Raw genomic sequence first — 41,627 nt, 5'->3', positions numbered from 1 at the left:
GCCGACACCGTTCCGGGGGCTCGTCGCGGGCCCGCTTCCGGCGGTCAGGAGCGGGACCACGGGCGGCGTCTGGAGGTGTGGCCGGACCGGTCGCCGCCGATACCGGACACGTGGAGGGCCAGGGCGATCAGCCCGAGGAGCATGATGTTCGTCGAGGAGAAGACGTCGTTGGTGGCGATGTCGGCGGCATTGATCAGGAACGCGATGAAGAACAGGACCGCGGAGGCGATGCCGAGCATGAGTGCTCCTTCTGTGGAGGGTGCGTGAGGTGCCCGGGCGGGTCGCCCGGGTCGCCGCAGGGGTGTGCGTTCAACGAGGCCGGCCCGGTGCCCCCGGGCGTCAGCCCCGCGGGGGACGGCCGGCGTCGCCCTCGACGGCCACGCGGTCGGGGCCGGGCCCGTCCGCGAGCTCGATGATGCTCACGTCGACCGAGCCGTCGCCGGTGGTGTCGAACTGGTACAGGTCGGCGGTGCCGTCGCCCGTGGTGTCCGTCATCCACACGTCGGGCCTGCCGTCCCCGTTGGCGTCCGCGGCAAGGACGAGATGCTGTTCCTCGCCCAGGGCATCCACCGGATCCGTGGCGGGAGTTGAGGTGTCCATGGCCGGGCGGATGCCCCCGTCGGCGAGGCTGAAACCGGACGCGCCCCGTTCCCGCACACGCCCCCGGCCGGCCCGCCCCGCGGACCGACCCCGGCTTCCCGACCCCTACCCCGCACCTCTCCTCGGGTCGGTCAGCGGACGCGTCCCCGCGGCTTCAGGTGGGTCGGGGGGAGTTGCGGGGCCGGGATCGGGGGGCCGTCGTAGCCCTTGACCTCGCCGAAGCGGGTGCCGTTCGTCCAGTCCTCGCGGGCCTGGGCGATCTCCTCGTGGGAGCGGCCGATCCAGTTCCAGAACCATTGGATCGCTCCACGTTTCGTCAGGTCAGAGCGTTACGCGTCCCTCAAAGTCAGCAAAACTCAGCATCAGGGCACCACGACCACGGGCCTGACCAGGATTTGCTCGGCATCTCGCCCGACGTGGTTACGACCCCCCACAATTGCCCGAGGTAGTCGATTCGGTCTCTCAGCCTCCGTCTCCGGACCAGTCACGGATCAAGCTCCCGCCTGAACAGCGGCAGACTGCAACCCTCTGACAGGAGTGGTGGCTGTCCGCGCAGCACATAGGCCTCCGCCCTTCAGCCGGTGGGCAGGCTTTCGGTCGTCGGGCGGCGGCGGACGCCGTCCGCAGTGAGCTGTACGCGTTCGCGGCGGACGGTGTCGTGGTGGGTGGGATGGAAGCCGGGACGGAACCGATCGATCCAGGGGCCGTACCGTGAGGAGACGATCGTTCTCTCCGCATTGGACAGCAGCCTGGCGCTCTTCATCGTGGCCGAGCTGCTCCACACGTCCGCCTGACCATCAGGAACCAGACCCTCGACGCGGAGCCGTTTCTCGTCGCCGGCCTGATCGCCGGCATCCGCAAGGTGCTCATCGTGACGGCCGAGGCGGAGAAGTCCTTCCGGTGTTACGTCGAGGGTGTCGAACTGCTCGTTTTGGCAGGTCTGATCCTCGTGATGGCGACAGCGGGGTACGTGTGGCGTCGCTCGACGCGGCCGGGAGACTACGTCCCGCTCCAGGAGGCGCGGCGCGCTTCTCCGTCGCCGGAGCCGTCACCCACCCCGGTGGGCGGATCCTGATCCGTCACCTTCCGTCGCTGCGGCCGCCCGCACCCGTTGCTCTTCGCGAGCGGAGCCGACGTCCCGTTCCAGGGGTGTACGGCTCACGGCCGTCGCGAGGGCCTCCAAGGCCCGCTTCTGCATTGCCGCCCCGCGCCGCACCACCGGGCTCCCGTCCCCGGCGGCGGCGCCCTCCCACGCGTGGAGCGCCTCCTCCACGCGCGCCCAATCCCGATTCCTGTGCTCGCGCACGTCGACCGCCGCCTGCGCAGTGTCCGCCTCCAGAGCCTCGGCGAGCCGCTCCGCCTCGGGGACGGGACGGCTGTCGGCCCGCGGGACGTGGCTCTCCATGAGCATCGCCGCCCGGTCGAAGCCCTTGATCGCCTCCTGCGCCTCCTCCGCCTCGCGTGACGTCAGGCCCCTGGGGCCGACCGGTTCCTGTCTCGCCCGGTCGTACGTCTCCTGCCAGGCGGCACGTGCCTCCCTGCTCGCCATCAGTGCTCTGCGCAGGTCGGCGTGGTGTTCCCGGGTCGGTTCGGCGTAGCTGCGGAGCACCGCGGCCGCGTAACGGCCCTCGGCGGCGAGCCAGTCCGCAAGCCGGCCCGGCAGCCGGGGTGTCTCCCATCCGGGGAACACCACGTACGCCAGCATCGCGAGGGCCCCGCCGAGCAGGGTGAGCACCACCCTTTCCGGGACCGTCTGCTCCCATGCCTGGCCGCCCATGCCGAGCAGGAAGACGACGTATGCGGCCGTGAAGCACTGGGAGTAGGCGTAGCCGGTGCGGTTCAGCGTGAACGACAGGCCCGCCGAGACCACCGCCAGCAGGCCGAACACCTGGCGGCGTCCGGGCCCAGGGCCCGCACCATCCCGGTGGCGAGCGCGACCCCCGCCAGGGTCCCGGCGCGACGGGCCACCGCCCGCGCGTACGTCTGGTGGAAGCCCGGCCCCATCACCATCACCGAAGTGATGGGCACCCAATAGCCGTGGCCCACCGGAAGCCGGGCGGCGATCAGGTAGCCGAGCGTGGCCACCGCCGCCAGGCGGACGGCGTGCCGGAACACGGGCGAGTCCCGGCGGAGCTCACGTCGGACCGCCCGGACCACGACCGGGACCAGCCGGAACATGGTCGGGCGCACCAGGACCTGGGCGTCCTCGGGGACGGGCGGCGCGGGCGTCCTCCCGGGCGTGCCGCACCGGGCGATCTCCAAGGCCTCGCCGAGCAGTTCCACGAGCCGCTCGGCGGCCTGCCGCGCGGGGCCCTCCAGCACCTCGTGCTCCTCGTCGACGCACAGGACGTCCGTGCTTCCGGGCGACACCTCGGCGGGAGTGCCGCGGCGGATCGAACGGGCGGCCTCATCCAGGACCTCGGCGGCGGCGTCGAGCAACTCCCCTGCCCGGTCCCGCCCGAGCCCCTCCGGCGGGGCGCCGACGCCCGGGTCGGCGAGTGCGGCGACGACGGGCCGAATGCGCTCGGCGAGTCCCCTGGGGCCGTGCAGGACGGAGGGACGGGTGCGGGCCTGCGACGGCGTCACGGCGGCCGCGTCCCGGGCCGTCATCAACGGTTCCGGGTCGAACGGGGCGGTCGGGTCGTGCCGCAGCCGGCGGGCGTAGTCCGCCACGGCGGCCAAGGCATCGGCGAGCGCGTCCCGATGCGCCCCCCAACGGCGGATCGGGAAAAGCAGGATCAGCAGGGCCTGCGCCACGCCCCCGAGCGCGATGATCCCGGCGTGCTCCAGGGCCCGCCCGATGCTCGTGGGCAGGGTGACGGTCACCAGCATGCTGCCGACCGTCGTCGCCGCGACGATCCCGGCGGTCGATCCGACGGCCCACGCCGTCCCTGCGGCAAAGGCCCATACGGCCAGCAGTGGGAGGAACGTCGCGAGTCGCCCCGCGGCCGGATACCCGAGGAAGGTGCCGAGTGCCAGACCTAGGCCCGCGCCGAGCGCGATGACTTTGCGGGGACGCCAGGTGCGCTGGAACGTGGCTGCGCCCGCGGAGTAGGCGCCGAGGGCGGCGGACGCGGCGTACGCCGGGGAGGCCCGCCACAGCGCCGGCCCGATGACGAGCGCCACCCCCACAGCCGTGCGCAGCGCGAGCAGGGGCTCCAGTCGCGCCTCCTCGATCGTGAGCCCGGATCGCACGACTTCCCGGAGGGCCCGCAGCCACGTCACGGGCAGGAGCCCAGCCCGGCCCCGCAACCGGGTCGTGCCGGCCACGCCGCCGAGAACGTTGAGCATGAGGCGGGGGTCCTCGTGGCCCTCGGGGGCCGCCGATCGACCGGCGATGTCGTCGGGCCCTGACGATCACCAACCAGCGACGCATCTCCGACTCAGGTCATCAGCTGGTCGCCGTGGTCGCCTTGGAGCATGTGGCGACGTTGCTCTTCGCGCGTGGAGTAGGTGGCTGCGCGGATCGCCTCGTCGCTCTCCAAGCCCGATCCCAGCGCGCCGGCCACCGTGGCGACCGAAGCGACGAACCAGGACAACGTCAAATACTCCGTGGCGTGCAGGGGGGTTCCTGTCGTGGAAGCGAACACCCGGTCGTCGAGGATGAACAGCGCCCACACCAAGTTGATGACCATCAATCCCACGTAGCAGACGAGCGCCCCGATACCGACAGTGAGGACCGTCGAGGTGTTGTAGAGCCGCGCCCTCTGCCTCGCCTCCGGCGATCCCTCCGTCGATCGGTGCCACAGCTCCCCGTCCACGATCAGCCAGCCGATCATGAGCCCGACGGACCCGACCATGGCGATCACGAGGCGTTGCGCGCTCAGGGCACCGGAGAGGCTCCAGGTGGTGGAGTCCAGGGTGGCGATGGCTCCCGTGGCGAGTGCGGCCGCCAGGGCTTTCGACAGGCCCGACACCAAGCGCCAGGGCCGGTTCGCGCGGACCATACCGGCGAGCACCCGCAGGTAGCCGCGCGGCCCGCTGACGATGTACCGGAGATCGGCAGCCTCCTCGTCACCGACCTGGCCCCGGTGGACAGGCGCGAGACGACCGGCGAAAGGGCCAGGAAGCGGCTGACTGCGCGGAAGCCCCTCAGCACCGGTGGACTGCGGACCGGCCAAGCCGAGCACGGCTTCTTCCACTGCCCGCCGGGCTCTCGTCTGCAGCCGCAAGCCCCCCAGGGAAGGAAGGGACAGCAGCGCCAAGCCGTGTTCGTGACTCAGATCCACAAGAATCCTGCGCCCGTGTGAGTGCAGCGGAAGGTCGGTGAGGGCCACCACGATGTCCCAGTTCTCCGCACTTGCGCGCTCCCTGATCCGGCGCATCAAGGTGTGCGGGGCCTCGGTCCCCGAGGTGAAGGGCTCACTGACCACCTTGACGTCGAACCGACGCCCCTGGCCCGCCTTTTCAGCGAGCCGGTCAGGAAGCATCCGGGCGATGCGCCGCGCGACGTCCGTGGGCGCGTCCGGATCGGCCAGGAGAGCTACGACCGTGACGCCCTGCGCCGACTCCCGCACGACCGGACCATCCTCCTCGGCTGTCCTCCGCGATTGCAAGGGTTCACAGGATGCCCCTGGGTGGAGGCGAAGCCGTGGTGACACGCTGTCCTTACGGGTGGGGCCACGTATCGGGTCCGTCAGGGGCCGGGTCAGCGCGAGGACACGGGCCCGCCCGCTTCCGGCCGGCGTCCCTCGGGGCCGACTGTGACCAGGTTTCCCTTCCGTTCCCGGTGCTCGTGCACGAGGCGGATCGCCATGGCGCCTTCACCGGTCGCCGAGGCCACCCGTTTCACCGAGCCGCTCCTGACGTCGCCGGCGGCGAAGACCCCGGGCAGGGTGGTCTCCAGCAGCATCGGATCGCGGCCCAGCGAGGCCCACCGGTTCGTATCGGCCACCGCCCCGGCGTCGGCGCCGGTGAGGACGAAGCCCCTTTCGTCCAGGGCCAGCACGCCCCCCAGCCATTCCGTGCGGGGGCGGGCGCCGATGAACACGAACAGCGCCGCGGCCTGCAGCTCACGGCGCTCATGGCTTGCGTTGTCCTCCACCGTCAGCGACTCCAGCTTCTCCTTGCCGGCGACGCCCCGTACTTCGGTGCGGAGCAGCACCTCGATCTTGGGGTGCTGCTCCACCTGGTCCACCAGGTAGCGCGACATGTCCGCGTTGAGGTCGCTGCCCCGGACGAGGAGGTGCACCTCGGACGCGTGCTGGGCGAGGAACAACGCCGCTTGTCCGGCGGAGTTCCCGCCGCCGACCACGGCGACCGGGTCGGCGCGGCAGAGGCCGGCCTCGTGGACCGTCGCCGCGTAGTAGACGCTGATCCCTTCCAGGCGGTCGATGCCGGGCACTTCGAGCCTGCGGTACCGCACGCCCGAGGCGAGCACCACGGCGCCGGCCCGGGCCCGGGAGCCGTCTGTGAACGTGACGATGTACTCATCGTCCTGCGGGGTGAGCGCGCTGACCTCCGCCGGCACCATCAGACGGGCGCCGAACTTGTGCGCCTGGAGCACCGCACGCTCGATGAGTTCGCCCCCGGAGATGCCGGACGGGAAGCCGAGGTAGTTCTCGATGCGGGACGAGGTCGCTGCCTGGCCTCCCGTGGCCACGGCGTCGACGGTGACCGTGGTGAGGCCGTCGGAGGCACCGTACACGGCGGCGGCGAGTCCTGCGGGGCCCGCACCGACCACGATGACCTCGCACCGTTCGTTCTCGGCCGAGGGGGCGGGGGCGGGCAGCCCGATGAGCCGGGCGAGTTCAGCGTTGCTCGGATTGCGCAGGAGCCGCTCGCCCTGCCACAGGACCACCGGCGTCTCCTCGGGACGGATGGCGAACCGGCGCAGCAGCGCCTCGGCCTCCTTGTCCCTCTCCAGATCCACCCAGCGGTGGGGCAGCCGGTTGCGGGCGGCGAACTCGCGCAGCCGCAGCGTGTCCCGTGAATAGCACGACCCCAGGATCCGGAAGCCGGCGCCGAGGCCGATGAGCAGGTACCTGCGGCCCAGGTAGGCGCGGAGGATCAGGTCGCCGAGGACGGGGTCGCTGCCGACCAGGGCGCGTTGCCGCTCCACCGGTACGGCAAGGATCTCGCCGGCCTCGCGCACCACGGCGGTGTTGAACGCTGCCTGGCCTTCCAGCAGTCCGAGTTCGCCCAGGAACCTGCCGGGTCCGTGGACCGCGACCGTGCGCTCGTCGGGGCCGCCCTGGTCGCTGAGGATTTCGACGGTCCCGCTGAGGATCACGAGGAACTCCCGGAACGGCTCGCCCTCGCGGTACAGCACCTCGCCCTCGGCGGTCCTGCGGCGCTCACCGTGCGCGCTCAGGTCCTCGAGCTGCTCCGACGGGAGGCGCGGGAACGCCCCGTACCGGTCCGGTGTCTCGCGGACCGCACCCTTCTCGTGCTCGGCCGTGCTCATCAGACCAGCGCCTCGTGGACGAAGCACCAGCGCCAGTCCTCTGCCGGCTCGAAGGACTGCACGACGGGGTGACCGACGCTCCCCGCATGCCGCCTGGCGTGCTTGAGGGGGGAGGAATCGCAGCAGCCGACGTGCCCACAGGTGAGACACAGGCGCAGGTGGAGCCACGGGGACTGCTCCCTGAGGCACTCCTCGCAGCCCTGCGGGGTACGCGGCGTCACTGGGCGAACCATCGCCAGGTGCGGGTCGGGAATCGTGGCCATGAGGGTTTTCCTTCCGTGAAGTGGGCGTGATCGGCCGCGGCCGGCGTTGGTCTTCCTCAGCACCGTCGCCTTCACCCTCCCGCAGTGGTCTGCCGGCCCGCCACCGCCTGCTCGACCCAGGAGCGCAGGACGGGCGCGGGTGCCGCGCCGGCCTGCCGGGCGAGCGTCTCGCCCCGGTCCAGGACGAGCAGGGTCGGCACCGCCTGCACCTCGAACCGCCGACTGAGCCGTGGGTTCTGGTCGACGTCGACCTTGACGAGCTTGATCTGTCCGGCGAGGTCCCGGGCGACCTGTTCGAGGGCTGGGCTGACCATGCGGCAGGGACCGCACCAGGTGGCCCAGAGGTCGACGACGACCGGCACCGTGGCGTTGTCAGCGACCTCGATGAAGTCGTCTTCGCCCGCGTCGACGACCCAGGGCAGGGCATGCTTGCAGTGGCCACACTTGGGCCGTCCCTCGGCAGCCGCGGGAATCCGGTTGCCGCGCCCGCAGTTCGGGCAGGTCACCGTCGTCGTCCGGATGGTGTTCACGCCGCCCTCGCCTTCCGGTCACCCTCCTGGTGGTCGTAGGTGACCACCAGCTCTCCGTGCTCGGCGTCGACGCGCACCGTCGCACCGTCCTGGACGTCGCCCCGCAGCAGGGCCCGCCCGACCAGCGTCTCGACCTCGTGGGAGATGTAGCGCCGCAGCGGCCGGGCCCCGTACACCGGGTCGTAGCCCTGGTGGGCGATCACCTCCCGTGCGATGTCGGACAGTTCGACGGTGATGCGGCGCTCGGCGAGCCTCCGCCGCATCTCGTCGAACTGCAACTCCACGATCCGCTCGATCTGCCGCTCACCGAGTGGCTTGAACAGCACGATGTCGTCGACGCGGTTGAGGAACTCCGGGCGGAAGTGCCCGCGCAGCTCGCCCATCACCAGGGCGCGGGCATCGGGCTTGATCTCGCCCTCGGCGGTGGCGCCGTCGAGGAGGTGCTCGGAGCCGATGTTGGAGGTCATGATGATCACGGTGTTGCGGAAGTCGACGGTACGGCCCTGAGCGTCGGTGATGCGACCGTCGTCGAGGATCTGCAGCAGCGTGTTGAAGACATCCGTGTGCGCCTTCTCGACCTCGTCGAACAGGACGACCGAGTACGGCTTGCGGCGCACGGCCTCGGTGAGCTGGCCGCCCTCCTCGTAGCCGACGTATCCGGGCGGTGCGCCCATGAGCCGGCTGACCGTGTGCCGCTCCTGGTACTCGCTCATGTCGAGGCGGATCATGCTCTCCTCGGAGTCGAACAGGGCTCGGGCGAGGGTCTTGGCCAGCTCGGTCTTCCCGACGCCGGTGGGGCCGAGGAAGATGAACGAGCCGATGGGGCGGCGAGGGTCTCGGATGCCGGAGCGGGCACGGATGATGGCGTCGGTGACGAGCTTGACGGCCTCGTCCTGACCGATGACGCGCTCGCGCAGGATCTCGTCGAGGCGCAGCAGCTTCTCCCGTTCGCCCTCCTGGAGGCGGGCAACGGGAACGCCGGTCCAGGCGGCGACGATCTCGGCGATCTCCTCCTCGGTGACGACCTCGCGCAGCAGCCGGTTCTGACCTTGTTTGGTGGCCAGTTGCTCCTCCTCCGCGGCGAGTCGGCGCTCCAGGTCCTGGAGGCGGCCGTAGCGCAGTTCGGCGGCACGGTTGAGGTCGTAGGCGCGTTCGGCCTCCTCTGCCTCGTGGCGGACCTGTTCCAATTCCTGGCGCAGTTCCTGCACGCGGCGGATCGCCTGCCGTTCGGCCTCCCACTGGGCGTGTTTGGAGTCGGCCTCGCCGCGCAGGTCGGCCAGCTCCCTGCGCAGCTCCTCCAGACGGGTCTTGCTGGCGGGGTCGGTCTCCTTGGACAGGGCGGCGTCCTCGATCTCCAGCCGCGTGACACGGCGGGTGATCTCGTCGAGTTCGGCGGGCATCGAGTCGATCTCGGTACGCAGCCTGGCGCACGCCTCGTCGACGAGGTCGATGGCCTTGTCGGGCAGGAACCGATCGGTGATGTAACGGTGGCTGAGGGTGGCCGCGGAGACCAGCGCGGTGTCCTGGATCTTCACGCCGTGGAAGACCTCCAGGCGTTCGCGCAGGCCGCGCAGGATGGAGATGGTGTCCTCCACGCTGGGCTCCTCGACCAGGACCTGCTGGAAGCGGCGTTCGAGGGCGGCGTCCTTCTCGATGTGCTTGCGGTACTCGTCGAGGGTGGTGGCGCCGACCATGTGGAGTTCGCCCCGGGCCAGCATCGGCTTGAGCATGTTGCCCGCGTCCATGGCTCCTTCGGCGGCGCCTGCGCCGACGACGGTGTGGAGTTCGTCGACGAAGAGCAGGATGCGCCCTTCGGCGGCCTTGACCTCGGACAGTACGGCCTTCAGACGTTCCTCGAACTCGCCGCGGTACTTGGCGCCGGCGACCAGGGAGCCCATGTCCAGGGCGAACACCGTCCTGTCGCGCAGCCCCTCGGGAACGTCGCCGCGGACGATGCGCTGCGCCAGGCCCTCGACGATGGCGGTCTTGCCGACGCCGGGGTCGCCGATGAGTACGGGGTTGTTCTTGGTCTTGCGGCTGAGGATCTGGGTGACGCGGCGGATCTCCGCGTCACGGCCGATGACCGGGTCCAGCCGCCCGGCCCGAGCCTCGACGACGAGGTCGCGGCCGTACTTCTCCAGAGCCTCGTAGGCCACTTCGGGGTGGGCGGAAGTGACGCGCTGGTTCCCGCGGACCTGGGTGAGCGCGCTCAGGAACGAGTCCCGGGTGATGCCGGCCTGTTTGAGTAGTCGCCCGGCAGCGGTCGAAGAGCTCTCCTCGGCCAGGGCGAGCAGGAGGTGTTCCACGGACACGTAGTCGTCCTTGAGGCGTTTGGCCTCCCGCTCGGCGGCGTCGAGCAGCTGGGCGAGGCGCTGGGTGACGAAGACCTGGCCGGGTGCCGCGCCGGGGCCGGTGACCTTCGGGCGACGGGAGAGTTCCTCGCGCACGGCCTCGCGCAGTCCCTCCGGCTCCTTGCCGGCCTGCTCCAGCAAACGCGGGATCAGACCGTGCTCCTGATCGAGGAGCGCGAGCAGCAGGTGCTCCCCGTCGACCTCGGTGTGCCCCATGCGGCCGGCCGCGGTCTGGGCCTCCTGGAGGGCTTCCTGGGACTTCTGGGTGAGACGGTTCATGTCCATGGGGGTGTTTCACTCCTCGTGCCGCGGCCGCGCAGGGCGGCTTCGAGCAGGCTGATGCGATCGAGCAGGTCGAGTACCAGGCCGATCGAGGCGTAGTTGAGGCAGAGTCCGGAGCGCAGCCGCTGGATACGGGCGAGCACCGCCGGGGCCGTGGGATCGAACACCAGGTGCCCCGCGGCGTCGCGTTCGGCGTCGACCAGTCCGAGGGCGACGAACCGGCGGATCAGATCGGGGTGGAGGCCCGAGCGACGGGCCACGGCGTCGAGGGAGAGCCTGGGGGCGGGCACGAGCGCGTACCGGACGGCCGTCGAGGCGGTGAGGTCGGCGCCCGTTCGCACCGGACGGTTGCCCACGCCAGCCCGGCGGGGGCCTGACGCTCCCGCGGGTGGTTGGTTCATCACGTCCTCCTGGGGTCGTACGAGGAGGCGGCGGCGAGCTCCGCGAACAGTTCGCGCTCACGGTCGCCGAGGGTGGGTGGCACCATGATGCGGAGTTCGGCGTACAGGTCGCCGTTCGCGCCGCGCGGGTTCGGCATGCCCTCGCCGCGCAGCCGCAGCCGCCGGCCGCTGGACGAGCCCGCGGGCACCGTGACCTTGGCCGTGCCGCCGCCGGGGGTGGGCACCGGCACGGTCGCACCCAGGGCCGCCTCCCAGGGGGCCACCGGGACCTGGACGTGCACGTCGCGGCCGTCCAGCCGGAACAGGGGGTGGGGCTGGATGCGCACGCGCAGGTACAGGTCGCCCGCGTCGGCGTCACCACTGCCCCGGCCGCCCTCGCCCGCCAGTCGGATGCGCTGCCCGCCCGTGACGCCCGGCGGCACGTCGACCTCGTACCGCCGCGGCTGCCCGGTGGGACCGGCCAGCGTGACGGTGCGGCGGCCGCCTCGGTACGCCTCCTCGACGGTGAGCGGCAGTTCGGCCTCCTGGTCCGCTCCGGGGACGCTCCCTCGGGCGGCGCCGGCTCCGAACATGGAGCCGAACAGGTCCTCGATGTCGATGCCCTCCGCTCCGAAGTCGTCGTCGAAGCCGGCGTACCGGACACGAGAACCGCCGCCGCCTGCGGTCGTGCGACCGCGGAAGCCGCCGCCCGCTCCCGCCGCGACCCGCTCGTCGAAGTCCTCCGGGATCTTGCGGAAGTCCTCGCCGAAGCGGTCGTAGCGGGCTCGGGTCTTGGGATCGGACAGGACGCTGTATGCCTCGTTGAGGTCCTTGAAACGCTCCTCCGCCCCAGGGTCCTTGTTGACGTCGGGGTGGTGCCTGCGGGCGAGTTTGCGATACGCCTGCTGGATCTCGTCCTGGCTCGCGGACCGCGACACGCCGAGCACTTCGTAGTAGTCCCGCGCCATGACCGGTCACTCCCGCTTGGCGACGGTTACGGCGGCGGGCCTGAGCTGCCGCTCGCCGTCCCCGTAGCCGGGGCGCAGTACCTCGACGACCGTGCCCGGTGGGGCGTCCGGGTCCTGGACGATGCCGACCACCTCGTGCCGGGCCGGATCGAAGGGGACGCCGGTCTCCGCGTGCCGCGGGTAGCCGAGCAGTTCGAGGACGTTCACCGCTTGGTCGCGTACGGCCAGGATGCCCTCCACGATCGCGCCCGGGTCGGCGCCCGCATGGGTCAGGGCCAGTTCGAGGTTGTCGAGGACGGGCAGGAAGGCGGCCGCCGTGCGAGCCCGCTCCACCGCCCGTTCGCGCTCCAGTTCCCTGGCGTGACGCTTGCGAAGGTTGTCGAGGTCGGCGAGTGCGCGCCGCCATCGGTCCTCCAGTTCCCGGATCGCGGTCGTGTACTCGTCCTCGGCAGGCGCGGAGCCGGCGGCATCGGGTCCCGGTTCGCCGTCCCCCGCTCCGAGCCCCAGTGGGCCCGGTTCGGGCAGATCCCCGCGAGAAGGGCGTCCGATGCCTTCCGGGACCGGTTCGACCGGATCCGGCGCGGCCCGGTCGGGTTCCTGGGGGTAGGTGGGCATGGCGCGCCTCAGCCCTTGTCGAACTCGGCGTCGATGACATCATCGTCACCGTAACCGCCACTCGTGGGTCCGCCGGTGGCGGCGTCCTGACCGGGATCTCCGCCCGGGGCGGTGGCGACCTGATGGGCCGTCAGCCCGGCTATTGCCTGCTGGAGTTCGGAGGTCAGGGGTCGCACGCGCTCGACGCCCGCCTCTTCCTTGACCGCCGCGCGGGCGTCCGACACGAGCATCTCGCCGCGTGCCTTCTCGTGCGCGGGCGCCGCGTCGCCCAGTTCGGCGAGACGCTTCTCGACCTGGTACGCGACGGCGTCGAGTTCGTTGCGGGCGTCGACGGCTTCGCGGAGTGCCTTGTCCTTGCCCTGGTTGCTTTCGGCCTCCTGGACCATGTGTTCGACCTCGCTGCGGTCCAGGTTGGAGCTCTCGCTGATGGTGATGCCCTGTTCCTTGCCGGTGTCCCGGTCGCGAGCCTTGACCTCGAGGATGCCGTTGGCGTCGATGTCGAAGGTGACCTCGATCTGGGCTTCGCCCCGCGGCGCCGGCCGGATGTCGGTGAGCTGGAACCGGCCCAGCACCCGGTTGTCGGCGGCCAGCTCGCGCTCGCCCTGGAGGACCACCACGTCGACGGCCGGCTGGTTGTCCTCGGCGGTGGAGAAGGTCTCGCTGCGGCGCACCGGGATGGTGGTGTTCCGCTCGATGATCTTCGTCATCACTCCGCCGCGTGTCTCCACGCCCAGCGACAAGGGGGTCACGTCGAGCAGCAGGACGTCCTTGACCTCACCCTTGAGCACCCCTGCCTGGATCGCGGCACCGAGGGCCACGACCTCGTCGGGGTTGACGCTCATGTTGGGTTCCTTGCCGCCGGTCAGCCGGCGGACCAGGGTCTGGACAGCGGGGATGCGGGTGGACCCGCCGACGAGGATGACCTCGTCGATGTCGCTCTCGCCGACCTTGGCGTCGGCGATGGCCTGCTGGACCGGCCCCAGGCAGCGATCCACCAGGTCGCCGGTGATCTGCTCGAACGTGGACCGCATGATCGAGTCGGTGAGGTGCTTGGGCCCGGCGGCGTCGGCGGTGATGAACGGCAGGCTGACCTGCGTCTGCGTCACCGAGCTCAGCTCGGTCTTGGCCTTCTCCGCTGCCTCGAACAAGCGTTGCAGCGCCTGCGCGTCCTGGCGCAGGTCGATGCCGTTCTCCTTCTGGAAGCCGTCCGCGAGGTGGTCCACCAGGCGCCGGTCGAAGTCGTCGCCGCCCAGGTGGCTGTCGCCTGCGGTGGAGCGCACCTCCACCACGCCGTCGCCGACGTCGAGGATGCTCACGTCGAAGGTGCCGCCGCCCAGGTCGAAGACGAGGACGGTCTCGTGCTCCTTCTTGTCCACGCCGTACGCGAGGGCGGCCGCCGTCGGCTCGTTGATGATCCGCAGCACTTCCAGTCCCGCGATCCGTCCGGCGTCCTTGGTGGCGGTGCGCTGGGCGTCGTTGAAGTAGGCGGGCACCGTGATGACCGCCTCCGTGACCCGCTCCCCGAGCTGCTTGGAGGCGTCCTCCGTGAGTTTGCGCAGCACCTGTGCACTGATCTCCTCGGGCGCGTACAGCTTGTCGCGCACCTTGAAGCGGGCCGCCCCGCCGTCGCCCTCGACGACGTCGTACGCCACCGCCTTGGCCTCGTCGGAGATCTCGTCGAAATGCCGGCCGATGAACCGCTTGGCCGAGTAGATGGTGCCCTTGGGATTGAGGATCGCCTGGCGCCGGGCCAGCTGGCCCACCAGACGTTCCCCGGTGTCGGTGAAGCCCACCACGGACGGTGTCGTGCGGTTGCCCTCGCTGTTGGGCACGACGGACGGCTCTCCGCCCTCCCATACGGCGATCACCGAGTTGGTGGTGCCCAGATCGATGCCCACTGCCTTGGCCATGAGGTACTCCTCCCGGTACGGCGCCTGCGCCGACTGTCCGGATCACGTTCGTTCGGGTACGGGTGGGACCTCTGCCAGTGGTCTCCAGCCCGCCGATCAGCCCTGCCTCGTCGGAGGCCTTCTCGACGAGGAGCAGGGCGCAGACAACGGGGTCGAGGCGGTTCACCAGGCCGAAAAGCCGCCCGAACAGGACGCCGGGGCCCTCTCCACGGGAAGCCCGTGGACGGAGAGGTGATCAACGGCGCGTCCGGCTTCCCGGTACGTTGTGTACGAGGCAGCCGGCCTACGGCTGCTCGGTCACCGCCCGGCCCTTCCTGCCGGTGCGCGTGGACGGTTTAAAGAACACTCCTCAGGGTGGCGGGCCCAGAGGCTCCACGCCTGCGCCTGGCGAGTCAGAAAGACACGCGTCCAGTCACCCCACGAGCGCGAGAGGACGAATCCGAACATCTCGTACGAGCCGGCCCGGCCAAGCAGCACCGCACGGCTGTAAGCTCGGAGAGAACGGAGTGATCCCATGGCCAGCAGCCGGGCGCACGACCTGTACCTCCGCCGCTGCGACCCGGAGAGCAGCCTTCCGCGGGTCAGCGGCGGGCGGCTACTCATGGTCGCGCGGAGAGGGTCCGCCCCACCCCGAGGCAGCGGATGGCGCCCCACGGCGGCACGGCGAGGGCCCCGCCCACCCACTCCGACCCCGGCCGACCGCGCCTCCCACGATCTGATGGTGCTCTCCGGGGCCCTGTTCGACTCCCTGGACGAAAGGGAGATCCTGGGCCTGGCCATGGATCACATAGCCGCCGCAGGGCCGTACAGCGCCGAGGCCGGGTACCTCGAGGTGGACGGCGCCCTGATCCCCAGCCCGGGGAACGGGCTGCTTCATGCCGTGGCCGTGGACCGGAGGGTGCGGGAGCTGGCCGGGGAGGACGGGGTTGTGAGCGTGCCCGGCCGATCCCGAGGCCGGGCCCTGGGACTGCGCGGGTTTGGGAGGCTCCACGGCTACCTCGTGGTGACGTGCCGCTCCCGGCCCACCGAGGCCGAGCGCTTCCTGCTCGCCACGCTGGTCCAGCTCACCGCCGCTGCACTGTCGATCGCCTTCACACACCGCCGCCGGCGCGAGGACGCGCTGGAGCTGCACCGGCTGAGGGAGGAGCGGACAGCCCTCCAGGGGCGGCTGATCTCCGTCGTGGCCGAGCTGGGGTACCAGCGAGCCGTTCACGCGCTCATGACCGACGTCGCCGCCTCGGGCTGCGCCGAGGAAACCCTCACCCGCGCACTGCACGGGCTCACCGGACTCCCCGCGCTGGTCGAGGACCGCTTCGGTCGGCTGAGGTCCTGGAGCGGCCCCGACCGCCCCGACCCCTATCCCGAACCGGACCCCGTGCGCCAGGACGAAATGTTGTACGCCGTCGGCCGTCAGGCCGGGCCGGTGCGAGTGAATGACCGCCTGGTCACCCTGGTCCGCCCGCACGGCGAGATCCTGGGCGTGCTGGCCCTGGTCGACGTCCGGGGCGAGGCCGACGAACACACCATGCGCGCGCTGGAGGACGGCGCCGCGTCACTCGCCCCGGAGCTGGCGCACCTGCGCGATCTGGCCGAAGTGGAGTCGAGGCTGCACCGCGAGCTGGCCGACGACCTCCTGGCGGGAACGGACGAGGCGAGCGCCTACGCCCGGTCCGAGGCAGTCGGACACGACCTGCACCGCCGCCACTACGTCGTCGTGGTGCAGTGGTCGAACCGGACCGCGGACGGTTCCTTCGCGCAGACCGTGGGCCGGGCGGCCTCTGCTGTGGGCATGCACTCGCTGCTGACCCGGCGCGCCGACCACGTGGTCCTGGTCGCCGACGACAGGCCGCACGCCCGCGCGCTGTACGAGGCGCTCGTCCGGGAGACCGGGACACGGTCCGGGACCATCGGCGTGAGCGCCCCTTGCGACTCCCTGGACGACATCCCCCACCGCTACCAGGAGGCGCAGCGCGCCCTGGAGGTGCGCCGCCACTCCCGCGAGCACTACGGCACGGCGTTCTTCGACGAACTGGGCCTCTACCGCATCCTGGGACCCGGCAACGACCACCAGGAACTGGAGACGTTCGTCCACGAGTGGCTCGGGCAGCTGATCGACTACGACTCCCGGCACCACACGGCCATGGTGGAGACGCTGTCTCAGTACTTCGACTGCGGCGGCAACTACGACGAGACCGCCGAATCCCTCGCGATCCACCGCAGCACGCTGCGCTACCGACTCAAGCGCATCCGCGACATCAGCGGCAACGACCTCGCGAACGTCGAGGACCGGCTCAACCTCCAGGTAGCGACCCGAGTGTGGAAGATCGTGCTGGGTGGATCCGACTGAAGCGCACTGCAATTGTCGTGCGCGAATGTCCACGCGCCACAGCAGCGCGTACGCCGGCCGCACAGCCCGGCAGTGCTGGTCCTCAACCGGTCGGACAAGACGGCGCGTGCGGTGCGGCCCCGAGGCGTTCTCAGTCGTGCGGGGACGATCCAAGCCGTGCCGTAAGACGCCATTTCAGTTGGCCTGCTCTTTCGGCAGTCTGGGGTGATGACTGCTGCGCTTGTCGAGCGGATGGCGCCGGAGGACTTGTGGGAATTGTTCCAGCGAGTGGTGCCGCCGGCACCGGTTCGCCCGCAGGGTGGAGGCCATCGCCGGCGCGGGGACCGCGAGGTGCTCGCCGCGATCATCTTCGTGGCCCTCAATGGGGGCAGCTGACGGGACCGAATCCGGCCGACCGCGGCAAGAAAGGATCCGAAATCCACCTCATCGTCGACCGACAGGGCCTGCCCCTGCCTATCGGCATCTCCGCCGCCAACCTCCACGACAGCCAGGCCCTCATCCCACCGGTCCGTGGCCTCCCGCCCATCCGCTCCCATCGCGGCCCGCGACGCCGACGGCCTGGGAAACTGCACGGAGACAAGGGCTACGACTACCGCCACCTGCGGCGATGGCTGGCATCCCGCGGCATCCGGCACCGCCTCGCCCGCAAGGGCGCTCCACGACCCAGCGCCTGGGAGACGACATCGCCGGGTCGTGGAGCGGACCGTGTCCCGGATGTCCGGCTGCCGACGCGCACCGCCGCTACGAGCGTGAGCCGGAACACTTCCTGACCTTCGCTGTCATCGCCGCAACCCGCGTATGTCACCGCAGACCGGCCAAGTGAAATGGCGCCTACAGAAAGAAAGCAATACATAAAGCCCCTTAAATCACAAAAGGTGACAAAATGGATAATCTGAGGCATCGGCGCGGCCGTACAGGAGACCCGTTCGACGCCATCCGGTCACGGCAGTGCCCGGCCGCTCCCGGGCGGCCGAGCACCTGAAAGGAGTCCCCTCATGGCTGACATCAACGTCGCGCTACACGTACAGGTCGAGGCCCAGCCCGGCAAGGAGGAAGAGGTCGCCGCCTTCCTCCGCGACGGCCTTGCCATCGTGCGGGAGGAGCCCGGCACCGTCGCCTGGTTCGCCGTACGCCTGAGCCCGTCCACCTTCGCCATCTTCGACGCCTTTCCCCACGACGACGCACGCCAGGCCCACCTCGCCGGCCGCCTGGGCAGCGCCCTGGCTGAACGAGCCGGCGAACTGTTCGCCCAACCGCCTTCCGTCGAGCAACTGGACGTCCTCGCCCACAAAATCCCCTGAGGACCAAACTGCCTTGTCCACGCCCGGCGCCGTTCGGCTTCTTCCCGGGTCCGGTACTCGCCGCGTTCCTGGACGTGGTCCAGGAACGCTTCCCGGCGCATCGACATCTCACGTCACCTCCATGGGAGGGGTGAAAGGGGCCAAGGGGTGCGGAGGACGGGGTGCCGTAGGGGGATCGGGTTCCCCGTCCTCCGTCGCAGGTACCGGCCGGATCAGCCGGAGATCTGCTTACGGCCCGCCTCGCCGCCGATGGCGATCTTCCACGGCTTGGCGCGCTCGGCGATCGGGATCCGCAGGGTCAGGACACCCGCGTCGTAGTCGGCTTCGATGCGCTCGGTGTCGAGGGTGTCGGCCAGCATGATCTGACAGGAGAAGACACCGAGTCTGCTGAGCCATACGGCGCGGCTCTCTGGTGTCGGCGGCTGTCACGGCGACTGCGCAGACTTCCGAACCCGGTCGGCAAGTTGCTGCCGGCGCCGACGCACAGAGGAACCGCCCTCCGCGTCGACCGAGCCCAGACCAACGGCGGCTTGCTGGAGCGGTGGAGGCTCGCGCGAGGTGTGGCCGAAGACCTTGAGGAAGACGCGAGACGTTGATCCGTTCCACTATCAGTCCCGGTGTGCTGGTTCCATGTTCGTCGTCTCGATGCTGAGGGGGCAGTGCATGGACCCTGACGACGTGATGATCGATGCCCTGGCCGAATGCTCCGCGTCGCGCGTACTCCCCTATCCACGTCGAGGCGAACACTCCTGTCCGCACCGATCTCTCCTGCCGCCTCGACCTCAGCTTCGGAATAGGCCTCGACAAGCCGTGGGAGTACAGCCTGATACTCCTCCACCCCGGAATCCGCACGGCCCTCCGCCGCCTCGAGGGATGACATCCGTCACGCGCCGGACCCGATCGCCGATGCGACGCTCACCTCTATGGACGAAGAGTACGACCGCGTCGTCAGGGACTTCGTCCTGGAATGCAAGATGGACATCTCCGCCGATACCGGCCCCGACGCTAGAGGGATTCGAGGAATACCCATGAGCGCCTCCCCCTCGACCCCCGCCTCACCGAGGACCTGCGCTGCTGGCACATCGCACCGGCAGGCCGCCCGGGATCCGTCACACCCACAGGACGCTCGTACTTCGCTGAGGAGACGGCCTGACCGTCCTTCTCCGAGTGTCCGCAGACGACGCCTTGGCCAGCGACGGCGGCACCATGGTTTCTCGCTTGGCCGATGCCGGAGTCGACGTCTGGGGCCCGACCCAAGCCTGGCCCGCCGATCACCTCGACCTCTTGGCGGACCACACTCCAGTCGGATTCTCCGACCGCATGGACGCGGTCACCCGATTCCTCAAAGAGGGCACTCCACTGGAACGCCCCGTCACATCGGAGCCGTAGGCTTTCCGCTCTCACACGACGTTTCCAGCTCCGCGGCGAAGAGGACCGGCCGAGCAATGTCTTGTCACTTGTGCACAACACCCGCCGCGCACCAACCCGCCCCCCTCATCCATGGCTCGCAGACCCCGGCATGGTTCGCCGCCAGGGTGGTGGGAGGCGACGGCCCGGCGGCGACCACCATCGCCCATGACTGCCAAGAGGCGGCGACGGCAACCAGACCTAACTACTCGTCAGCAAAGTCGGCATTCGTCCGACTAAACCTGGTTAGAGCCTGCGACACACGAGACTCGACCGTCGGCGCCGAAGGCTCTCGCCCCGCATTCGACAGCCTCCCCTGAGAAACCAAAACCGGAGGGCCGGGCGCGATTGTCACACCCAGCCCTCGCGCGCACAAACCAGCAGTTCAACGCACCCTTCCTCGCGCCTTCAGGTGGGTTGGGGGAAGCTCTGGGGCCGGAATCGGAGGGCCGTCGTAGCCCTTCACTTCGCCGAATCGGGACCCGTTCATCCAGTCTTCTCGGGCCTGGACGATCTCCTCGTGGGAGCGGCCGATCCAGTTCCAGAACATGACGATCTCCTCCTCGAAGGGTTCGCCGCCCAGGAGCATGAGGCTCGCGTCCGAGACCGCGCGGAGGGGGAGTTCGGTGCGGCCGCAGCCGAGGTAGAGCATGGAGCCGGGGAGGACGGGGACGCCGTCCACGTGGGCCTCTCCGGACATGGAGAGGACCGCGTACTCGAAGTCCGGGCGCAGGGGCAGGCGGAGGTCGGCGCCGGCGGTGAGGGTGAGGTCGGCGCCGGTGATCGGGGTGTAGGCGGTGCCGGGCGAGGCGGCGCCGTCGAGGTCGCCGAGGATCACGGTGGCGCTGAGGCCGGGCGCGGTGACCACGGGGAGTTCGGCGTGGTGCTGGAAGTGGGGTTCGACGTGGCGGTGCGCGTCGGGGAGGGCCACCCACAGTTGGGCGCCGTGGAGGTAGCGGGCGTGCGGGCGGGGGCTCTCCTCGGAGTGGCTGATGGCCCGTCCGGAGGTCATGAGGCCGAGTTCGCGGGGGCGTACGGTCTGGAGGCTGCCGGTGCTGTCGCGGTGCAGGACCTCGCCCTCGTGGAGCCAACTGACCGTCTGGAGGCCCATGTGGGGGTGCGGCGCGACCTGCATGCCGGGTTCGTCGGCGATGTCGTCGGGGCCGTAGTGGTCCACGAAGCACCAGGCGCCGACCATCCGGCGGCCCAGGTTGGGGAGGAGCCTGCGGACCTCGGTGGCCGTGCCCAGCTGGACGCGGCGCGGGGAGAGGAGTTCCCGCACCGGTTCGGCGACGACGAAGCCGCGTCCGCCGCAGACCGACACGGATGCCTGGCGATCGAGATTGCTCATGGGGTCAAAGTAGCCGGGACCGGGGGCGTACGGGACATGTCCGGGCCCTCTCCGTCGAACCGTCCCCGATCCGCCTCGGACCCGTCTGCGATCCGCCTCCCGTCCTCCTCCGGATCCACCTCTGATCGCATCTGATCGCCTCTGATCCGCCCCGACCCGTCCCCCGGGCCCTCCATGACCCTCTCTGGCCCTCCGGCTCCGGGCTCCCGGCCCGGCCGCGCTCCGAGGGCCCGCCAAGGTTCGTGGAATATTCAACGAAGTGGGTCGGTTGAGCGGACCGTACGACCCCGGAGCCACCGGGGCCACGGAACGGACGGACACCATGAGCGAGCGTACGGCGTACTACGAGCACGGGACGGCGGCCGAGCGCTGGGCGCGGGCCCGGCTCTTCTTCGACGCGAAGGAGTACGCGAACGCCGCGCGGGTGCTGGACGGGCTGGCCGGCGAGGCCCCGGAGCAGTTGGCCCCGCGCCTGCTGCTGGCCCGCGCGTACTACCACTCGGCCCAGCTCGGCCGGGCCGAGTCGGAGCTCCGGGGAATCCTGGAGCGGTGGCCGGTGGAGGACTACGCCACGCTGATGCTGGGTCGCACCCTGGAGCGGCAGGGGCGGGCCGCGGAGGCGGCCCCGTACCTGCGGATGGCCGCGGCCATGGCGGGCGAGTTCCCGGAGTAGGGCCGGTTCCCGGAGGGGGCGGACCGCTCCGGGGTCGGCGGCCGGTGCCCGCGCACCACACCCGGCACCGCGCCCGGCGGCGCGGTCGCGCACCGGCCGCCTTCCGCCAACCCTCGCCCGGTCGTCCCCGTCGCAGCACGCTCCCGCACCCCGCGGGCGCGTGGCGGCGGGGGCGGCCGGGCTCGGTTAGCCTGGCAGCACGATGACAGGCAGCACAGGAACGGCGGGCGGCACCGGAAGCACCGGCCCCCGCGGCGACGAAGCACAGGGCCCCGACAGCGGCGGCGACGAACTCCTCCCCTCCCCCTGGGGGGCGCTCCGGCTCGGCCGGTTCCCGGAGGAACCGCGGGACAGGCTGCGCGCCTGGGACGCGGCGGACGAGTACCTCCTGCGGTACCTCGCCGGCGAGACCGGTGAGGAGACCGAGAAGGCGGACGGGGAGATCCGGGCGCTGACCGGCGGCAGCGCCGGTCCGGTGGTGACCGCGGGCCGCACCGTGGTCGTCCTCGGTGACCGCTGGGGCGCGCTGACCACGGGCCTCGCGGCCCGCGGCGCGGCGGAGGCGGACGGCGCCGACGGCGGCCCGGCCGGGGACCTGGTGCAGATCACCGACTCCTTCCTGGGCCGCGAGGCCACCCGGGCCTCCCTGGCCCGTCTGGTCGGCCCCGGAACCTCCGACGTACGGCTGCTCACCAGCCGCGAGGCCCCGCCGGAGCGGGTGGACGTGCTGGTCGTGCGGGTGCCCAAGAGCCTGGCCCTCCTGGAGGACCAGCTGCACCGGCTCGCGCCGCACCTGCACCCGGGCACCGTGGTCGTCGGCACCGGCATGGTGAAGGAGATCCACACCTCGACGCTGAAGCTGTTCGAGCGGATCGTCGGCCCGACCCGGACCTCCCTCGCGGTCAGGAAGGCCCGCCTGATCCTGTGCGCCCCGGCCGCGGACCTGCGGCCGCTCCCGAACCCGTGGCCCCTGACGTACGCGCTGGGCGAGGACGAGGGGCCCGCGGCCGGCCTCTCCGTCACCAGCCACGCCGGGGTGTTCTGCGCCGACCGGCTCGACATCGGCACCCGCTTCTTCCTGGCCAACCTGCCGCGCAGTCGCGGGGCCGAACGCGTCGTCGACCTCGGCTGCGGCAACGGCGTACTGGGTGCCGCCCTGGCCCGGCGCAACCCGGCGGCCACCCTCGTCTTCGCGGACGAGTCGTACCAGGCCGTCGCCTCCGCCGAAGCCACCTTCCGGGCCAACCACCCCTACGGCGCGGCGGAGTTCGTCGTCGGTGACGGGCTGGCCGACGAGGCCCCGGGCTCGGTGGACCTGATCCTCAACAACCCGCCCTTCCATTCGCACCAGGCCACCACGGACACCACCGCCTGGCGGATGTTCTCCCAGGCCCGGCGGGCCCTGCGGACCGACGGCGAGCTGTGGGTGGTCGGCAACCGCAACCTCGGCTACCACCTCAAGCTGCGGCGACTGTTCGGGAACTGCGAACTCATCGCGGGCGACCGCAAGTTCGTGGTCCTGCGCGCCGTGAAACGGTAGCGGACGGAGCGCCCCCGCCCGCGGGGCGGAGAGCCGGTCGGAACCGGCTCTCCGCCCCGCGGGCTTTTCCGTGGACATTTTTTAGGTCGGCAGACCTAGTTTTCTCGGTCGGACGACCTAGACTGCTGCCATGAGAGACGAACTGCGCTACGACCCCGCCGGTCCGGTCCTGATCACGGGCGGGTACGGACTCGTCGGCGCCGAGCTGGCGCGCCTGGTCGCGACGGACCTGCCGGACCGGGGGCTCCTGCTGACCGGCCGCACCCCGGCGAACGGCGCGACGCTCGCCCGCGAGCTCGGAGCGGAGGTGCGACGCTGGGACCTCGACGCCCCCGAGCCGTTCGCCGCCGCCGTGTCGGCGGTGGTGTCCTGCGTGAACGATCCCGGGGACCGGGTGCTGCGGGCGGCGGTGGCGGCCGGCGTGCCGTACGTGGACATCACCCGCTGGACCGCGCGGGTGCAGCGGGCCGCCACGGTGGCGGCGCTGCTGCGGCCGACCGCGCCGGTGCTGCTGTCCTCCGCGTGGATGGGCGGGGTGAGCACGCTCGTCGCCGCCTCCCTGGCGGACCGGCTGGGCGGTGCGGACCGGGTCGAGACCGCCGTGCGCTGGGACATGGCCGACCGCTCCGGTGCGGACTCGGTGGAGTTCATGGACCGGCTCGGACTCGACTTCGAGGTGGTCGAGGACGGCCGCCGCCGGCTGGTCGGTCCGCTCAGCGGGGCCCGTACGGTGCGGATCGGCGCCGACCCCACCACCGTGGCCCGGCTCGACACCCCCGAGCAGTACACCCTGCCGCTGACCCTGGGCACCACCACCGCCGCCACCCGCATCGGCTTCAGCTCGGCCGCGGCCACCCGGGGGCTGCTGGCCCTGCGGCGCACCGGCTTCTTCCGCTGGGCCGGCGGCGCGCGCTGGACCCCGGCGCGCCGGGCCCTGCTCCACTCCCCCGGCAGCGGCGGCACCGCCCGCTTCCGGGTGGACCTCGCCCACGGGCCGCGCACCGCGGCGGTGACGGTCTCCGACGGGCTCGGGCAGTGCCATCTGACGGCCGTCGGAGCCCTCTTGGGCCTGCGCCGGGTGCTGGGGGCCGACGGCGCCGACCCCGTCCCCGGGGTGTCCTTCCCCGAACTCACCCCCCGGCCGGCCGCGGTGCCCGAGGCACTGGCCGCGCTGGGCGTCGAGCTGACGGAGGCCGCCGCGTGAGCCCGACCGGACCCGCCGCGCCCACCCCCAAGGGGACCCGGCGGCGGGCCGAACTCCTCGCCGCGGCCGAGCGGGTGCTCGCCGGGGAGGGCGGCGCCGAACTGACCCTGCGCGCCGTCGCCGCCGAGGCCGGGGTGCGCATCGGGCACCTGCAGTACTACTTCCCGGCCCGCGCCGACCTGATCGCGGCCCTGCTGGAGCAGGTCCTCTCGGGCGCCCTGGCCCGGGTGGCCGCCGTGTGCCCGGACCCGGCCACCGCCGGGAACGGCCCCGCCGAGGACGCCGCCGTGCTGGACGCCGTCCTCCTCGCCGACCACGAGGACGCCCGCCTGGTGCGGATGTTCACGGAGATCTGGGCGCTGGCGGCGCGGGAGGAGAGCGCGGCGCGGGCGGTGCGGGAGTTCTACGCGGCGTACACCCGGCACGTCGCGGAGTTCATGGCCCGTCGCTCCCCCGGCGCCCCGCCCGCGGAGTTCGAGTCCCGCGCGGCGGCCTTCGTGATGCTGATCGAGGGGGCCTCGCTGTTCCGCTCCGGGATCGCGGGACGCCCCGGACCGGGTGCGGAGGCCGAGTTGAGGCGGCTGGCCCTGGGGCTCCTCGCGCCGCCCGGAGCCTGAAGCGAGTCGGTAGGGCCGCCGGACGGTGAGTCGGCCGGGCGGTGAGCCGGGCGCTCTGCGGGTCGGTCGGGGTCACCCCTTGAGTTGGGTGCCCAGTTCGTTCAGGAGGCGGCCCGGGACGTTCTGGGTGATGCCCACCGAGGGGCGGATCTCGGAACGGCCCGGACTGCCCAGGGAGGTACCGACGGCCCCGGGCCCGTCCGCGGCCGGGGCCGCCGCGAGGGCGGGGGCCGCGGAGCAGAGCAGGAGCAGACCGGCGATCGGGGCGAGGACGGTCGGCCGGGCGGGACGGCCGGAGACGGACGGGGCGGGCACACCGGCGGCCGGGACGCGGCGCATCGGGTCTCCCTTCACGGGGTTCGTACGGAGCAGCGGCGGACGCTCCGACAACGACCGCGGGGAGCGGTGGTCACGCCCGGCCCCCGCCGGTAATCCCTTTGCCCGCGGCCGGCGGCTCGGCGAGGCTTCTCCCATGTCACAGACCAGTGCCGAGCAATCCCCGCGCGGTGTCGCGGACCTCTTCCAGCAGGGTCGCCTCAAGGCGATCCCCCGCCGCCCCGCGCGCCGCGAGCAGCTCCTGGCCCACCTCGCCGGGACCCTCTTCGAACCGGACCGCTCCTACAGCGAGCCGGAGGTGAACGAGGCCCTGCGGACCGTCCACGAGGACTGTTCGGCGTTGCGCCGCTACCTGGTGATCGGCGGCCACCTGGAGCGGACCCGCGACGGTTCCGCGTACCGGCGGGTCGACGCGGCGGCCTGAGCCGAGGCCCCCGGGCGACCCCGCCCACGGGCGGTGCGCCGGCCCGGCAACGCCGACCGGGCGGCCGGGGGAGCGGCCGCCCGGAGGCTGTGGCGTGCACGACGGCACGGGGCGCGGGGCACGAGGTGCGTCGACGCGCCCGGGTCCCACCGAGGTGCGCCCCACGGCCGGCACGCGCGGTCAGGGTTCGCGTGCGGGCCGCGGGGCCGTTGTGGAATCGGGTGGCGCGGCCCGCTCAGGGCCGACCGCGCCATCCGCCCCCCGTTCCGGACCTACGGGTTGGTCAGACCCAGGGTGTAGCTGCCGGAACCGCTGTAGGCGTGGACCAGGTAGCGGTAGTACCCCGCGGTGCCGTTGTAGCTGATGTCCTCGCTGGCGTCGGCGTCACCGGAGACCGCGACGTCCACCCACGCGGAGCCGTTCCACTTCTGCAGGTAGAGGTCGTAGTCCGCGGTGGCCGGACCGCGCAGGCAGCCGACGTGGCGGCCGGAGGCCGTGGAGTAGTAGTAGGAGCCGTCGGGCTGGGCCTGTACCTGCCCGGCCGCCAGGGTTCCCTGGTAGGTGAACTCGCTGCCCGCGCAACCCGTCGGCGGGGTGGTGGTGCCCACGGTCAGGGTGTAGGTGACGGTGTGGCTGGCCGAGCCGATGCCGGTCACGGTGATCGGGTAGCTGCCCTGGGCGGTGCCCGCGGCCGTGGCCACGGTCATCGTGGCGGAGTTCCCGGAGGTCACCGAGGAGGGGCTGAAGCTGACGGTCACGCCGCTGGGCTGGCCGCTCGCGGAGAGCTGCACGGTCTGCGCGTTGCCGCCGGTGGTCGAGGTGTTGACCGTGGCGGTGACGGAACTGCCGGGCTGGACGGATCCGGAGGCCGGGTTCAGCGCGAGGGAGAAGTCGGGGTTGGTGGTGCCGCCGCAGTCGGTCTCACCGGACTGGGCGGGGACCCGGATGGCGTCCCAGGCGGCCTTGGTGGCCAGGCACTCGGCCGAGCCGTAGGTGTTCTTCGCCGCGGCCAGGGTGGCCTTGCGGGCCGCGAGGTGGTTCCAGCCGGAGGTCTTCGCGAGCAGGCCGCCCATGAAGATCTTGCCGGCCTTCTGGATGCCGATGCCGGTCACCGAGGAGGGGCCGCCGGAACATATGGGGCTGGCGGGCTTGCCGCCGCCCGGGTTGGAGCCCTCGGCGAGCAGGTAGAACCAGTGGTTCTGCGGTCCGGCCGCCGCGTGCACCTCGGTGTTGGAGGTGAGCTGGTTGTAGCAGTTGGGGTCGTTGTTGCGCAGCGACGGGTTGTACATGTAGCGGATCGGCTTGTTGTCGCCGAGGAAGTTCAGCTTCTCGCCGACGGTGTAGTCGGGGGTGTCGTTCGGGTTGTTCGCGAAGTGCTCGGTGAGCGCGCCGAAGATGTCGCCGGTGGACTCGTTCATGCCCCCGTTCTCGTTGCTGCTGCCCGCGCTGCCCGGGGTCTTGTCGAAGATCTCGTGGCCGTACTCGTGGGCGACGACGTCGATGCCGGTGAGCTGGTTGGTGCCGTTCTGGTTGCGGCCGTAGGTGGTCTTGGAGCCGTCGTAGTAGGCGTTGACCTCGCTGAGGCCGGCGCGGGCCGGGACCATGCCGCCCTGGCCGTTGATGCCGTTGTAGCCGAACCACTGCTTGAGCATGTCGGATTCGCGCTGGGCGGCGTACATGATGTCCACGCAGGCGGTGACCAGGTCGTTGGCCCCGGCGTTGCCCCAGGGCGAGGAGCCGGTGTAGGCGCTGCCGTTCTGGCCGCCGCAGCGGAACCCGGAGCGGTTCGGGTCCGTCATGGAGGAGGCGGCGGTGTCGATGGTGACGTTGCCGTTGTGGTAGCCGCGGCCGTCGGCGTGCAGCACCTTGTCGGTGGCGCGGGCGATGCCGCCGGTGCGGGCGTCCACGAAGGTGTCCAGCACGCTGGGCAGGTTCTCGGCGGTACGGCCGCTGACCGTGGTCCGCCAGGCCAGGACGGCCTGCTTCCCCTTGAGCAGCACGGTCAGTTCGGGGGTGCTCGCGCTCTCGGTCCTCGCGAGCTGCTTGCGGGCGGTGGCGAGGGCGGCGGCCGCGGTGACCTTGGCCTTGACGCCCACCTTGATGGCGGGGGCGGGGGCGGCGGCCACGTCGCGGACCTTGCCCTTGCTGTCGGTGAGGACCACGGCGTCGCCGCCGACGACCGGCAGGCCGCGGTAGGTGCGCTCGTACGCGGCGTAGTAGAGGCCGTTGGCCCAGGGGGTCACGCCGGTGCGCACGAGGTCTTCGTCCGCGCCGTGGCGCAGGCCGTCGAGGCCGCTGGCGGCCGCCTGGTCGGCGGCGGCGAGGGCGAGGGACTTGCCCTGCTGGGGAGGCGCGGGCTGTACCCGGGGGGCCGCGGTGGCGGTGGCCGAAAGGGCACCGGCGAGGCTCGCGGCCAGGGCCAGGGCCGCCACCGAGGCGGTCAGTCTGGTGGACTGCAACGTCTGCTCCGTTCGTGGGGGGAGACGGATTGGGTCGCGCCGAGTATGGGCGTGGGCATGACCAGTTCGGCACATCCCACCGGGCATAAGATCCGAGTTATGGTGCGGCGGCTCCGAGCGGCATACGCTGCTGAAATGCAGCTGGAGTTGAGGCATCTGGAAGCCGTCTGCCGGATAGCGGAATCGGGCAGTCTCGGCCGGGCCGCCGTGCGGCTCGGGGTGTCGCAGCCCGCGCTGTCGGCCCAGTTGCGCCGCATCGAACGGGTCGCCGGGGGCGAACTCTTCGTCCGCGGGCGGGCCGGGGTGGAGCCCACCCCGCTCGGCGAATTCGTGCTGTCGAAGGCCCGCCGGGTCCTGGGCGAAATGGACCAGTTGGTCGCCGGCGCCCGGGCGGCGGCCGTGGACGCGCCGCTGCGACTCGGCTGCATCCTGCTGGTGCTGGTGGACGGCTTCCTGGAGCAGCTGGACCGGGTGATGTCGGGCCAGGAGTTCGCGGTGAGCCTGGAGGACTCGGTGACCGCGCTGAGCCGCATGCTGGGCGCCGGACGGTACGACGTGATCGCCTACGGCGAGGTCGACGACCACGCGGTGCCGCTCCCCGAGGGGGCCCTGTCCCGCACCCTGGTCGCCAAGGAGCCGTTCTGCGTGCGGATCTCCGCCGATCACCCGCTGGCGGGCCGGGAGCGGATCGAGCTGGCGGAGCTGGCCGGGGAGTCCTGGATGACCCTGATCGAGGACGACGACGGCGGCCCCGAGGCCCTGGTCGCGGCCTGCGCCAAGGCGGGGTTCACCCCGTCACTGCGGTACCGGATCACCGACCGCAAGATGCACTACGACCTGATCGCGGCGGGCCGGGCGGTCTCCCTGAGCCAGCCGAGCGCCCCGGGCGCGGCGGGCACCGTGCTGTTGCCGCTGGTGGGCGATCCCATCACCGGCCGGATCCGGCTGGCCTGGAACCGTTCGGCGGTCTCGGCCCGGCAGGCGGACCTGATCTACCGGGCCGCCGCCGCCGCGTACCTGGCGAACCTCGACAACAACCCGTACCACCGCGCCTGGTGGGAGGCCCGCCCGGAGCTCCACCCCGACCTGGGCTGAGGGCCGCGGTCCGGAGAAACGGAAGGGGCCGGACGGGCCCGGAACCCGCCCGCCCGGCCCTCGACATCGGACCGCACCACACATCTGATGAATCGTCACCCTATGCCGACGATCCGTCAGTTTACTCAAAAATTACCGTAGTTGACCTGCCAGGTCGGCAGTCCCATGCGGCGCCAGACGGCCACCACGCGGTCCCGGTCGTCCAGCGAGACCCGCACCGCGAACCGGGTCCGCACGTGCCGGTCGAAGAGCTCCGACTTCACGACGTCGTCACTGCGGCCGTCGCCCTCGGCGCGCATCCACAGCTCGTCCCAGTGGACCTCGTGACGGGTCAGCCACTCCTCCGTCACCGACCGGTGCTCCTCGCTCCGCCCCGAGAGCAGGACGACGGTGTCGCCCTTGGCCTCCCGGAACGCCTCCAGGGCCTCCCGGACGGGCGGGTTGAGCAGGTCCTCGCCGCAGCGCGTGAAGTCGTAAGGGCCGCGGTCCCCGCGCAGGGCCAGGGTGCCGTCGATGTCGCACATCACGGCCGAGGGCAGGGCCGCGTCGGCCTCGTACGGGGTGACGGCGGGCCGGTCGGCCAGCCACTCGGCGGTCAGCCGCCAGCCGCCCTTGCGGGCCTTGGCGTGCTTGTCGGCGAGGATCCGGATGATCTCCTCCCCCACCGACTCCTCCCGGGCCGCGTCCCGGGTCAGGCACTCCTCCAACGGCACGTCGGTGAAGTCGTGGACCGCGAACTCCACGTCGAGGCCGTTGACGGCGGCCTTGATGCGCTGCGGAACGTGCCGGGTCAGATGGGTGTTGTCGACGACGACGTCGAAGCCGCCCTCGACGGCGGCCCGGACGGCGGCGTCCTGGACGGCGAGCACGGTCTGCTCCCGCTCCCAGGAGCGCTCCGGCACGGTGCCCTCGGCCGGCCGGGGGTCCAGCATGCGGCGGAGGTCGTCGAGGTTGACCCGGCGCATCCGGCCCCCGGACTCCGCCTGGAGGGCGCGGGCGGCGGTGGTCTTGCCGGAGGCCGGCAGGCCCGTCATGAGGTGTACTACGGGCACGGGTCAGTTCTCCTCGTCGGTGGTGAAGGGGTCGGCGGCCTCGGGGCGGACCGAGCGCCACACGAACAGGTCCGTGGGGCGTCCGTCCAGGCGCAGGAACATCGCCGCGCGCAGGGCGCGGTCGGGCAGTTCCCGTGCGGCCCGGGCGAAGGCGGCCCGGTCCCCGGCGAGGTGCGCGAGGGCGGCGTACGCCTCCTCGACGGCCCGGCCGCGGTCCGCGGCGGCCGCCTCCAGCCGCTCGACGACCGATCGTACCCACCCGTCGAACTCGTCCGGCACCCGCTCCAGCAGGGCGTCCAGGGGGCGCCCGCCCGCGGCGGTGGTCTCGGCGAGGGAGCAGCCCAGGCCCTGGGCCACGGCCTTGGCGGGCAGGTGGGCGAAGCGCTGGATGCCGTGACCGCGCCAGATGTCGCGGGGGGTGACGCCGGTGAGGAGCTTGTGCAGGCGCACGTACTCGGTCAGCTTCGCCTTGGCGCGCAGCCCGGAGGCGAAACGCAGCACGAAGCCCTCCGCCTCGGTGCCGCCCACGGGGGTGCCGTCGGGCAGGAGTCCGGCGGTGGTGAGCCGGTCCAGTTCGGCCAGGGACACGGCGGGGTGCACCTTCACCACGGAGCCGATGCCGGTCCAGTGCTCCGCGGCCTCGGCCAGCGGGAGTTCGCCGCCGGCGGTGCGCAGGGCGGCGAGGAGGACGAGGTCGTGCCGGGCCCCGTAGTCGACGACGATGCGGTTGCCGGGGTGGAGGATCTCGGCGAGGTAGGTGGTGCCGGGGCGCAGCGCTCCGGTGTCCCGGGAGTCCAGCCGGCGCTGGGCCCAGCGGGCCTGGTCGCTGGTGAAGGAGCCTCGGGTGGCGACGTGCCAGCGGTCGGCGTGGTGGAAGATCACGGCGAGGCTGCCGTCGACCTTTTCGTGGACCTCGAAGGGCTCGTCGGGGAGGGCGGGGGCGTAGGGACGACCCGCCCGGTGTTCGCCGACGTTGAAGAACTTGGGGAGGGGGCGGGCCACGATCTCGCCGGTGCGGTCGTCGGCCACGAGTCCCCGGCAGCGGGTGGTGGCCCGGTTCCAGACCTGCTCGTACTGGCAGCCGCGGGTGTACGTGTACAGCGACAGCGGCAGTTCGGGGTGGCTCTTGCGCACGACGTGCCCGGCGTCGAGGGCCGCTTTCAGCTCGTGGGGCGGCAGCAGTTCGTCGAGAGTCAGGCGGTCCTGGCTCATGGGGTTCCCTCCCGGTTCGTGAGCCTGCATTCTCACGTCCGGGCAGGTCGGAGCGACAGTGATTATCGGAGGAGAGCGGCGGATCGGGGCGGCGAACCGGTCCGCCGCCCCGAGCCGGCGCTCCGGTCCGGGGCGGGTGCGGGCGGTCAGCCGCGGTAGGTCTCCAGGAGGCGGAGCCAGACCTCGCTGATCGTGGGGAAGGCGGGGACCGCGTGCCAGAGGCGGGCCAGGGGGACCTCCGCGGCCACGGCCACGGTGGCGGAGTGCAGGAGCTCGCTGACTCCGGGGCCGACGAAGGTGACGCCGAGGAGGACCTCGCGGTCGAGGTCGACGACGGCGCGGGCCCGGCCGTGGTAGCCGTGGGCGTGGAGTCCGGCGCCGGTGACGGAGCCGAGGTCGTGGTCGACGGCGCGCACCCGGTGCCCGGCCCGCTCGGCCTCGGCGAGGGTGAGGCCCACCGAGGCGGCCTCGGGGTCGGTGAACACCACCTGCGGCAGGGCCTTGATGTCGGCGGTCGCGGTGTGCGGCCCCCAGGGGGTGGTGTCCACGGGGTCCCCGGCGGCGCGGGCGGCGATGACGGCGCCGACGATGCGGGCCTGGTACTTGCCCTGGTGGGTCAGCAGGGCACGGTGGTTGACGTCGCCGACGGCGTACAGCCAGTCCTTACCGGTGACCCGGCAGTCCTCGCCGACGGTGAGCCAACCGCCCGGTTCGAGGCCCACGGTGTCGAGTCCGATGTCCTCGGTGCGGGGGCTGCGACCGGTGGCGAAGAGCACCTCGTCCGCTTCGACGGTGTCCCCGCCGGCGAGGAGGAGGGTGACGGGACCGGTGGGTCCGTCGCGGACCACGGACTCCACGGCGGTGTCGGTACGGACCTCCGCGCCGGCCTCGCGGAGGGCTTCGGCGACGAGTTCCCCGGCGAAGGGCTCCATGCGGGGCAGCAGACGGGGGCCGCGGGCGAGCACGGTGACCCGGGATCCCAGCGCCTGCCAGGCGGTGGCCATCTCCACGGCGACGACGGAACCGCCGACCACGGCGAGGCGGCCGGGGGCCGCCTGCGCGGAGGTGGCCTCGCGGCTGGTCCACGGGCGGGCCTCGGCGACCCCGGGCAGGTCGGGGACGAGGGCCCGGGTGCCGGTGGCGAGGACCACCGCCTGCCGGGCGAGGAGCACGTGGTGTTCGCCCTCGGGACTGGTGACGCTGACCTTGCGCTCGCCGTAGAGGCGGCCGTGGCCCCGGTAGAGGTCGGCTCCGATGGAGTCGAGCCAGCCGATCTGGCCGTCGTCCTTCCAGTTCCCGGTCCACCAGTCGCGGTGGGCCAGCACGGCCCCGGTGTCGAGGGGGCCCTCGATGGCGGCGGCGAGCCCGGGGACCCGGCGGGCGTCGGCGCGGGCGAGGGCGGGGCGCAGCAGGGCCTTGCTGGGGACGCAGGCCCAGTAGGAGCATTCGCCCCCGACGAGTTCGGATTCCACGAGGGCGGTGCTGAGCCCGGCGGCGCGGGTCCGGTCGGCGACGTTCTCCCCGGCCGGTCCCCCGCCGAGCACCACGACGTCGTACTCCACGGCTTCGGTCATGGGGACAGTCTCCGTGGCCCGCGGCCCCGATGCACGCCTTCCCCGGGGGACGGCGCGTTCCCGGCGGCGGGTGCGGGCCGTGCGGAGCGACCGGCGCGGGGCGGGCGGGCCGCCCCGGTGGGTCAGGCTTCGGTGCCGGCGGAGCCCTGGGCGGCGGCGATCTTGGCGCGGACCTCGTCCATGTCGAGGGCGCGGGCCTGGCCGATGACGTCCTCCAGGAGGGCTTCGGGGAGGGCGCCGGGCTGGGCGAAGACGGCCACCTGATCGCGGATGATCATCAGGGTGGGGATGGACCGGATCTCGAAGGCCGCGGCCAACTCCTGCTGGGCCTCGGTGTCGACCTTGGCGAAGACCAGGTCGGGGTGGGCCTCGGAGGCCTTCTCGAAGACCGGGGCGAACTGACGGCACGGGCCGCACCAGGCCGCCCAGAAGTCGATCAGTACGAATCCGTTCGCGCTGACCGTCTCGTCGAAGTTGTCCTTCGTGAGCTCCACGGTGGCCATCGTCTCGTCCCTGCTTTCTGGTCGGCGGGCGGGCATCCGGCACAACGGTGTCCCGGTCCCGGTTATTTCCCCCGTGCGTGCCCCGGATCATCTCCGGGTGACCCCGGGATCACCCCGGGTTCACCCCTGATCATCCCCGGTGTCCCCGGGGCGGGCGGCGGCGGGGCGCGCTCAGAACGGGTGGCCGGCGGGTTCGCGGCGGACGGTGGTCCAGCGCAGCTCGGTGAAGGCGTCGAGGTTGGCCTCGCCGCCGAACCGGCTGCCGGTGCCGGAGGCGCCGACCCCGCCGAAGGGGGCCACGGCCTCGTCGTCGACGGTCTGGTCGTTGATGTGGGCGATGCCGGTGGGGATGCGGTCGGCGAGCTCCAGGCCGAGGGCGGTGTCGCGGGTGACGATGCCGAGGGACAGCCCGTACGGGCCGGCGGCGGCCAGGGCGGCGGCCTCGTCGAGGGTGCCGAAGGAGCGGACGGGGGCGACGGGCCCGAAGACCTCCTCCGCGTAGGCGGGGGTGTCGTCGGTGACGCCGGCGAGGACGGTGGGTCGGTAGAACAGCTCGCGGTAGGTGCCACCGGCCAGGAGTTTGGCACCGGCGGCGGTGCTGGCCTCGACCAGGGCGTGCACCCGGTCGCGCTGGCCGGCGTCGATCAGCGGCCCGAGGTGGACCTGCTCGCGGTGCGGGTCGCCGACGGCGAGGGACTCGGCCTTGGCCGCGAGGCGTTCGGTGTACTCGTCGTACAGGGAGGCGTGGACCAGGTGCCGGCCGGCCGTCATGCAGACCTGGCCCTGGTGGAAGAAGGAGCCCCAGGCGGCCAGTCCGACGGCGGCCTCGACGTCGGCGTCCGCCAGGACCACGAGGGCGGAGTTCCCGCCGAGTTCGAGGTGGGTGCGCTTGAGGGCGCGGCCGGCGGCCTCACCGACCAGCCGGCCGGTGGCGGTGGCCCCGGTGAAGGAGACCACCCGCACCGAGGGCTCGGTGACCAGCGCCGCTCCGGTGTCCGCGCCGCCCGGCAGCACGTGCAGGAGGTCCGCGGGGAGCCCGGCGGCCTCGAAGACGGCGGCGAGCGCCAGGCCGCCGCAGACCGCGGTGCGCCGGTCCGGCTTGAGCAGGACGGCGTTGCCGAGGGCGAGGGCGGGGGCGGTGGAGCGGATGGCGAGGATCAGCGGGGCGTTGAACGGGGCGATGACCCCGACGGTCCCGGCCGGCACCCGCCGGGTGAAGGAGAGGCGGGGGGCCTCGCCGGTGAGGACCTGTCCGACGGGCCGGGAGGCGAGGGCCGCGGCCTCGTAGCACTCCTGGGCGGCGACGTGCAGCTCGAAGGCGGCCTTGCCGGGTATGGAACCCGATTCCCGGACCAGCCACTCGGAAAGCTCGCCGGCGTGCTCGGTGAAGAGGTCCCCGGCGCGGCGCAGGACGGCGGCGCGTTCCGCGTACGGGAGCCGGGCCCAGACGGGCCGGGCGGCGGCGGCGCGAGCGGCGGCCGGGGGCACGTCGGCGGGGGCGGCGAGGCGCAGCTCCCCGAGGGAGGCGCCGGTCGCGGGCTCGGTGACGGGGACCGCGGCGCCCGTCAGGGTGCGGCCGTACCGGTCGCCGTCCAGGGTGAGCAGGGGCATGGCGCGGCCTCCGGTGGTCGGCGGGCACGGCGGGGTGCGGGCCCGGGCACGCGCGTCATGCTAGCCGGCGGGAGGGCTCGGGATCCGTCGCTTCTCGGGCAGTTCCCGACCGGAACCTGACCGGAAAGGATCTACCGCGGGGCGGGTTCCGTCGTTCCCCCGGTGCGGTGGTCATCGCCCGGTGCGGCGGGTCCCGCCGGGGCGGCCGATGCCGGAGGCGTCCCACGGACCCCGCCGCCGTACCGGCTGCCTCGCCGGTACGGCGCACGCGGCCGGGTGGGTCAGCGCTCCAGGACGAGGGCGATGCCCTGGCCCACGCCGATGCAGAGGGCCGCGACGGCCGTGCCGGAGCCGGCACGGGCCAGCTGGTGGGCGGCCGATCCGGCGAGCCGGGCCCCGGAGGCCCCGAGCGGGTGGCCGAGGGCGATGGCGCCGCCGAGCCGGTTGACCAGGGCGGGGTCCAGCTCCGGCCACTCGGCCAGACAGCCCAGGGCCTGCGCGGCGAAGGCTTCGTTCAGCTCGAAGACCCCGAGGTCGGCGAAGCCGCGCCCGGCCTTGGCGAGGGCCCGCTGGACGGCCTCCACGGGGCCGAGCCCGAAGAGGTGCGGTTCGATGCCGGTGACGGCGGAGGCGCGGATCCGGGCGAGGGGCTCGCGGCCCGTGGCCCGCAGCCCTTCCTCGTCGGTGAGCAGCAGGGCCGCCGCGCCGTCGTTGAGCGGGGAGGCGTTGCCGGCCGTGACGGTGCCCTCGGGGCGGAAGGCCGGCTTCAGGCGGGCCAGGGCCTCGGGGGTGGAGCCCTCCCGGATGCATTCGTCGCGCACCAGGTCCACGCCCGGGTACGGCAGCACCTCGGCCGCGTAGTGCCCGGCGGACCAGGCGGCCGCGGCCTTGTGGTGGCTGGCGAGGGCGAAGGCGTCCTGGGCCTCGCGGGTGATGCCGTGCTTGTCGGCGACGAGTTCGGCGCCCTCGCCGAGGGAGACCGTCCACTCCTCGGGCATCCGCGGGTTGGTCATCCGCCAGCCGAGGGTGGTCGACCACATCTGCTGGTGCCCGGCGGGGAAGGCCCGCTCGGGCTTCTGCACCACCCAGGGGGCCCGGCTCATGGACTCCACGCCGCCGGCGACCACCACCGAGGCGTCGCCGAGGGCGATGGCCCGGGCGGCCTGCACCACGGCTTCCAGGCCGGAGCCGCAGAGCCGGTTCACGGTGACCCCGGGGATCGTCACGGGCAGTCCGCCGAGCAGCACGGCCATCCGCGCGACGTTCCGGTTGTCCTCGCCCGCGCCGTTGGCGTCGCCGAGGACGACCTCGTCGACGCGGGTCGGGTCGAGGTCCGGGCTGCGGTCCACCAGGCCCCGCACCACGTGGGCGGCCAGGTCGTCGGGGCGGACCCCGGCGAGCGCCCCACCGAACTTCCCGATCGGGGTGCGGACGGCGTCGACGATGTACACGTCGCGGATGCTCATCAGGGGTCTCCAGGGCGGATCCGTACGGTTCTGGCGCGTTTGATCAACGCGCGCCCGCAGTGTCCGCCGCTGCCGGCCGCCCTGTCAACGCCCCCGTCCACCCGCCGCCCACCCCCGACCGTCCGCGCGGCCGGTGCGGCGCGGGGACGGGTCACGGCCGCCGGTTCAGCTGGATTCGCGGGCCATGACGCGGGCGGACATCAGGCCGTGCAGCTCTTCCGGTTCGCCGCGTTCGCGGACGGCGCGGTCGACCAGTTCGGCCAGCCGGTCCCCGGTGGGCAGCTCGATCCGGACGCTGCTCAGGCGCGGGCGGAGCAGCCGGCCGAGGAGCAGGTCGTCGGCGCCGACGACGGCCACCCGGTCCGGGACGGCGGTGCCCGCGTCCTGGAGGGCCCGCATCAGCAGCATCGCGTACTCGTCGTTGTAGGCGAACACCCCGTCCAGGCCCAGTTCGGGCCAGCGGCGGGCGAGCCGGGCCGCGGACTCCTCGGTGTACGCCATCGGGATGCCGGTGACCTCGGCGCCCTCGGGCTCGGCGGTGGCCCGGACCCCGGCGAGGCGGGGCAGGGAGAACATCGCGAACCCCTCCTCCTCGGGCACCACCACGCCGATCCGGCGCCGCCCCCGCTCCAGCAGGTGGGCGGCGGCGCGGGCACCGACCTCGCGCTGGTCCATGACCAGGGCGTGGGCCCCGGGCACCGTGTCGGGTCCGAGGGTGATCACGGCGCGGGCGCCGGCCCGCTTGAGGGTGTCCACGTTCCGGGCGGACAGGGTGTTCTCCCCGAGGGAGATCACGGCCACCGGACGGAGCTCGGCCCAGGCGCGGGCGGCCTGGTCGCCGGTGAGGCCGAGGCTGCCGTACTGGACCACGGTGTAGTCCAGGCGGCGCAGGGCCCACTGGAGTTCGTTGAGGAAGCCGCTGTACAGCGGGCCCACCGGGATGTGGGCGGTGGGCAGCAGGACGATCCGGGTGTGTCCGGCGCGCAGGCTGCGGGCCGCGGCGTGCGGGACGTAGCCCAGCTCCTCGGCGGCGGCGCGGACCTTGCGGCGGGTGGGTTCGCTGATCCGGACGGCCTCGGCGTTGTTGAGCACGTAGGAGACGGTGGCGCGCGAGACCCCGGCGAGCCGGGCGACATCGGCGCTCGTCGGCACGGCGGCGGTGGGCGGAACGGAGCGGATGGCCGGGGCGGACGGGTCCGTCGGCTGCGGATTCGGTGACTGAGACATTGCCGTCGCATCTTCGCAGACCGGTGGGTGCCGGGGTCTGGCGCATGGCCGGAAACGAGTGCTACACAGTGCTTACACGAGTCAGTGACACGTGTAAACGTTGTGGCGGCGAGGCCGTCACCCACGTGTCCCCCCGCCGGTCCCCCGTGGTCGGCGGGCCCTCGTCCCCTCGTCCCGCATCCCGCCCTGGAGGGCACCGTGGCCCTTTCCTCCTCCGGTACCGGCTCCGCGACCGGCGTTCCCGAACCGGGCGCCCGCCCCGGACGCGGCCTCCTGTCCCTGTTGCTGCTGGGCAACACCGCTCTGTACGCCCTCTACATCGGCGTCGGCGGGATCCTGCTCGCGCTCCAGGTGGAGGACCTCGACCCGGCGGCGAAGGTCGCCAACTTCGGCCTGATCGCGGGGGTCTCCGCGATCTTCGCCACGGTCTTCAACCCCGTGGCGGGCGCGCTCTCGGACCGGTCCGGCCGCCGCAACCCCTGGATCCTGGGCGGCGGGCTGCTCGCGGTACCGGCGATGGTGCTGCTCGGGCTCGCCGACGGCCTGCTGCTCATCGCGCTGGCCTGGTGCCTGGGGCAGGCGGTGCTCAACGTCTACCAGGCGGCGCTCACTTCCGTCGTCCCGGACCGGGTGCCCGCCGCCTCCCGCGGACTGGCCTCCGCGGCCGTGGGGCTCGGGCTGCCGCTCGGCACCGCGATCGGCGCCCTCGTCGGCGCCGCCTTCGCCGAGGAGTACCGCACGGGCTACCTCCTCCTCGGGGTGCTCGTGGCGGGCGCCGCCGTGCTCTTCACCGGCTGCGCCCGCGAGGAGCGGCCGCCGGTCCGGCCCCCGGCGCCGGCGCGCGCCCAGCTCGCCGCCTTCGCGAGCGCGCTGCGCGACCACGACTTCCGGTGGGCCTTCATCGGGCGGGCACTGCTGGTCCTCGGCTACTTCGCGGTGAGCGGCTACCAGTTGTACGTGCTCCAGGACCACACCGAGCTGCCCCGCGGCATGGCGCCGGAGGCGGCGGTGGCGGTGCTGATGCCGGTCACCAGCCTGGCCATGGCGGTGTCCACCGTGCTCGGGGGCTGGCTGTCGGACCGCGCCGGCCGCCGCAAGCCCTTCGTCGGCGCCTCCGCCGCACTCTCCGCGGCGGGACTGCTGGTGCCGGCGCTGTCCAGGAGCTGGACGGCCATGCTGGTCTTCGCCGTGGTCAACGGCCTCGCCTTCGGCTGCTACATGGCCGTGGACACCGCTCTGGTGACGATGGTGCTGCCGACCGCCGAGGACGCCGCCCGCGACCTGGGCGTGCTCAACGTCGCCAACGCCGGACCGCAGATCGTGGCACCGTTCGTCGCCTCGGCGGTGGTGTCGCTGAGCGGCGGGTACACCCTGCTGTTCCTGGTCGCCGCGGCCCTGGCCCTCGCCGGGGCGCTGGCGGTGGCACCGATCCGCTCGGTCCGCTGAGGCGGCTCCGGGAGCGTTCCGGGCCGCCGCCCGGAACGCGCACGACACCGTGGGAACACGGAAGAGAAAGAGAAGAGGGACCGCATCGTGCGACTGCACACGCACACCTGGGGCGACGGGGACCGAACCGCCCTGCTGGTACACGGAATCATGTCCGACCACCGGACCTGGCGGCGGGTCGGGCCCGCCCTCGCCGAACGGGGGTACCGCGTGATCGCCGTCGACCTGCGCGGCCACGGGGCCAGCGGCCGCGGGCCCTACGGGCTCGCGGACTTCGCGGACGACCTGGTGGAGACCCTGCCCGCCGGCGCCGAGCTGGCGCTCGGGCACTCCCTGGGCGGGCTGACCCTGTCCCTGGCGGTGGAACGGCTGAAGCCCGCTCGGGCGGTGTACTCGGACCCGGCCTGGCGGCTGCAACTGGCCGAGGGGGTGGGGCCGGAGGTCTTCGCCTCCTTCAAGTCGGCCGGCCGGGAGCAGATCGAGGCGCTCAACCCGCGCTGGGAGGCCGCCGACGTGGAGGTCGAGCTGGCCACGCTGGCGGACTGGGACCCGGACACCGCCCCCGCGCTGGCCGAGCTGACCGGGGCCGACCTGCTGCCCCTCGCCCCGGTGGTGCCCTCGCTGGTGCAGTTGGCAGGGCCGAGCTTCCTCATCGACGAGGAGCGGGCCGCGGTGCTGGCGGAGCGCGGGTTCGAGGTGCGCACGGTCGCCGGTGCCGGACACACCGTCCACCGGGACGACTTCGCGGGGTTCATGGCCTCGTTGGAGGGGTGGATCTGACACTCTCCGGGGCCGAGCCGCCTGAGTGGTGACCCACTCGGCCCCGGAGGCGGGACAACCGCCGCCGGCCCCGTTACCGTCGGTCCTACCGATGGGTAACGGGGAGGTCCGATGTCTGGTGCGGTATCAGGTCCTTTGACAGGCGCGTCCGTTGCCGGGCTCGCTCCCGAACGGCCCGCGGGGCTCGTGGAGTCGGCGCGCGCCCTGGCCGCCGGCGAGGTGTCCGCGCGGGAGCTCACCGAGCGGGCGCTGGCCCGCATCGAGGCCGCGCAGCCCGTCCTCAACGCCTTCCGACTGGTGCGGCACGAGGCCGCCCTGGCGGAGGCCGAGGACCGGGACCGGCGGCTGGCCACCGGGGAGCGGCTGCCCCTGTTGGGCGTGCCGGTGGCCGTGAAGGACGACATGGACGTGGCCGGGGAGCCGACCGCCTTCGGTTGCGCGGGGGACTTCCCCGCGCGCGGCGCCGACGGCGAGGCGGTGCGCCGGCTGCGGGCGGCGGGCGCGGTGATCGTCGGCAAGACCAACTCCCCCGAGCTGGGGCAGTTCCCGGTGACGGAGGGACCGGCCTTCGGGGACACCCGCAACCCGTGGGACCCCGCGCACACGCCGGGCGGGTCCTCGGGGGGTTCGGCGGCCGCGGTGGCCGCGGGGCTGGTGCCGGCGGCGCTGGGCTCCGACGGCGCCGGTTCGGTGCGGATACCGGCGGCCTGGACCCACCTGGTGGGGATCAAACCGCAGCGGGGCCGGATCTCCACCTGGCCGGAGCCGGAGTCCTTCCACGGGATCACGGTGCACGGGGTGCTCGCGCGCACGGTCGCGGACGCGGCGCTGTTGCTGGACGCGGCGGCCGGTCCGCACCCCCGGGACCTCCACCGGCCCGCCGCGGTGGACGCCTCGGCGGCGGCCCGCACGGCGCCCCGGCGGCTTCGGATCGCGCTCTCCTTCGGGCTGCCCTTCACGGCCAGCGGCGCGGTCCTCGACCCGCGGGTGCGGTCGGCGGTGGAGGGGTTGGCCGGGCGGTTGGCGGCCCTGGGCCACGAGGTGGTCGCGGAGGACCCTCGGTACGGGCCGATCGGGCCGGCCTTCGTGCCCCGGGCCACGGCGGGGATCCGGGACTGGGCGGGACGGGTGCCGGACCCGCGCCTGCTGGACCCGCGGACCCGTCAGGCGGCGCGGACCGGTCGGCTGCTGGGCGGGCTGCCGCTGCGGCTGGCGCGACGCGCGGAGGGGCTGCTCCAGCGGCGGATCGGGGAGATCTTCGGCCGGTACGACGTGGTGCTGACCCCGACCACCGCGGTGCCCCCGCCCCCGGTCGGGGCGCTCGCGGGGCTCGGTGGGCTGCGCACCGACCGCACGATGATCGCCGCCTGCCCGTACGCGTGGACGTGGAACGTCCTGGGCTGGCCGGCGGTCAACGTGCCGGCGGGGTTCACCCCGGAGGGGCTTCCGGTGGGCGCCCAACTCCTGGGCCCGGCGGGCGGGGAGCCACGACTGATCTCGCTGGCCGCGCAGTTGGAGGCGGACCTGCGGTGGGCGGAGCACTGGCCGCCCGCCCGGTACTGAGGCCGTCGCGCCCCGGCCGCGTCCCGGCCCGGGGGGGCCCGGGGGGGCCAACCGGGGGGGGAGGAGAGGTGACAGCGCAGAGAGGGCATGAGGGGGGGGGGGGCAAAGGGGTGGGGGTGTGGGGGTGTTATGGG

At 72.7% G+C, this 41,627-nt stretch carries 34 protein-coding genes and 4 pseudogenes; 13 read left to right on the top strand and 25 right to left on the bottom strand.

Features of this window, described 5'->3' with window-relative positions; translation table 11 throughout:
* Positions 1 to 44 precede the first annotated feature (44 nt).
* From ABTZ17_RS18930 to ABTZ17_RS18915, 4 genes and pseudogenes are all read right to left on the bottom strand, one after another.
* Positions 45 to 239 carry a hypothetical protein gene (locus ABTZ17_RS18930; protein ID WP_352196785.1) on the bottom strand — a complete coding sequence of 65 codons (195 nt, stop codon included), beginning with the start codon at positions 237 to 239 and terminating at the stop codon, positions 45 to 47.
* Positions 240 to 339: 100 nt separating this feature from the next.
* On the bottom strand, positions 340 to 600 hold the full coding sequence (locus tag ABTZ17_RS18925; RefSeq protein ID WP_352196784.1) for a hypothetical protein: 261 nt from the start codon (positions 598 to 600) through the stop codon (positions 340 to 342).
* Positions 601 to 731: 131 nt separating this feature from the next.
* Positions 732 to 893, bottom strand: a pseudogene (locus ABTZ17_RS18920) (pirin family protein); the annotation flags it as partial.
* Between the two features lie 281 nt (positions 894 to 1,174).
* Positions 1,175 to 1,363: a hypothetical protein gene (locus ABTZ17_RS18915; RefSeq protein WP_352196783.1), complete on the bottom strand. Its 189-nt coding sequence runs from the start codon at positions 1,361 to 1,363 to the stop codon at positions 1,175 to 1,177.
* Here ABTZ17_RS18915 and ABTZ17_RS18910 point away from each other — a divergent pair.
* Positions 1,337 to 1,675 carry a phosphate-starvation-inducible PsiE family protein gene (locus ABTZ17_RS18910; protein ID WP_352196786.1) on the top strand — a complete coding sequence of 113 codons (339 nt, stop codon included), beginning with the start codon at positions 1,337 to 1,339 and terminating at the stop codon, positions 1,673 to 1,675. The genes ABTZ17_RS18915 and ABTZ17_RS18910 overlap by 27 nt on opposite strands.
* On the opposite strand, the pseudogene ABTZ17_RS18905 reads toward ABTZ17_RS18910, so the two are convergent.
* From ABTZ17_RS18905 to dnaK, 10 genes and pseudogenes are all read right to left on the bottom strand, one after another.
* Positions 1,649 to 3,825 (bottom strand): annotated as a pseudogene (locus ABTZ17_RS18905) (FUSC family protein). The gene ABTZ17_RS18910 and the pseudogene ABTZ17_RS18905 sit on opposite strands and share 27 nt — an antisense overlap.
* A 158-nt stretch (positions 3,826 to 3,983) precedes the next feature.
* The gene (locus tag ABTZ17_RS18900; protein WP_352196782.1) at positions 3,984 to 5,117 is read right to left on the bottom strand and encodes a hypothetical protein; all 1,134 of its coding nucleotides are present in this window, start codon (positions 5,115 to 5,117) and stop codon (positions 3,984 to 3,986) included.
* Between the two features lie 131 nt (positions 5,118 to 5,248).
* Positions 5,249 to 7,006: an FAD-dependent oxidoreductase gene (locus ABTZ17_RS18895; protein WP_352196781.1), complete on the bottom strand. Its 1,758-nt coding sequence runs from the start codon at positions 7,004 to 7,006 to the stop codon at positions 5,249 to 5,251.
* On the bottom strand, positions 7,006 to 7,269 hold the full coding sequence (locus tag ABTZ17_RS18890) for a UBP-type zinc finger domain-containing protein (RefSeq protein WP_352196780.1): 264 nt from the start codon (positions 7,267 to 7,269) through the stop codon (positions 7,006 to 7,008). Before ABTZ17_RS18890 ends, ABTZ17_RS18895 begins: the two co-directional genes overlap by 1 nt.
* A 71-nt stretch (positions 7,270 to 7,340) precedes the next feature.
* Positions 7,341 to 7,799: a thioredoxin gene (gene trxA / locus ABTZ17_RS18885; RefSeq protein WP_352196779.1), complete on the bottom strand. Its 459-nt coding sequence runs from the start codon at positions 7,797 to 7,799 to the stop codon at positions 7,341 to 7,343.
* Positions 7,796 to 10,435 carry an ATP-dependent chaperone ClpB gene (gene clpB / locus ABTZ17_RS18880; RefSeq protein ID WP_352196778.1) on the bottom strand — a complete coding sequence of 880 codons (2,640 nt, stop codon included), beginning with the start codon at positions 10,433 to 10,435 and terminating at the stop codon, positions 7,796 to 7,798. Before clpB ends, trxA (ABTZ17_RS18885) begins: the two co-directional genes overlap by 4 nt.
* Positions 10,426 to 10,833, bottom strand: coding sequence for a chaperone modulator CbpM (locus ABTZ17_RS18875; protein ID WP_352196777.1), 408 nt, complete (start codon positions 10,831 to 10,833; stop codon positions 10,426 to 10,428). Before ABTZ17_RS18875 ends, clpB begins: the two co-directional genes overlap by 10 nt.
* Positions 10,833 to 11,780 (bottom strand): DnaJ C-terminal domain-containing protein, encoded by a 948-nt coding sequence (locus ABTZ17_RS18870; RefSeq protein WP_352196776.1) that lies wholly within the window; start codon positions 11,778 to 11,780, stop codon positions 10,833 to 10,835. Before ABTZ17_RS18870 ends, ABTZ17_RS18875 begins: the two co-directional genes overlap by 1 nt.
* 6 nt (positions 11,781 to 11,786) lie before the next feature.
* Positions 11,787 to 12,395, bottom strand: coding sequence for a nucleotide exchange factor GrpE (locus tag ABTZ17_RS18865; protein WP_352196775.1), 609 nt, complete (start codon positions 12,393 to 12,395; stop codon positions 11,787 to 11,789).
* Positions 12,396 to 12,403: 8 nt separating this feature from the next.
* Entirely contained in the window at positions 12,404 to 14,305 is a 1,902-nt protein-coding gene (gene dnaK, locus ABTZ17_RS18860) for a molecular chaperone DnaK (protein ID WP_352196774.1), read from the bottom strand.
* 601 nt (positions 14,306 to 14,906) lie between these two features.
* Here dnaK and ABTZ17_RS18855 point away from each other — a divergent pair.
* From ABTZ17_RS18855 to ABTZ17_RS18845, 3 genes and pseudogenes are all read left to right on the top strand, one after another.
* Positions 14,907 to 16,652, top strand: coding sequence for a helix-turn-helix domain-containing protein (locus ABTZ17_RS18855; RefSeq protein ID WP_502994734.1), 1,746 nt, complete (start codon positions 14,907 to 14,909; stop codon positions 16,650 to 16,652).
* 207 nt (positions 16,653 to 16,859) lie between these two features.
* Positions 16,860 to 17,475, top strand: a pseudogene (locus ABTZ17_RS18850) (transposase).
* A gap of 172 nt (positions 17,476 to 17,647) precedes the next feature.
* Positions 17,648 to 17,953 carry a putative quinol monooxygenase gene (locus ABTZ17_RS18845; protein WP_352196772.1) on the top strand — a complete coding sequence of 102 codons (306 nt, stop codon included), beginning with the start codon at positions 17,648 to 17,650 and terminating at the stop codon, positions 17,951 to 17,953.
* 212 nt (positions 17,954 to 18,165) lie between these two features.
* Here the strand turns inward: ABTZ17_RS18845 and ABTZ17_RS18835 are convergent.
* Together ABTZ17_RS18835 and ABTZ17_RS18830 are read right to left on the bottom strand one after the other, a co-directional pair.
* A pseudogene (locus tag ABTZ17_RS18835) lies at positions 18,166 to 18,339 on the bottom strand (Hsp20/alpha crystallin family protein); the annotation flags it as partial.
* A 1,406-nt stretch (positions 18,340 to 19,745) separates the two neighbouring features.
* Positions 19,746 to 20,711 (bottom strand): pirin family protein, encoded by a 966-nt coding sequence (locus ABTZ17_RS18830; protein ID WP_352196771.1) that lies wholly within the window; start codon positions 20,709 to 20,711, stop codon positions 19,746 to 19,748.
* 322 nt (positions 20,712 to 21,033) lie between these two features.
* Here ABTZ17_RS18830 and ABTZ17_RS18825 point away from each other — a divergent pair, with 322 nt between their 5' ends.
* The 4 genes from ABTZ17_RS18825 to ABTZ17_RS18810 all read left to right on the top strand — a co-directional run bounded on the left by ABTZ17_RS18825 (position 21,034) and on the right by ABTZ17_RS18810 (position 24,745).
* A complete protein-coding gene (locus tag ABTZ17_RS18825) occupies positions 21,034 to 21,384 on the top strand; it encodes a tetratricopeptide repeat protein (protein ID WP_352196770.1) in 351 nt (116 codons plus the stop codon).
* 202 nt (positions 21,385 to 21,586) lie between these two features.
* The gene (locus tag ABTZ17_RS18820; protein ID WP_352196769.1) at positions 21,587 to 22,924 is read left to right on the top strand and encodes a methyltransferase; all 1,338 of its coding nucleotides are present in this window, start codon (positions 21,587 to 21,589) and stop codon (positions 22,922 to 22,924) included.
* A gap of 130 nt (positions 22,925 to 23,054) precedes the next feature.
* Positions 23,055 to 24,128, top strand: a complete 1,074-nt coding sequence (locus tag ABTZ17_RS18815) for a saccharopine dehydrogenase family protein (protein WP_352196768.1) — start codon at positions 23,055 to 23,057, stop codon at positions 24,126 to 24,128.
* The gene (locus tag ABTZ17_RS18810; RefSeq protein WP_352196767.1) at positions 24,125 to 24,745 is read left to right on the top strand and encodes a TetR/AcrR family transcriptional regulator; all 621 of its coding nucleotides are present in this window, start codon (positions 24,125 to 24,127) and stop codon (positions 24,743 to 24,745) included. The genes ABTZ17_RS18815 and ABTZ17_RS18810 overlap by 4 nt, the downstream gene beginning before the upstream one ends.
* A gap of 72 nt (positions 24,746 to 24,817) precedes the next feature.
* On the opposite strand, the gene ABTZ17_RS18805 is transcribed toward ABTZ17_RS18810, so the two are convergent.
* Positions 24,818 to 25,084 (bottom strand): hypothetical protein, encoded by a 267-nt coding sequence (locus ABTZ17_RS18805; protein WP_352196766.1) that lies wholly within the window; start codon positions 25,082 to 25,084, stop codon positions 24,818 to 24,820.
* A gap of 133 nt (positions 25,085 to 25,217) precedes the next feature.
* Between ABTZ17_RS18805 and ABTZ17_RS18800 the strand changes: the two genes are divergently transcribed.
* Positions 25,218 to 25,505, top strand: a complete 288-nt coding sequence (locus ABTZ17_RS18800; protein ID WP_352196765.1) for a DUF2087 domain-containing protein — start codon at positions 25,218 to 25,220, stop codon at positions 25,503 to 25,505.
* Positions 25,506 to 25,777: 272 nt separating this feature from the next.
* Here ABTZ17_RS18800 and ABTZ17_RS18795 read toward each other — a convergent pair whose 3' ends face one another.
* Complete coding sequence (locus ABTZ17_RS18795; RefSeq protein ID WP_352196764.1) at positions 25,778 to 27,964, bottom strand: M4 family metallopeptidase; 2,187 nt, start codon at positions 27,962 to 27,964, stop codon at positions 25,778 to 25,780.
* 135 nt (positions 27,965 to 28,099) lie between these two features.
* On the opposite strand from ABTZ17_RS18795, the gene ABTZ17_RS18790 reads away from it, so the two are divergent.
* Entirely contained in the window at positions 28,100 to 29,059 is a 960-nt protein-coding gene (locus ABTZ17_RS18790) for a LysR family transcriptional regulator (protein WP_352196763.1), read from the top strand.
* A gap of 125 nt (positions 29,060 to 29,184) precedes the next feature.
* Here the strand turns inward: ABTZ17_RS18790 and ABTZ17_RS18785 are convergent, their stop codons facing one another.
* The 7 genes from ABTZ17_RS18785 to ABTZ17_RS18755 form a co-directional block, all read right to left on the bottom strand.
* Positions 29,185 to 30,111, bottom strand: coding sequence for a phosphatase domain-containing protein (locus ABTZ17_RS18785; RefSeq protein WP_352196762.1), 927 nt, complete (start codon positions 30,109 to 30,111; stop codon positions 29,185 to 29,187).
* 3 nt (positions 30,112 to 30,114) lie between these two features.
* The gene (locus ABTZ17_RS18780; RefSeq protein WP_352196761.1) at positions 30,115 to 31,323 is read right to left on the bottom strand and encodes an RNA ligase; all 1,209 of its coding nucleotides are present in this window, start codon (positions 31,321 to 31,323) and stop codon (positions 30,115 to 30,117) included.
* Positions 31,324 to 31,469: 146 nt separating this feature from the next.
* Positions 31,470 to 32,897 carry a dihydrolipoyl dehydrogenase family protein gene (locus tag ABTZ17_RS18775; protein WP_352196760.1) on the bottom strand — a complete coding sequence of 476 codons (1,428 nt, stop codon included), beginning with the start codon at positions 32,895 to 32,897 and terminating at the stop codon, positions 31,470 to 31,472.
* 122 nt (positions 32,898 to 33,019) lie between these two features.
* Positions 33,020 to 33,400, bottom strand: a complete 381-nt coding sequence (gene trxA, locus ABTZ17_RS18770) for a thioredoxin (protein ID WP_352196759.1) — start codon at positions 33,398 to 33,400, stop codon at positions 33,020 to 33,022.
* A gap of 171 nt (positions 33,401 to 33,571) precedes the next feature.
* Positions 33,572 to 35,011 carry an aldehyde dehydrogenase family protein gene (locus tag ABTZ17_RS18765; RefSeq protein ID WP_352196758.1) on the bottom strand — a complete coding sequence of 480 codons (1,440 nt, stop codon included), beginning with the start codon at positions 35,009 to 35,011 and terminating at the stop codon, positions 33,572 to 33,574.
* A 281-nt stretch (positions 35,012 to 35,292) separates the two neighbouring features.
* Positions 35,293 to 36,477 carry a thiolase family protein gene (locus ABTZ17_RS18760; protein WP_352196757.1) on the bottom strand — a complete coding sequence of 395 codons (1,185 nt, stop codon included), beginning with the start codon at positions 36,475 to 36,477 and terminating at the stop codon, positions 35,293 to 35,295.
* A 165-nt stretch (positions 36,478 to 36,642) separates the two neighbouring features.
* The gene (locus ABTZ17_RS18755) at positions 36,643 to 37,704 is read right to left on the bottom strand and encodes a LacI family DNA-binding transcriptional regulator (RefSeq protein ID WP_352196756.1); all 1,062 of its coding nucleotides are present in this window, start codon (positions 37,702 to 37,704) and stop codon (positions 36,643 to 36,645) included.
* Positions 37,705 to 37,902: 198 nt separating this feature from the next.
* On the opposite strand from ABTZ17_RS18755, the gene ABTZ17_RS18750 reads away from it, so the two are divergent.
* The 3 genes from ABTZ17_RS18750 (at position 37,903) to ABTZ17_RS18740 (ending at position 41,493) form a co-directional block, all read left to right on the top strand.
* Complete coding sequence (locus ABTZ17_RS18750; RefSeq protein WP_352196755.1) at positions 37,903 to 39,150, top strand: MFS transporter; 1,248 nt, start codon at positions 37,903 to 37,905, stop codon at positions 39,148 to 39,150.
* An 87-nt stretch (positions 39,151 to 39,237) separates the two neighbouring features.
* Positions 39,238 to 39,930 (top strand): alpha/beta fold hydrolase, encoded by a 693-nt coding sequence (locus tag ABTZ17_RS18745; RefSeq protein WP_352196754.1) that lies wholly within the window; start codon positions 39,238 to 39,240, stop codon positions 39,928 to 39,930.
* A gap of 135 nt (positions 39,931 to 40,065) precedes the next feature.
* Complete coding sequence (locus tag ABTZ17_RS18740; RefSeq protein WP_352196753.1) at positions 40,066 to 41,493, top strand: amidase; 1,428 nt, start codon at positions 40,066 to 40,068, stop codon at positions 41,491 to 41,493.
* The last annotated feature ends 134 nt before the right edge of the window (positions 41,494 to 41,627 follow it).

The sequence above is a fragment of the Streptomyces sp. NPDC097619 genome (genome assembly GCF_040302735.1).
Taxonomy (GTDB): domain Bacteria; phylum Actinomycetota; class Actinomycetes; order Streptomycetales; family Streptomycetaceae; genus Streptomyces.
This window is presented reverse-complemented; position numbering and strand designations above follow the sequence as displayed.

Bases quoted from the DNA above. Each gene is read 5' to 3' on its own strand.
- ABTZ17_RS18820 (WP_352196769.1), top strand. From the start codon at position 21,587: ATGACAGGCAGCACAGGAACGGCGGGCGGCACCGGAAGCACCGGCCCC.
- ABTZ17_RS18805 (WP_352196766.1), bottom strand. From the start codon at position 25,084: ATGCGCCGCGTCCCGGCCGCCGGTGTGCCCGCCCCGTCCGTCTCCGGC.
- ABTZ17_RS18815 (WP_352196768.1), top strand. From the start codon at position 23,055: ATGAGAGACGAACTGCGCTACGACCCCGCCGGTCCGGTCCTGATCACG.
- ABTZ17_RS18825 (WP_352196770.1), top strand. From the start codon at position 21,034: ATGAGCGAGCGTACGGCGTACTACGAGCACGGGACGGCGGCCGAGCGC.
- ABTZ17_RS18765 (WP_352196758.1), bottom strand. From the start codon at position 35,011: ATGCCCCTGCTCACCCTGGACGGCGACCGGTACGGCCGCACCCTGACG.
- ABTZ17_RS18790 (WP_352196763.1), top strand. From the start codon at position 28,100: ATGCAGCTGGAGTTGAGGCATCTGGAAGCCGTCTGCCGGATAGCGGAA.
- ABTZ17_RS18755 (WP_352196756.1), bottom strand. From the start codon at position 37,704: ATGTCTCAGTCACCGAATCCGCAGCCGACGGACCCGTCCGCCCCGGCC.
- ABTZ17_RS18875 (WP_352196777.1), bottom strand. From the start codon at position 10,833: ATGAACCAACCACCCGCGGGAGCGTCAGGCCCCCGCCGGGCTGGCGTG.
- ABTZ17_RS18865 (WP_352196775.1), bottom strand. From the start codon at position 12,395: ATGCCCACCTACCCCCAGGAACCCGACCGGGCCGCGCCGGATCCGGTC.
- ABTZ17_RS18925 (WP_352196784.1), bottom strand. From the start codon at position 600: ATGGACACCTCAACTCCCGCCACGGATCCGGTGGATGCCCTGGGCGAG.
- ABTZ17_RS18830 (WP_352196771.1), bottom strand. From the start codon at position 20,711: ATGAGCAATCTCGATCGCCAGGCATCCGTGTCGGTCTGCGGCGGACGC.
- ABTZ17_RS18915 (WP_352196783.1), bottom strand. From the start codon at position 1,363: ATGAAGAGCGCCAGGCTGCTGTCCAATGCGGAGAGAACGATCGTCTCC.
- ABTZ17_RS18855 (WP_502994734.1), top strand. From the start codon at position 14,907: ATGGTCGCGCGGAGAGGGTCCGCCCCACCCCGAGGCAGCGGATGGCGC.
- clpB (WP_352196778.1), bottom strand. From the start codon at position 10,435: ATGGACATGAACCGTCTCACCCAGAAGTCCCAGGAAGCCCTCCAGGAG.
- ABTZ17_RS18870 (WP_352196776.1), bottom strand. From the start codon at position 11,780: ATGGCGCGGGACTACTACGAAGTGCTCGGCGTGTCGCGGTCCGCGAGC.
- ABTZ17_RS18775 (WP_352196760.1), bottom strand. From the start codon at position 32,897: ATGACCGAAGCCGTGGAGTACGACGTCGTGGTGCTCGGCGGGGGACCG.
- ABTZ17_RS18845 (WP_352196772.1), top strand. From the start codon at position 17,648: ATGGCTGACATCAACGTCGCGCTACACGTACAGGTCGAGGCCCAGCCC.
- ABTZ17_RS18930 (WP_352196785.1), bottom strand. From the start codon at position 239: ATGCTCGGCATCGCCTCCGCGGTCCTGTTCTTCATCGCGTTCCTGATC.
- ABTZ17_RS18760 (WP_352196757.1), bottom strand. From the start codon at position 36,477: ATGAGCATCCGCGACGTGTACATCGTCGACGCCGTCCGCACCCCGATC.
- ABTZ17_RS18890 (WP_352196780.1), bottom strand. From the start codon at position 7,269: ATGGCCACGATTCCCGACCCGCACCTGGCGATGGTTCGCCCAGTGACG.
- ABTZ17_RS18800 (WP_352196765.1), top strand. From the start codon at position 25,218: ATGTCACAGACCAGTGCCGAGCAATCCCCGCGCGGTGTCGCGGACCTC.
- trxA (WP_352196759.1), bottom strand. From the start codon at position 33,400: ATGGCCACCGTGGAGCTCACGAAGGACAACTTCGACGAGACGGTCAGC.
- dnaK (WP_352196774.1), bottom strand. From the start codon at position 14,305: ATGGCCAAGGCAGTGGGCATCGATCTGGGCACCACCAACTCGGTGATC.
- ABTZ17_RS18780 (WP_352196761.1), bottom strand. From the start codon at position 31,323: ATGAGCCAGGACCGCCTGACTCTCGACGAACTGCTGCCGCCCCACGAG.
- ABTZ17_RS18895 (WP_352196781.1), bottom strand. From the start codon at position 7,006: ATGAGCACGGCCGAGCACGAGAAGGGTGCGGTCCGCGAGACACCGGAC.